General features: G+C 62.4%; 53 protein-coding genes (2 of these 53 cut by a window edge). 23 read left to right on the top strand and 30 right to left on the bottom strand.

Features of this window, described 5'->3' with window-relative positions:
• Window positions 1-464, top strand: the 3' portion of a protein-coding gene (bioD, locus tag ISP18_RS15315) for a dethiobiotin synthase (protein ID WP_380015867.1). 211 nt of this gene lie to the left of the window's left edge; only the last 464 of its 675 coding nucleotides appear in the window; its start codon lies beyond the left edge, outside the window; its stop codon occupies window positions 462-464.
• Window positions 465-521: 57 nt separating this feature from the next.
• Window positions 522-872, top strand: coding sequence for a hypothetical protein (locus ISP18_RS15310; protein ID WP_404559530.1), 351 nt, complete (start codon window positions 522-524; stop codon window positions 870-872).
• A 51-nt stretch (window positions 873-923) separates the two neighbouring features.
• On the opposite strand, the gene ISP18_RS15305 is transcribed toward ISP18_RS15310, so the two are convergent.
• From ISP18_RS15305 to ISP18_RS15275, 7 genes are all read right to left on the bottom strand, one after another.
• A complete protein-coding gene (locus tag ISP18_RS15305) occupies window positions 924-3,059 on the bottom strand; it encodes a site-specific recombinase (protein ID WP_380013749.1) in 2,136 nt (711 codons plus the stop codon).
• A 150-nt stretch (window positions 3,060-3,209) separates the two neighbouring features.
• A complete protein-coding gene (locus ISP18_RS15300; protein WP_380013746.1) occupies window positions 3,210-4,112 on the bottom strand; it encodes a polyprenyl synthetase family protein in 903 nt (300 codons plus the stop codon).
• A gap of 85 nt (window positions 4,113-4,197) precedes the next feature.
• Window positions 4,198-5,853: a copper resistance D family protein gene (locus ISP18_RS15295; protein WP_380013743.1), complete on the bottom strand. Its 1,656-nt coding sequence runs from the start codon at window positions 5,851-5,853 to the stop codon at window positions 4,198-4,200.
• A gap of 132 nt (window positions 5,854-5,985) precedes the next feature.
• Window positions 5,986-6,354 (bottom strand): copper resistance CopC family protein, encoded by a 369-nt coding sequence (locus ISP18_RS15290; RefSeq protein ID WP_380013740.1) that lies wholly within the window; start codon window positions 6,352-6,354, stop codon window positions 5,986-5,988.
• Between the two features lie 48 nt (window positions 6,355-6,402).
• Window positions 6,403-7,119, bottom strand: a complete 717-nt coding sequence (locus ISP18_RS15285) for a phosphorylase family protein (protein ID WP_380013737.1) — start codon at window positions 7,117-7,119, stop codon at window positions 6,403-6,405.
• A gap of 8 nt (window positions 7,120-7,127) precedes the next feature.
• Window positions 7,128-9,104 (bottom strand): squalene--hopene cyclase, encoded by a 1,977-nt coding sequence (shc, locus tag ISP18_RS15280; protein ID WP_380013734.1) that lies wholly within the window; start codon window positions 9,102-9,104, stop codon window positions 7,128-7,130.
• Window positions 9,101-10,273: a phytoene/squalene synthase family protein gene (locus ISP18_RS15275; protein ID WP_380013731.1), complete on the bottom strand. Its 1,173-nt coding sequence runs from the start codon at window positions 10,271-10,273 to the stop codon at window positions 9,101-9,103. The genes shc and ISP18_RS15275 overlap by 4 nt, the downstream gene beginning before the upstream one ends.
• Window positions 10,274-10,676: 403 nt before the next feature.
• Between ISP18_RS15275 and hpnA the strand changes: the two genes are divergently transcribed.
• Window positions 10,677-11,651, top strand: a complete 975-nt coding sequence (hpnA, locus tag ISP18_RS15270) for a hopanoid-associated sugar epimerase (RefSeq protein ID WP_380013728.1) — start codon at window positions 10,677-10,679, stop codon at window positions 11,649-11,651.
• 21 nt (window positions 11,652-11,672) lie between these two features.
• Here hpnA and ISP18_RS15265 read toward each other — a convergent pair whose 3' ends face one another.
• The 5 genes from ISP18_RS15265 to hpnI form a co-directional block, all read right to left on the bottom strand.
• Window positions 11,673-12,674 carry a ferritin-like domain-containing protein gene (locus ISP18_RS15265; RefSeq protein ID WP_380013725.1) on the bottom strand — a complete coding sequence of 334 codons (1,002 nt, stop codon included), beginning with the start codon at window positions 12,672-12,674 and terminating at the stop codon, window positions 11,673-11,675.
• A 13-nt stretch (window positions 12,675-12,687) separates the two neighbouring features.
• Window positions 12,688-13,710, bottom strand: coding sequence for a flippase-like domain-containing protein (locus ISP18_RS15260; RefSeq protein WP_380013722.1), 1,023 nt, complete (start codon window positions 13,708-13,710; stop codon window positions 12,688-12,690).
• Window positions 13,707-14,552 (bottom strand): hopanoid biosynthesis-associated protein HpnK, encoded by an 846-nt coding sequence (gene hpnK / locus ISP18_RS15255; RefSeq protein WP_380013719.1) that lies wholly within the window; start codon window positions 14,550-14,552, stop codon window positions 13,707-13,709. Before hpnK ends, ISP18_RS15260 begins: the two co-directional genes overlap by 4 nt.
• A gap of 137 nt (window positions 14,553-14,689) precedes the next feature.
• Window positions 14,690-16,117: a hopanoid biosynthesis associated radical SAM protein HpnJ gene (hpnJ, locus tag ISP18_RS15250; protein WP_380013716.1), complete on the bottom strand. Its 1,428-nt coding sequence runs from the start codon at window positions 16,115-16,117 to the stop codon at window positions 14,690-14,692.
• Window positions 16,118-16,193: 76 nt separating this feature from the next.
• Window positions 16,194-17,348 (bottom strand): bacteriohopanetetrol glucosamine biosynthesis glycosyltransferase HpnI, encoded by a 1,155-nt coding sequence (gene hpnI / locus ISP18_RS15245; protein ID WP_380013713.1) that lies wholly within the window; start codon window positions 17,346-17,348, stop codon window positions 16,194-16,196.
• Between the two features lie 83 nt (window positions 17,349-17,431).
• Here hpnI and ISP18_RS15240 point away from each other — a divergent pair, with 83 nt between their 5' ends.
• The 8 genes from ISP18_RS15240 (at window position 17,432) to dcp (ending at window position 27,908) form a co-directional block, all read left to right on the top strand.
• The gene (locus ISP18_RS15240) at window positions 17,432-17,995 is read left to right on the top strand and encodes a DUF2147 domain-containing protein (RefSeq protein ID WP_380013710.1); all 564 of its coding nucleotides are present in this window, start codon (window positions 17,432-17,434) and stop codon (window positions 17,993-17,995) included.
• A 55-nt stretch (window positions 17,996-18,050) separates the two neighbouring features.
• Window positions 18,051-19,079: a diphosphomevalonate decarboxylase gene (gene mvaD, locus ISP18_RS15235; protein WP_380013707.1), complete on the top strand. Its 1,029-nt coding sequence runs from the start codon at window positions 18,051-18,053 to the stop codon at window positions 19,077-19,079.
• Complete coding sequence (locus tag ISP18_RS15230; protein WP_380013704.1) at window positions 19,076-20,170, top strand: mevalonate kinase family protein; 1,095 nt, start codon at window positions 19,076-19,078, stop codon at window positions 20,168-20,170. The genes mvaD and ISP18_RS15230 overlap by 4 nt, the downstream gene beginning before the upstream one ends.
• A gap of 94 nt (window positions 20,171-20,264) precedes the next feature.
• Entirely contained in the window at window positions 20,265-22,547 is a 2,283-nt protein-coding gene (locus ISP18_RS15225; protein ID WP_380013701.1) for a hydroxymethylglutaryl-CoA reductase, degradative, read from the top strand.
• Window positions 22,540-23,139 (top strand): isopentenyl-diphosphate Delta-isomerase, encoded by a 600-nt coding sequence (gene idi / locus ISP18_RS15220; protein WP_380013698.1) that lies wholly within the window; start codon window positions 22,540-22,542, stop codon window positions 23,137-23,139. The genes ISP18_RS15225 and idi overlap by 8 nt, the downstream gene beginning before the upstream one ends.
• 131 nt (window positions 23,140-23,270) lie before the next feature.
• Window positions 23,271-24,413 carry an adenosyl-hopene transferase HpnH gene (hpnH, locus tag ISP18_RS15215; RefSeq protein ID WP_380013695.1) on the top strand — a complete coding sequence of 381 codons (1,143 nt, stop codon included), beginning with the start codon at window positions 23,271-23,273 and terminating at the stop codon, window positions 24,411-24,413.
• A 56-nt stretch (window positions 24,414-24,469) separates the two neighbouring features.
• Window positions 24,470-25,579: a glycosyltransferase gene (locus ISP18_RS15210; RefSeq protein ID WP_380013692.1), complete on the top strand. Its 1,110-nt coding sequence runs from the start codon at window positions 24,470-24,472 to the stop codon at window positions 25,577-25,579.
• 118 nt (window positions 25,580-25,697) lie between these two features.
• Window positions 25,698-27,908, top strand: coding sequence for a peptidyl-dipeptidase Dcp (dcp, locus tag ISP18_RS15205; RefSeq protein WP_380013689.1), 2,211 nt, complete (start codon window positions 25,698-25,700; stop codon window positions 27,906-27,908).
• Between the two features lie 108 nt (window positions 27,909-28,016).
• On the opposite strand, the gene ISP18_RS15200 is transcribed toward dcp, so the two are convergent.
• From ISP18_RS15200 to ISP18_RS15170, 7 genes are read right to left on the bottom strand one after another with little or no spacing between them, the layout of a single operon-like run.
• Window positions 28,017-29,474, bottom strand: a complete 1,458-nt coding sequence (locus ISP18_RS15200; RefSeq protein WP_380013686.1) for a sugar porter family MFS transporter — start codon at window positions 29,472-29,474, stop codon at window positions 28,017-28,019.
• A 15-nt stretch (window positions 29,475-29,489) separates the two neighbouring features.
• A complete protein-coding gene (locus ISP18_RS15195) occupies window positions 29,490-30,392 on the bottom strand; it encodes an SMP-30/gluconolactonase/LRE family protein (RefSeq protein ID WP_380013683.1) in 903 nt (300 codons plus the stop codon).
• Window positions 30,389-31,153, bottom strand: coding sequence for an SDR family NAD(P)-dependent oxidoreductase (locus tag ISP18_RS15190; protein WP_380013680.1), 765 nt, complete (start codon window positions 31,151-31,153; stop codon window positions 30,389-30,391). Before ISP18_RS15190 ends, ISP18_RS15195 begins: the two co-directional genes overlap by 4 nt.
• Window positions 31,154-31,173: 20 nt before the next feature.
• Window positions 31,174-32,322, bottom strand: coding sequence for a galactonate dehydratase (gene dgoD / locus ISP18_RS15185; RefSeq protein WP_380013677.1), 1,149 nt, complete (start codon window positions 32,320-32,322; stop codon window positions 31,174-31,176).
• A complete protein-coding gene (locus tag ISP18_RS15180; protein ID WP_380013674.1) occupies window positions 32,319-32,954 on the bottom strand; it encodes a 2-dehydro-3-deoxy-6-phosphogalactonate aldolase in 636 nt (211 codons plus the stop codon). The genes dgoD and ISP18_RS15180 overlap by 4 nt, the downstream gene beginning before the upstream one ends.
• Window positions 32,951-33,907 (bottom strand): 2-dehydro-3-deoxygalactonokinase, encoded by a 957-nt coding sequence (locus ISP18_RS15175; protein ID WP_380013671.1) that lies wholly within the window; start codon window positions 33,905-33,907, stop codon window positions 32,951-32,953. The genes ISP18_RS15180 and ISP18_RS15175 overlap by 4 nt, the downstream gene beginning before the upstream one ends.
• Window positions 33,904-34,617: a FadR/GntR family transcriptional regulator gene (locus ISP18_RS15170; protein WP_380013668.1), complete on the bottom strand. Its 714-nt coding sequence runs from the start codon at window positions 34,615-34,617 to the stop codon at window positions 33,904-33,906. Before ISP18_RS15170 ends, ISP18_RS15175 begins: the two co-directional genes overlap by 4 nt.
• 323 nt (window positions 34,618-34,940) lie before the next feature.
• On the opposite strand from ISP18_RS15170, the gene ISP18_RS15165 reads away from it, so the two are divergent.
• Together ISP18_RS15165 and ISP18_RS15160 are read left to right on the top strand one after the other, a co-directional pair.
• A complete protein-coding gene (locus ISP18_RS15165) occupies window positions 34,941-36,092 on the top strand; it encodes an aldose epimerase family protein (protein ID WP_380013665.1) in 1,152 nt (383 codons plus the stop codon).
• A gap of 126 nt (window positions 36,093-36,218) precedes the next feature.
• Entirely contained in the window at window positions 36,219-37,403 is a 1,185-nt protein-coding gene (locus ISP18_RS15160) for a glycoside hydrolase 5 family protein (RefSeq protein WP_380013662.1), read from the top strand.
• Window positions 37,404-37,463: 60 nt separating this feature from the next.
• Here ISP18_RS15160 and ISP18_RS15155 read toward each other — a convergent pair whose 3' ends face one another.
• From ISP18_RS15155 to bufA2, 5 genes are all read right to left on the bottom strand, one after another.
• Window positions 37,464-38,246 carry a FadR/GntR family transcriptional regulator gene (locus tag ISP18_RS15155; RefSeq protein WP_380013659.1) on the bottom strand — a complete coding sequence of 261 codons (783 nt, stop codon included), beginning with the start codon at window positions 38,244-38,246 and terminating at the stop codon, window positions 37,464-37,466.
• A 172-nt stretch (window positions 38,247-38,418) separates the two neighbouring features.
• Window positions 38,419-39,378 carry an AraC family transcriptional regulator gene (locus ISP18_RS15150; RefSeq protein WP_380013656.1) on the bottom strand — a complete coding sequence of 320 codons (960 nt, stop codon included), beginning with the start codon at window positions 39,376-39,378 and terminating at the stop codon, window positions 38,419-38,421.
• Between the two features lie 67 nt (window positions 39,379-39,445).
• Window positions 39,446-40,216: an HvfC/BufC family peptide modification chaperone gene (locus ISP18_RS15145; RefSeq protein ID WP_380013653.1), complete on the bottom strand. Its 771-nt coding sequence runs from the start codon at window positions 40,214-40,216 to the stop codon at window positions 39,446-39,448.
• The gene (gene bufB / locus ISP18_RS15140) at window positions 40,213-41,061 is read right to left on the bottom strand and encodes an MNIO family bufferin maturase (protein WP_380013650.1); all 849 of its coding nucleotides are present in this window, start codon (window positions 41,059-41,061) and stop codon (window positions 40,213-40,215) included. The genes ISP18_RS15145 and bufB overlap by 4 nt, the downstream gene beginning before the upstream one ends.
• A 63-nt stretch (window positions 41,062-41,124) precedes the next feature.
• Window positions 41,125-41,394, bottom strand: a complete 270-nt coding sequence (gene bufA2, locus ISP18_RS15135) for a BufA2 family periplasmic bufferin-type metallophore (RefSeq protein WP_380013647.1) — start codon at window positions 41,392-41,394, stop codon at window positions 41,125-41,127.
• A gap of 247 nt (window positions 41,395-41,641) precedes the next feature.
• On the opposite strand from bufA2, the gene ISP18_RS15130 reads away from it, so the two are divergent.
• A complete protein-coding gene (locus ISP18_RS15130) occupies window positions 41,642-42,103 on the top strand; it encodes a DoxX family protein (RefSeq protein WP_380013644.1) in 462 nt (153 codons plus the stop codon).
• 44 nt (window positions 42,104-42,147) lie between these two features.
• On the opposite strand, the gene ISP18_RS15125 is transcribed toward ISP18_RS15130, so the two are convergent.
• The 4 genes from ISP18_RS15125 to ISP18_RS15110 all read right to left on the bottom strand — a co-directional run bounded on the left by ISP18_RS15125 (window position 42,148) and on the right by ISP18_RS15110 (window position 46,491).
• Window positions 42,148-42,789, bottom strand: coding sequence for a LysE/ArgO family amino acid transporter (locus ISP18_RS15125; protein WP_380015865.1), 642 nt, complete (start codon window positions 42,787-42,789; stop codon window positions 42,148-42,150).
• Entirely contained in the window at window positions 42,783-44,150 is a 1,368-nt protein-coding gene (locus tag ISP18_RS15120; protein ID WP_380013641.1) for a glutamate--cysteine ligase, read from the bottom strand. Before ISP18_RS15120 ends, ISP18_RS15125 begins: the two co-directional genes overlap by 7 nt.
• Before the next feature lie 161 nt (window positions 44,151-44,311).
• Window positions 44,312-45,817: a sensor histidine kinase gene (locus ISP18_RS15115; protein WP_380013638.1), complete on the bottom strand. Its 1,506-nt coding sequence runs from the start codon at window positions 45,815-45,817 to the stop codon at window positions 44,312-44,314.
• A gap of 8 nt (window positions 45,818-45,825) precedes the next feature.
• Complete coding sequence (locus ISP18_RS15110) at window positions 45,826-46,491, bottom strand: response regulator (protein WP_380013635.1); 666 nt, start codon at window positions 46,489-46,491, stop codon at window positions 45,826-45,828.
• A gap of 134 nt (window positions 46,492-46,625) precedes the next feature.
• Between ISP18_RS15110 and ISP18_RS15105 the strand changes: the two genes are divergently transcribed.
• A complete protein-coding gene (locus ISP18_RS15105) occupies window positions 46,626-46,967 on the top strand; it encodes a zinc ribbon domain-containing protein YjdM (RefSeq protein ID WP_380013632.1) in 342 nt (113 codons plus the stop codon).
• Between the two features lie 70 nt (window positions 46,968-47,037).
• On the opposite strand, the gene rho is transcribed toward ISP18_RS15105, so the two are convergent.
• Window positions 47,038-48,810 (bottom strand): transcription termination factor Rho, encoded by a 1,773-nt coding sequence (gene rho / locus ISP18_RS15100; protein ID WP_380013629.1) that lies wholly within the window; start codon window positions 48,808-48,810, stop codon window positions 47,038-47,040.
• Window positions 48,811-48,962: 152 nt separating this feature from the next.
• Window positions 48,963-49,289 (bottom strand): thioredoxin TrxA, encoded by a 327-nt coding sequence (trxA, locus tag ISP18_RS15095; protein ID WP_380013626.1) that lies wholly within the window; start codon window positions 49,287-49,289, stop codon window positions 48,963-48,965.
• A gap of 358 nt (window positions 49,290-49,647) precedes the next feature.
• Between trxA and ISP18_RS15090 the strand changes: the two genes are divergently transcribed.
• The 8 genes from ISP18_RS15090 to ISP18_RS15055 form a co-directional block, all read left to right on the top strand.
• Window positions 49,648-51,315, top strand: a complete 1,668-nt coding sequence (locus ISP18_RS15090) for a DEAD/DEAH box helicase (protein ID WP_380013623.1) — start codon at window positions 49,648-49,650, stop codon at window positions 51,313-51,315.
• A gap of 115 nt (window positions 51,316-51,430) precedes the next feature.
• Window positions 51,431-52,108 (top strand): cell division ATP-binding protein FtsE, encoded by a 678-nt coding sequence (gene ftsE / locus ISP18_RS15085; protein WP_380013620.1) that lies wholly within the window; start codon window positions 51,431-51,433, stop codon window positions 52,106-52,108.
• Complete coding sequence (gene ftsX, locus ISP18_RS15080; protein WP_380013617.1) at window positions 52,105-53,076, top strand: permease-like cell division protein FtsX; 972 nt, start codon at window positions 52,105-52,107, stop codon at window positions 53,074-53,076. Before ftsE ends, ftsX begins: the two co-directional genes overlap by 4 nt.
• A gap of 186 nt (window positions 53,077-53,262) precedes the next feature.
• The gene (locus ISP18_RS15075) at window positions 53,263-54,111 is read left to right on the top strand and encodes a response regulator (protein ID WP_380013614.1); all 849 of its coding nucleotides are present in this window, start codon (window positions 53,263-53,265) and stop codon (window positions 54,109-54,111) included.
• Window positions 54,112-54,164: 53 nt separating this feature from the next.
• Window positions 54,165-54,872 (top strand): uracil-DNA glycosylase, encoded by a 708-nt coding sequence (gene ung / locus ISP18_RS15070; RefSeq protein WP_380013611.1) that lies wholly within the window; start codon window positions 54,165-54,167, stop codon window positions 54,870-54,872.
• Window positions 54,873-55,219: 347 nt separating this feature from the next.
• Window positions 55,220-56,077: an RNA polymerase sigma factor RpoH gene (rpoH, locus tag ISP18_RS15065; RefSeq protein WP_380013608.1), complete on the top strand. Its 858-nt coding sequence runs from the start codon at window positions 55,220-55,222 to the stop codon at window positions 56,075-56,077.
• A 68-nt stretch (window positions 56,078-56,145) separates the two neighbouring features.
• A complete protein-coding gene (locus ISP18_RS15060) occupies window positions 56,146-56,820 on the top strand; it encodes a response regulator transcription factor (protein WP_380013605.1) in 675 nt (224 codons plus the stop codon).
• A 144-nt stretch (window positions 56,821-56,964) separates the two neighbouring features.
• A protein-coding gene (locus ISP18_RS15055) for a sensor histidine kinase (RefSeq protein WP_380013602.1) crosses the window boundary here: on the top strand, window positions 56,965-57,671 show its 5' portion. Its footprint extends 679 nt past the window's final position; only the first 707 of its 1,386 coding nucleotides appear in the window; it begins with the start codon at window positions 56,965-56,967; its stop codon lies off the right edge, out of view.

The raw sequence follows: 57,671 nt of genomic DNA, 5'->3' as shown, positions 1-57,671 counted from the left end.
AGATCAATCCCATCGCCTTGCGCGAACCGCTGTCGCCGCATCTGGCGGCCGCTCACGAAGGCGTGACGATCGCGTTGCAACCGCTACACGCGGCATTTGAGACCCTACGCGCGCGGCATGACGTGGTCGTGGTCGAAGGTGTTGGCGGCTGGCGCGTGCCGTTGGCGCCTGGCTTGCTTGCATCGGATATCCCCAAGGCATGGGCATTGCCGGTGGTGCTGGTGGTGGGGTTGCGGCTGGGTTGTCTCAATCACGCGCTACTCAGCGCCGAGGCGATCGAGGCGGACGGCTGCCGCCTCACCGGCTGGATTGGGAACTGCATCGACCCTGGGATGGCTGCGATCGAGGAAAATATCGCTACGCTACGCGCGCTGCTGCCGGCGCCATGCTTGGGCATCCTGCCCCATGGCATACCGCCGGAACGGGCGTGGAGCCTGCTCGATCAGGCTGCACTGCGCTTTTGAAGGGGAGGGAGGGCCGTGAAGCCCTTCATAGGAACGGTCACCAAAAAGGGAGGAACCATGACCAACCGTGCTCACTACTATCTGCAAATCAAGGATCTCGCGCACGCGCGGGGTGCGGAACCGACGCTGAGCTACGACGGCGCCGACCCGAACGATTTCGCTGCAGCCTTGCAGGAAGCCTTGCGCAGCCCGCTGCTGTTTCAGCGCTGGCGCGCCATGCAGCCCGATCCTGATGCGGTGGACGAACGTCTGGGTGTTACCGACCAGCTCGCCACGGTGAGTGCGAAGGTCGTCGACCTACACACCGATGTGGAGGTGATCACCGATCTGCAGATGAGCATCGTGCGCCAGCGCATGACGTGGCTGATCGGCACAAACTGGCAGCTGCACGACGTGCGTCACGGCTGAGCTACCTCCGTGGCCGTCATTCCCACTTTCGTGGGAATGACGGCCACGGGGTTACGCTGCGTCAGCGGCAACCTTGGTGCGCACCGGAAACAGCAACTGCAGCGGATTGGCCAGCACGTAGCGCCATAGCGCGCGATTGATTTCTCGCCGCGCGCGCCGCTGCATCGGCCTGGCGCGTAGCGCCATCTGGAATGCTAGTGCAAAGCTTACTGCCACATTGAGCACGGCCGTCATCGCCGTGCCGGCCAACGACCACCAGATTTCGTGCGTTTCGAATGAGGCGTGACCGAGCACGCCGATCGCCGTGCCGATGGATCCGGCAGCTACCGTGACGTGGCGGACTTCGTACGGCAGCGCAAACGCGGTGAGGATCGATGGCAACAGGCCAAGCATCATACCCAGCGTAAAATTGCCAGCCACGCCCGCGACGTTGTGGCGCGAGAAGTTTGCAAAGCGCACCGCACCGCGCTCGCCGAGTACGAAGCGCAGCCGACGGTTGTAAGAGAGCACATCACGCAGACGATGCAGCACGAACCAGTTGTCGGCCCATCCGGCCAGCAGGCTCGACGACCACAGCACCACGCCCGTCATCGCCGCATAGAGCGGGGTGGCGCCAAGCAGCGAAAACGAATGGATGGTAGCGCGCGCTTTTTCTGGAGTGATCAGGTTGATGCCGAAAAGGTAGTGGGCCGCAAGCTGTATCGCCAAGCACACCGGAAAAATCGCCACGAGGTTCCCAAAAATGGCCGCCGCCTGCGTGCGAATCAACGCCACCACCGCTCGCACGAATTCGTCCAGCCCTTGCGGCGTGCCGATGCCTTCTAGCTTCTGTGCCAACATGGGTGCAGTCATCGCTGGCTGCTTGGTCGCCAGCGTGAAATGCAAGAAATGCATCAGCAGGAACGCCATCGCGTAATTGGCGCCGGCAAAGAAGCCTTCGACCATCGGATGCATGTGCAGGCCGAAAATGAAGAACTTGATGTAAACCGCCGCCGACATCACCAAGCCACCGCCGATCGCCATCCACAGCATGTGCAGATAGTTTTTTCGGTCGTAAGCGACGTAGTGTTCCCCGTCCTGCGCACTGCGATCGACCACTTTGCGCGCCAGCAGCGAGAAATTGCTGCGCATCAGGCTGCCTACGCTGTGGCTTGCGTGGTTCGCCGCAATGAGATCGGCGAACAGGCTGGCGATAGGCTCGGCCGAGCCGCTGTGCTGTCGGATGGACAGCCATGCTTCGAGCAACCTTTCGGTACGCGTGATGCGAGCACGCATCCGCTCCAATTGGAAGACGATGTCGACGTTGACGCCGTTTTCGTCCAGGTGTGCGTGCACGTCGAGCAAGGAGCGATGGCATTCGTCCAGCAGTGCGCGCAAGTAGTTCACTTCCTGCAGCAGCGTCTGGCTGATGCGTGGTTCGTTCGCCGTGTCGCTTTCTGCGGCCGTCTCGATAGCGAGCATGGCACGCGGAAGTTTGTAGAACGGCAGGGCATCAAGCCGGTTTTCGCTGAGGCGTGTGCGGATGGCTTTGGATAGACCGGTCGAGCCGATCTGCCCGACGAGATTGTGCATGGCGGCCAGTAACTCCACGGACAGGCGGTCGTGGAGCACGGGGGGCGGGAACTGCGTTGTAACGGCAGCGTCGCTTTGCGCCGCTTCGCGATAGGCAAACAGTTCGCTCAGTTTCTCGAGCAATTCGCGAGGGAGTGCCGCAACCCATCGCGCATTTTCGGCCGAGGGAAACATCAGCGTAAACAGCGCGGACAGGTCGCGGCTGTTGGGCGCCGGTGGAATCAGTGAATCCTGCAGCCGTTCGAGCAATGCGCCAGTGAAGCCCGAGTGGGATGGCATGCCGGAATCGCACAACAGCGCCATTGCATCCATATCGCGCACGATGCTTTGCAGTGTCAGTGCGACGCGCGCTTTCCATTCGGGATTGCGATCGAGCAGTTGCAGCAGATAGCGCAGCCGCACGTGAGGCGGATACTTCGGTGCCTGATCAGGCCGTTCCGCATCGTTGGCGATCGTGCCTTCGCGATGCAACCAATGCGAAACTTCGATCAACCATTCATTGCGCACCGCCAGTTCCGCCTGCGGATCGGCATGCGCCAGCAAGGCATCGATCTGCCGGCCCGTGCGCAATGCGTCCCGCCATTTGCGCCAGAATTTCGCGATGGATGTGAACATCGGTCAACGTCCTTCCTGTCGTTGTTCATGCGCGCAATGTCAGGTGTTACCACACCCGGTTGCGAACAGCACAGTCCTGTGTCTCAGAAAGCTCCGGCCAACGCGAAGTTGGCTCCCTCCCTGCGGTAAGCAGGGAGGCTGGGCAAACCATCAATGCTTGCGTTGCTGAATATAGTCGGCCAGCCACAGTAGCGGATCGGCGTGACCGGAGATGTTGCGGGCGGCCGTGCGCGCCTCGTCGAACAAGGCATCGGCGCGCTGCCTTGCCTGCTCCAGTCCGAGCAAGGAAGGGAAGGTGGATTTGTGCTGTGCCAGATCCTTGCCGGCGGTTTTGCCGAGCGTGGCGGTGTCGGCGATCTGGTCAAGCACGTCGTCCTGGATTTGGAAGGCCAGGCCGATGCATTTGCCGTAATGCTCCAGCGCCTGGTTGGTCGCTTCGGAAGCATTCGCCGCGATACCGGCTAGCTGGCAGGTGACGAGGATCAGCGCACCGGTCTTGCGGGCATGCAGCGATTCCAGTTGCGGGAGCGTAAGCGTGAGGTTTTCCGATGCCATGTCCACAGCCTGGCCACCGACCATGCCCAGCGAACCGGAAGCATGCGTGAGCGCGCGGATCATGCGCACCTTCTGTTCCGCATCGAGTGCTTCCGTGGTGGCCAGCGCTTCGAAAGCGGATGTCTGCAAGGCATCACCCACCAGTATGCCGATGGCTTCGTCGTAAGCCTTGTGCACGGTGGGACGGCCGCGGCGCAGGTCGTCGTTGTCCATGGCGGGCAGGTCGTCATGCACCAGCGAGTAAGCATGGATCAGCTCCACGGCGCAGGCAGCCGCGTCGATTTTCTCGGCCGCCACGCCAAGGGCTTCACCAGCGGCGTACACCATCAGCGCGCGCAGATGCTTGCCGCCCTCGCAGGCATAGCGAATGGCCTGGTGCAGCCGCTCCGGGTCGGTGGCAGCGGGCGGGTGGAGGGCATCCGTGGTGCGTTCCAGCCGTTTGAGATAGGCCGGCACGCGGTCGGCGAACGCGGAAACCTCAGGGGACGTCAGGCTCATTCGAAATCCGGGCAGAAGCAGGCAGGGTAGAAGCCTGCCCGCCCCAGATCGGGACGGGCAGACGACAACTTTAACATCGCTGGGCTCAGGCCTCGCGGTACCAGAGCAGGATCACACCTACCAGCATGAAGCACATCGGCCACACCCAGCCGGCAATGCGACCGCCGCGCCCGGGCAGGCGCAGCTCCAGCCAGCGCGCCCAACCGGAGGCCACGCCCGCCAGCGCCAGCGGCGTGTGGGTCAGCTCGATCAGCAGCTGATCCTTCACGTTCGAGATCTGATGGCTGTGCGTCAGCAACATCGCGCCGCCCACCGAAACCAGCAGCGGGAACACCAGCGCCGCCTTCGGGCTGCGCAGGCGCCCCGTACGCACCGCCCATTCGAACAGGCCGAACAGGATGATCAACGCCACGAAGAAGCGATGCTGCGCCACTTCCACGTCGCGCCACGCCGCCCAGAAGCCTTCCTGGCCCATCGGCCACACTTCCGGATCGGAGCGCACCAGCAGAAAGCCGGCCATCAGCAGGAACAGCAGCGGCCAGTGCTTGAGCCATCCCACACCTGCGCGATTGAGCAGGGCGAGCAGGCTGATCAGCAGCACGAAGATGCCGGCCCAGTGATGGTTGTATTCGGACCAGGCAATGTCGTCGGCATTGCGCGGTGCCAGCACGCCCGAGCCCGGCACGATGGCTTGCGCCGCGGCCTGGTGGCGTTGCTCGGCTTCGCGATCCAGCTGTGCCTGCGCCTGCGAGACCGCAAGCTGATCGTGATCGGGCGAGGTGAACCGCGGCCATACCGGCGCGTTGCGCACGGCGATTTCATGCAAGGTAACGCGATCGGTGGTGAGGTCCACCGCCGGCGGCACCGAGGTCAGCGAGGCCGCAGCAAAGAAAATGGTGAAGCCGATGCCGATCTCCACTTCGGCGAAGCGGCGCAGACGGATTACCGAGGCATCCTGGTTCTTGCGCAGCCGTTCGGTGACCAGCAGGTTGCCCAGGCCCAGCAGCAGCAGCGCGAGGAACATCGCGATCTTTGCGCCCACCATCACGCCATAGGCGGTGCCGTAGAAACCCTGCACATCGCCGATGTAGAACACGCTCATGACCGTGCCGGAAATGATGATGCTGGCCACGCCCACCATCGACATACGCGAGAAACGCCCGCCGACCACGCGCCAGCCGTCCACGTCTTGCAGCTTGCTCAGCGCCAGCACGAAACAGGGAATTGCGCCGATCCAGATTGCCGCACCGAACTGATGCAGGCCTTCCACGAATAGCAGTAGCGCGTTGTTGTCCAGACGCGCATAGGCATGCGTGGTGAAAGTGGCAGCGGTCAGCTCAATCGCACCAAGCAGCAGCGGCAACAAGGCGCCCAACAGTCCGCGGGACATGCGCCGGCTCAGGCATGGAATCAACAGCAGCGCGCAGAGCGTTTTGATCGTGCCCGCGATGGCGAATGGCGCCTGCATCACGTCGAGGAAGGTCAAGCCCACTGTGGACTTCACCACTGCTACTTGGAGTCCGACGCCCGCAATTTCCGCCACGATCAAGCCGATCGCGCTGAAGATGGTCAGCCTTGCTATGCGCCGTTCCAGCTCCACGCCTTGCGGCATTCGATGCATGAAAGGACGAACGAGAAAGACCAGAAACAGGATGCCGCCTAGCATCATCGACTGCGCGACGATAGTAAGACCGTGCAGGATGATGCTGAGGTAGCCGAAGATGTCGACGAGAAGTTCCACGGGGAATGCTCAGGGTGAAAGTCGATCTGGGTTTCCGCTCCTCATTCGGAGCGAGGTCATGCAACCCTCGTGGTCGTCATTCCCGTACAAGCGGGAATGACGACCACGAGGTGCGTAGATTGCGATGTCGGATTACTGCTTCGCCACCACCGTAAACGGCAGATCGCCGCGCGTGATGTGCCCATCCAGCGCCAGCGCCTGCCAGCGCAACGTATACGAACCCGGTGCGAGATCAGCGCTGGTGTCCAGTTCGTTGCTCTTGCTATCAGCGACGATGGTCAGCACCGTTTCGGTCTTATCGGGGCCGACCAGGGTGAGGCGCGAACGGTGCTGGTCGATCTTGCTGTTGTACTTGAACATCATCTGCACGTGGCCGGCGGTCAGTGTGCCGTTCGGCTTCGGCGAGCTGTCAACGAGGATGGCGTGCGCGGACGCGGCCATGCTGGCAAAAGCGCACAGTGCGGCAACCAGGAAGGATCCAGAACGATGACGCAGGGACATTCGCAGTTCTCCTAAAAACGCTGCCGCGATCGCGGCGATTCGAAAGCGTTATCGATGCCAGCCCAGGGTTGGCCCCGTCGCTTCAGCGGCGGCGCGCAACGCCTGCGTGGCCCGTTGCATGCGTGAGTATAGTCGCGGCAGCTCGCCCAGGACTGACGGATGCCTGCACAAGGCCGCCATCAGGTGCAGCGGACGCGGGCGTCCCCAGGCATCGACGCTGTCGTTCAACGCGGTGGGAATCGCATCGCGTGCTTCATCGACAATGGCCCGCAGTACCACGAACGGCAGGCCGCGTTCCCGAGCGACGGCTGCGACGGCGGCGCTTTCCATGTCCACCGCAAGTGCCGCGCAGTGTTGGTGGGCTGAGGCTTTGTCGGCAGGGGTCAGCAAGGGCGAGGCGACGCTGAGCAGGGCGCCTTCCATGTGAAGCGACGCGGCGAGTCGCTGCTGCAAGCTGGCGCGCCAAGCGAGATCGGCAGCATAGGCATGGCCGTCTTCATCCACTACGCGCTCCGGGCAGAACAGCGCGCCATTGTGCAAATGCGCGCTGAGCGCGCCGGCCACCCCGAAGACGGCCAACGCGGCAGCGCCTGCATCAGCCAACGCTTGCGCGCCACGCCGCGCAGCAACAGGCCCCATGCCACTGAGCCACAACGCCGCGCCGTCGGTAAGCGCGGTGATGTCATCCGGCTTAACGGTGTGCGAGGTAAGGGTTCTGGCTTCCGATGCCAACGCGACGACGATGCCCGTCGTGCGGATGGCCACGCGAGTGCTCAAGCCGCGGCCGATTGCAGCAATTGCCGGTACCGCGAGAGCGCCCACAGCGGGAAGTACGCGGTGTAACCGTGGTACTTCAGGTAATACACGCGCGGGAAGCCGGGCGCATTGTGCGAGGGATGGAACCACAGTCCCTCGACGTGCTGGTTGGCGATCAGGAAATCGATGCCGCGACGCACCGACTCCGAATGTACTTCGCCAACCGCTATCTGCGCCAACACCGCCCAGGCCGTGGATTGCGGCGTGCTGACACCGTCGTTGGTGCCGCGCAAAACCGGATCGATGTAGCTGTCGTTAGTTTCGCCCCAACCGCCATCGGCATGCTGGCGCGAGTGCAGCCACTCGACCGCCTTGCGGATATATGGCTGCTTAGGATCCTCGCCGGCCAGTGCGAGACCCGCCAGCACGCTCCAGGTGCCGTAGATGTAGTTGCTGCCCCAGCGACCCCACCAGCTACCGTCTTCCAACTGCGTGGCGCGCAGGTAGTCGATGCAGCGGCGCAGCGCTTCGCGATCTTGCGGGCGACTCAGCACGCCAAGAGCAGCGGCGACGCGGCCGGAAACGTCCTCGGTCGGCGGATCGAGCAAGGCGCCGTGATCGGCGAACGGAATCGAGTTGAGGTAGTAGTAGGTGTTGTCCGCATCAAAGGCGGCGAAGCCGCCGTTCTTTGATTGCAGGCCGATCATCCAGTCCGCCGCGCGATCGATGTTGATGCGGTGCCGTCCGGATTCGCCGCGGCGGCGATCCTGGATATGCAGCAGCGCCGCCACCACGGCGGTGTCGTCGATGTCCGGGTAATAGGCGTTGTTGTACTGGAAGGCCCAGCCGCCCGGCGCCAGATTCGGCGCACGCACGGCCCAGTCGCCCTTGAGTTCCAGTTCCTGCTTGGAGACGAACCAGTCGATGGACTTGTCGATGGCGCCTTGCGTCTGCGCGTCGTCACTGGTGTGCATCAGCGTCAGCGCGCTCCACACCGTATCCCATATCGGCGACACGCAGGGCTGGCAATAGGCTGAGCCGTCGTCGCGCTGGACCACCAGTTTCTGGATCGAACGCAGGCAGGTCTGCCGCGCGGGGTGATCCTTCGGGTAGCCGAGCAGCGCCATTGCTTCGAGGCTGTTGACCATTGGCGGGAAGATCGCGCCGATACCGTCTTCGCCATTGAGGCGCGGCATGAACCAGTCCACCGCTTTCTTGACGGCGCGCTGGCGCACCGACTTCGGAATGAAGCGATCGATCGCGCGGCCCATTTTGTCCAGCACGAGGAAGGTGCGATTGAGTAGGCCACCAAGGATGAAATAGTGGCGCTCTTCTTCAGGCGGCGTGACGAACAGCTCGCGGATATGCACCTTGCGCGGATTGGCTGCCTTGGCCTTAAGCGAGCACAGGATGGTGAGCGGCACCAGCGTGGTGCGCGCCCAATAGGAAATCTTATCGATATGGAATGGAAACCAGCGCGGTAGCAGCATGATTTCCACTGGCACGTACGGCGTGGCGCGCCACGGCACCTGTTCGAACAGCGCAAGCAGGATGCGCGTGAACACGTTGGCCTTGGCTGCGCCGCCGTGCGCGAGAATGGCCTTGCGCGCGATGCGCATGTGTTCGGCTTCCGGATCGTCACCGGCCGCCTTCAGCGCGTAATACCCCTTCACCGTGCACGACAGATCGATGTCGCCACCGTGGTACTGCGGCCAGCCGCCGTGTCCGTCTTTCACCTGGGTGGCGCGCAGGTAGCGCGCCATCTTCTCCTGCAGCATGTCGTCGATGTCATCCATGAAATGCATCATCAGGATGTATTCGGCGGTGATCGTGCAGTCGGACTCCAGTTCGAAACACCAGTGTCCGTCTTGATGCTGGCGCGCCAGCAAGGCGGCACGGCCGCGCTCGATCGAATCATCCAGCGTGCTGCCAGCGGCAGCTTGAAACAGATCGGCGGTGGCGGCAGTGGCAGTCTTGGGCGTAAACGGATTCATCGGTGTCCTGCTTCCTGTACATCGGCCGGTTCGCGCCAGGCGGCGGCATCGGCAATGTGCGGGATGGAACGTTTCGGCCAGGTGCGAGCAGGCGTGGAAGGCTCGCTCCATTCAGCCGTCAGCGGCGTCAGCGGCAGACCCCGCGCGGTCATCGCAAACAGCCAACGCAGGCCGGAGTTCGACTTACCCAGTACGCGCGTAAGCAGGATGGTACGGGCCACCGCCTTGCGCGAAATTTTGACCTGCGTGCCGGCGGAAAAATCGAGATTGTGCTGCAGGTTGCGCAGCGTGAGCAGCGCCATGCCGATCGCCCATAAGCAGAACCGGCGAATGCCTGCGTGCTTTGTGGGAATCATCAAGGTGTATTCGAGCGCCTGGCGCAGATGCGCGTGCGCGATGCCGACTAGTTCGGACATGGTGGCCGCATAACCGGCGTTCTGCTTGCCGGACTTGAGCGTGGAAAGCTTTACGCCGTGGCGTGCGAACAGATCCTGCGGCAGCCAGCAGGCGCCGCGCTCGCGGTCTTCCCACTGGTCCTTGAGGATGTTGACCATCTGCAGACCCTGTCCGAACGACACGGCCAGGCGCAGCATGGTGTTGCGATGCGGTGTCAGCAGCGGCTCGAAATCCACGAACAGCTCGGTCAGCATTTCGCCCACCACGCCAGCCACACAGTAGCAATAGCGATCCAGGTCGTGCAGCGTGGGCAGGCCGTGCAGCCCGGCCTTGCGCTGAAATTCGTGCATGCCGTGCGACATGATGCGCAGGCACTTCACGATCGATGCCTGCTGCGAAGACGAAAGGCTGCGCGTGACATCAAGCACCAGCGGCAGCTGCTGCATGAGGTCGCGCTCGGCGTCGAGCGTGCTGGCCGAAAGCAGGGGCGCGACTTCGTCCGCCACCTCCTGCGCATCGGCATCGCCGGTCACCGCATCGACGAACGCGTTTTCAAAGGCGCGTTTCTGTTCGGCGGAAAGCGCCGGTTCGTCCTCGATGGTGTCCGCGATGCGGCAGAGCAGATAGGCATTCGCAACGGCACGCCGCAGTTCCGGTGGAAGCTGCGGGATAGTCAGCGCAAAAGTCCGGGATACCTTCGGCAGGATCGCGTCCTGGTAGGTATCGGCCTTCTCGCGTCCGGTGCCGGCGGTGGCATTGTTTAATTCGATCATTGGTATGCCTCGACCGTCGGAATTATGACACACCCATACGGGTACGAATCCGGAACGGCGGTGGCGCACGCGGTCTTCGCGCGGGCAAATGGCGTGGATGGCATGCGCACAGTGCGGCTGGCTCGGGGCTGGCGGGGTGGGGTGGGCATCGCAATATGCTGAAGCACATGGGGTGCACGAACAAGTCTGCATCGTCTAGAAAGATGCCGCTCGGGCCCGCAACGTTGAAATGCTGATGAAAGGAAGACGGCCAACAGCCACAACGGTTGCGCCGTTTGCATGCAACGCGGGAGCATCCGCGAAGGGTTTTCATCCATAATTCCGGGATGACCATCCCAACTTTTTCGACGGCGCGTGTCGTCGTTTTCAGCGCGCTGCGGTTCGTCGCCAGGGTGATTGCATCATGAGGGCGCTGGTAACCGGAGCCACCGGATTCGTCGGCTCGGCCATGGCCCGCCGCCTGTTGCGCGACGGCCACAGTGTCCGCGTGCTGGCACGCGCGGGTTCGGATCGTCGCAATCTGCAAGGGTTGGACGTGGAGGTGATCGAGGGTGACCTCACCAAGCCCGACAGCCTGCTGCCCGCCTGCGACGGCTGCGATGCGCTGTTCCACGTAGCCGCCGATTACCGCCTGTGGGCGCCCGATCCGGCGGAACTCTACCGCGCAAACGTCGAGGGTACGCGCGCAATACTGGAGGCGGCCAGGCGCGTCGGCGTGCAGCGCATCGTCTACACCAGCAGCGTGGCCACGCTGGGCATTCCCAAAGACGGCACGCTCGGCAGCGAAACTACGCCGGTGACGGTGGACGACATGATCGGCCACTACAAGCGCTCCAAGTTCCTCGCCGAGGAAGTGGCCAGGCAGTTCGCGGCGGACGGGGTGCCGGTGGTGATCGTCAACCCATCCACGCCGATCGGCCCGTACGACATCAAGCCCACGCCCACCGGCCGCATCGTGCGCGATGCCATGGCCGGACGCCTGCCCGCATACGTGGATACTGGTCTCAACATCGTGCACGTGGAAGATGTGGCCGAAGGTCATTGGCTGGCGTACGAGCGCGGCGTGGTCGGGGAGCGCTACGTCCTCGGCGGCTTCAACATGAGCCTGCGCGAGGTGCTCACTGAGATCGCCGACATCGCCGGCCGTTTGCCGCCGAAAGTGCGTTTGCCGCATGCCGCGGTGATGCCGGTGGCCTATGTGGCCGAAGCCTGGGCGCGCCTCACCGGCATGCATCCGATCGCCACGGTGGAGGAAGTGCGCATGTCGAAGAAGCGCATGTTCTTCACCAGCGCCAAGGCCGCGCGCGAGCTAGGTTACACGGCGCGCCCGGCGCGCTTGGCGTTAGAAGACGCGGTGCGGTGGTTTCAGCAGCACTGACGGCCTGGAGGGAGGGTCTGCTTATTTGCGCTTGCGCCGCTCGAAGAACTTCAACACCGGCAACGCACATCTCACCAAGAACGGCATCGTGGTCGGCCGCAACAAACGTGGATCGTATCCGGCGAAGCGACGATCGTTTTCGCGCAGGCAGGTTTCCATCAGTTCCAACACGCTCAAATCCTTCTCCGTCACGGACTGCGCGCCGGTCACGGTGAAGTTGTTGTCTTGCGCGTGTTCGTTGCCGTCGCCGTCCAGGCTCTTGGCCAGTTCCATGCGCTCCATGCCGAGGAACCACCACACGCGGAAGACCTTCCATTCGAACGCGATGCGCTGGAACAGATTGAGATTCCGGCGATGCCAGGCCACCCAGTTGGCGAACAGCAGAATGTGTCGACATTCCTCCTGCATCACCGGCTCGAAGGTGTCGATCAACTCGGGCGGAAACAATCCCGAATCATGCGCCACCTTGAACAGGCCGAACGCAAAGAAGCTGTCGATGCATTCGCTGTAGCCGGTGACCAGATAGGCCCACTCCGGATCCTTCGGGTACTCGTACGGCGGCTCCGGCACCAGCGGAATGCCGTAGTGCTGCACCATCTTGGACAGCACTTCCTTATGCCGGTTTTCTTCCCAGGCGTTCTGCGCGAGGGCGTTGCGCATTTCCGTGTCGACGATGGTGCGCGCATAGGCGGCCATGCGCAGGCGCGCCTTGCCTTCGGTCTGCACGGCGATATCCCAGATCGGCAGCGAGGTGATGCGATGCAGGGACGCATCATCCAGCGTCGGCCACTGGAGCACCGACGGACGATAGGGATTGAAGGTCTCCTCAAACATCCGGCACATCATCTGCTTGTGCGCGTCCGAGCCGTACTTGAGGCGCCCCTGCTGGCGGCTGGACCAGTGACGCGTGCGCGTCTCGGAGGCAGCGATGGTGGCTGCGTCCGGCTCGCCATCCGGCAGCACCGGCTCGCGATAGCCGGGCACTAGTGCTTCGGGATCAAAGGCGTCGTGTTCGAACGTCATCAATGGATTCTCTTCAGATGGGCGGCTGGCCGGAGCCGGCGCGGGCGGAGGTGCCGCCATACAACCGGCGCGCCTCGGCCCATTGCCAGGAGATCAAGGCAGGCAGGCCGAAACCCACTTCGCGCATGCGCTTGACCAGCGATAGCGCAACGGCGGCTTCGGCGGGCAAGCCGATCATGTTGCCGAACAGCACCAGGCCGCCTTCCTGCACGCCCAGGCCGGCCGGCACCACGAAGATGATATGGCGCAGGGCTTGCGTGACGGCTTCGATGGCGATCGCATCCCACACGCTGATCGGATAGCCGAGCAGGTGCAGCGCCAGCCAGGTTTCAAAGCTGCCCACCAGGTAGCCAACGAATTGCCATCCGGTGGCGACGATCAGGCGCAGCGGACGCGAATACTGTTCGCGAATTTCCTGATCCAGGTTCGCGCCATCGATCAACTCGGTGAGTGTCGAACGGCCGCCCAGCATTTTCTCGGCGAAGCCTTCCAGGCGCGAAAAGACCTTGCCATGACGCAGCAGGATGATCAGGAAGATCGGCAGCGGCAGGCTGGCGGTGAGCGCGGAAATCACCGTGCTGAACGCACTGATGCTCTGCGTCAGCTCGATCAGCAGGATGATGCCCAGCGCGGTGAACAGGTACTGGTTTACCAGCGTGAGCAGCACCTCCATGATCACGCTGGCTGCCGCGGCAGCTCCGCCGATGCCGCGCCATTTCACCAGACGAATGCCGATGATCTCCCCGCCAATGTTTGCCACCGGCAGCAGACGATTGCTGGCTTCGCGAATCGCGGCCACCCAGAACAGGAACGGCAGCGTGGCCTGCCGCTGTGGATCACGCGGCGCAATCAGCACGCGCCAGCCGATCACATCGAGCAGCAGCGGCAGCACGTGGAACGGCAACAGCCACAGTAACGGCCAGCCGGCGCGATCGATTGCCGTGACGATTTCGCCCCAGCCTTGATGCGCCACCAGTGCGATGGCGACACCGAGACCGAGCAGGCCGGCGATATAACTGATCAGTTTCATGTTCATGCGGCGGCAACCGGATCAGAGAAGCCTTCGCACAAGTGGTAGCGTTCGGCGATGGTCTGGCGCACGCGCGGCGACAGCAGCGCGGCGAGTTCGTCGGCATGGCGATATTCGGCCATGCTGTCGGTGATGTGTCCGTGCGAGGCTGGATGCAAGTACACCTCGGAAAGGCCGTCCGGAAGTCCGCGCAGAATGTCCAGCATCACAGTTTCATCCATGCCGCCGCTATGGCGGATGCCGAACACGTGATCGTTGTAGGCAACACCGGCGCGATCTAGACGCCAACGCATCAGCGCCAGCCACGGCCGCAGCCACGGCCCCATGCCGGGCTCCGACGGCAGACGAATCGCGCGCATGCCGTATTCGCGGCCGATGGTAAGCATCAGGGTCAGGATGGTGGGATGCAGATGAAAGTGCTTGTGTGCGTTGACGTGATCGAGCTTCAGGCCGGTTGCCGCGAATGCTTCGAACTGTGCGCGGATTTCATCGGCCAACTGACGCCGAATGTGCGGCAGAAAGAAGAAACGAAAACCGTTGCGCACCATGTTCGAATCGAACATGCCTTGGCCGTCGACCAGATCGGGAATGCGCGTGGGTGGCAGCATCGCACGACCATCGGCGAGCACGAGGTGCAATCCGACGGCAAGGCCTGGATTCTGTTTTGCACGCGCCACCGCATCGACAACGGCGGGTGCCGCGACCATCAAGCTGGCGGCGCGCAGTACGCCATCGCGGTAGCCGCGTTCAACCGCTTCGTTGACGGCTTCGTGCAGGCCGAAATCATCGGCAGTGACGATCAGGCGGGGACGTGCCTGCGTCGTAGCTTGTTTGGAGGGTGAATTCATCGGGGCATTCATGGGCATCTACGCATCGCTCAATCTTGCCCGGCCGTCATTCCCGTGAAAGCGGGAATGACGGCAAGGGAAAATTGGGCATGACGAGATGTTGAGTAGATGGCCATGCCCAACCGAAGACGCCAGGATTACGCCTCGTGCGCGCGCAGGAAGCGGAAGAACTCCACACCTTCGCGCAGACGGCGCTTCATCATGTCCCAACTGGTCAGCATTTCCTTGACGATTTCCCAGATCTTCGACGGGCGGAAATAGAACGCCCGGTAGAACTTCTCGACGCCGTGGAAGATGTCTTGCTTCGACAGGTGCGGGTACTCGATCAGCGCCAGCTGCACGCCCTTCTCGTTGACTAGGTTGACCGCTTCATTTTCCTTCAGCCAGCCGTTGTCCACTGCCTGCTTGTAGAGCGTGGTACCCGGATAGGGCGCCGCCAGCGACACCTGGATGGTGTGCGGATTGATTTCCTTGGCGAACTGGATCGTCTTGTCGATCGTTTCCTTGGTTTCGCCCGGCAAACCCAGGATAAAGGTGCCGTGGATGGTGACGCCCAGCTTGCGGCAGTCTTCGGTGAAGCGGCGCGCAATGTCGGTGCGCAGGCCCTTCTTGATGTTGTGCAGGATCTGGTCGTCGCCCGACTCGTAACCGACCAGCAGCAGGCGCAGGCCGTTTTCCTTCATGATCTTCAGCGACTCGTACGGCACGTTCGCCTTCGCGTTGCAGGACCAGGTCCAGCCCATCGCGCCGAGGCCGCGGGCGATCTCGTGCACGCGTTCCATGTTGGAGCTGTCGGTGAAGGTGTCGTCGTCGAACATCAGCTCCTTCACTTCGGGCATGTTCTCCTTGATCCACTTCGCCTCGGCGAGCACGTTCGCGGCCGAACGCGTGCGGTAGCGATGACCGCCGACCGTCTGAGGCCACAGGCAGAACGTGCACTTGGAGCGGCAGCCGCGACCCGTGTAGATCGACACGTACGGATAGTTGAGATACCCGATGAAGTAGTTGCTGATTGTCAGGTCGCGTTTGTAGATCGGCGCCACGAATGGCAGATCGTCCATGTTCTCGATCATCGCGCGCGGGGGATTGTGCTGCACGGTGCCATCGGCCAAGTGGTAGCTGATGCCGGTGATGCTTTCGAACGGACGACCTTCGGCTACTTCCTTGCAGGTGTAGTCGAACTCTTCGCGTGCCACGAAATCGATCGCGCGTGACGCGGTGAGTGAACCGGTGGGGTCCACTGCGACCTTCGCGCCGACCAGGCCGATCAGCACGTTCGGCTTGCGTGCCTTGAGCAGCTCGGCGAACTTGGCGTCGGTGGGGAACGAAGGCGTGCTGGTGTGGATGATCACCAGATCGTAACCCTCGGCGATCTTCAAGCTGTCTTCCACCGAGATCTCGTCGGCGGGCGCATCGAGGACGCGCGAATCGGGCACCATCGCGGCCGGCTGAGCCAGCCAGGTGGGATACCAGAAGCTCTTGATCTCGCGTTTGGCCTGGTAACGCGAACCCGCGCCGCCATCAAAGCCATCGAAGGAGGGAGCTTGCAGAAAAAGCGTTTTCATTACGGATGACTCCTGCGGGGGCGTTCAATGTGCCCGGGGACAGCAGATAGTTCAGATATTTAACCAGCCAAATAGTTTACGGCGCTGAACCGTCGCCACGTGCATGCAGTACCTGACCGCGCCATCTTACCTGCCAACCGGCGAGGGCAGCTGCCCATTCCATCAGCAATAAGGCGTCGCGGAGGGGAATCAACAGGACTTCATGCCAGGCGAAGGCTCGATCGCTGATGCGCCGCTGTAAAAAGTGTAGCAAAACCCGCGCGCCGCCACCGAGTGCCGCAAGGCCCACGCTGGCCGGTCCCGGCGCCAAGCACAGGCCCAGCAACAACAACGGTGACGTAAAGCACACGAAAGTCATGGCAAAACCCGCTGGTGCGATCGAGCGGATGGTGCGCAACCAGCGCAATTCATGCGCCCACAAATCTTTCAGATGGCTTTCGGCGACATCCGTACCAACCACGACGTCCGACAATACGGTGCGCAAGTCGGCGCGGCGGGTCAGCTCGCCCAGCCAGAAATCATCGGCCAGCGTATCGCGCAGTGCTTCGAAGCCGCCGATGGCCTGCAGTGCGTCGCGACGTAGCGCGATGGTCGAGCCGAACGCAAAGCGTGTCGAGCCGAACGCATGTGACAGCTTCACGGAAGGTGCGAACCAGTCGTCGATGAATAGACGGCCAAGCCGCGACCAGAACGAACGCACGGGAATGCCGTAGTAGAGGCAGGTGACGATGCCCACGCCGGGATCGGCCAGGGGCGCCGTTACGCGCGTCAGGTAATCCGGCTCCACGTAAATGTCAGCGTCCGCCAGCACCAGCAGATCATGCTGCACATGCGGCAGCATATTCATGAGGTTGCTGACCTTGAAGTTGGCGCCGTGCACGCGTGGATCGACCGCCAACGCGATGGACCGTTGCGGAAATTCCCGGCGCAGGCGCTCGACCACGGCAATGGCCGGATCGTCCGGATCGCGCACGCCGAACACTAACTGGTATTCCGGATGCGCCTGCTGGCAGAAGCTGCGCAGGTTTTCGTACAGCCGGGGCTCGGCACCATGCAGCGGCTTGAGTATGCTCGCCGGCTGTGGGGAGCCAGTGCGCAGCGGAACTCGCTGCGTCTTTCGCGATCCTTTCATCACTGCCCATAGCGCGACGCAGGCGTAGCCCGCTGCAGCGAATGCCAGCGCGATGCCGAGAGCGTGGAGCAGGGTGTCGATCAACCAGTTCGAAGACATAGGGTGTTTATGCTACCGGCAATGAATCGACACGAAGCGCGCACACATGGGGCCAGACCCACGACGATGCAAGAGAGCGGGCGATGAGGGCTGCTGGCCGCCGATGTGGTGCGTGGCTGGGCGCGCTGGCTTTTCTGCTGTTTTGGGGTGTTGCGGGTCATGCCGTGGCTGGCGGCGCGGATCCTTATGTGCCTGCGCCCTCGGCCGTTGCCGGCGACTGGTTGGTGGAAAGCCACGACGCCGTCATCCGTATCGAGCAGGTCGGTGACGAATACCAGGGCTACATCCTGTGGCAATTGCACGACACCTATGGCCCGGAAGATGGGCCGGAGCTCAACGGCAAGACCGTCACCGATCGCAATAATCCCGATCCGGCCTTGCGTTCTCGGCCACTGACGGGGCTCAGGCTGCTCACCGGGCTCAAGTTCGACCCGGACAGCAAGAAGTGGAAAGGCGGCCACGTCTATAACTCGGACGACGGCCGCACCTATAATTGCTGGGTTCGGCTGCGCGCCCCGGACCGGCTGCAGCTACATGGCTATATCGGCATCAGCCTGTTCGGCGGCAGTACCGTGTGGAGCCGGGTCACCATGAGGACGCCCGCTCCAGGCAGATTGCCATTCGTGCCGGATACGTCGGACAAGTAACTCATCTGACTGTCCGCACGATTAGTACCGAGTTCCCTTTCCCCAGCGAGACACCATGAACCGCGAACCACGCACCGATGCATCCGGTGAACTGCGCGCTGCTTCCCAAGCACAGCCCAACATCGCTCTGATCAAGTACTGGGGCAAGCGCGATGCCGCGCTGAACCTGCCGGTCGTCGGCTCCCTTTCCATCACGTTGGAAAGTCTGTGGACGCGTACCGAGGTGCGTTTCGTGCCGGGGCAGAAGCAGGATCGCGTGAGCCTCAACGGTCGCAGCGATGAAGCCGAAACCAGGCGCATCACCAAATGCCTCGATCTGCTGCGCGCGCGTGCCGGCGTCGATCATGGTGCCGAGGTCGCGAGCCGCAACAACTTTCCTACGGCAGCGGGATTGGCTTCGTCCGCTTCCGGTTTCGCCGCGCTGGTGCATGCTGGCGCACGCGCGCTCGGCCTGACATTGAGTCTGGAAGAACAGTCGGTGCTGGCGCGTCGCTGCTCAGGTTCGGCAGCGCGCTCCATCTTCGGCGGTTACGTGGAATGGGCGCATGGCAAGCTGGTCGATGGCACCGATTCGACTGCGCGGCCTTTGCTCGATGCCGCGGCATGGCCGTTACGCGTTGCGGTGGCGATTACTTCCACTGCCGCCAAGCAGATAGGTTCCACCGAAGGCATGCTTCGCACCGCGGAGACATCGCCCTATCAATCGGCGTGGATCGATACGCAGGAAGCGGATTTGAGTGTGGCGCGCAGCGCCATCCTAGCGCACGATTTCGATGCGCTCGCCAGCATCTCCGAATACAGCTGCCTGAAGATGCATGCACTTGCGCTGGCCGCGCAGCCGGGCTTGCTTTATTGGAACGGCGCAACGGTGGAATGTATGCATCGCGTGCGCGCATTGCGCCAGCAGGGCGTGCCGGTGTTCTTTACCGTCGATGCCGGCCCGCAATTGAAAGCCGTGTGTGCGCCGTCCGCGATCGAGCAGGTGAAAGCAGCCTTACGCGATGTGCCCGGCGTGCTGGACGTGCTCGATACCGGCCTCGGCGAAGGCGCGCGCGCGATCGCCACGGATATCGTGGAGGCATGATGGAGCTCACCGCCAGCGCCCCTGCCAAGCTGGTTTTGCTGGGTGACTACGCCGTGCTGGAAGGTGCGCGGGCTTTGGTGCAGGCAGTGGATCGCCGTGCCAACGTGCGTATCGTGCCGCGCGAGGATCATGCATGCGACGTCTATGCCCCCGATCTTGGCATCCGTGGCGCGCGTGCCCTCATCGGCCATGACGGCGCGTGGCAATGGCAGTGCGATGAGGCAAGCAAGGCCAAGCTCACCCTGGTCGATCACGTATGGGATGGTCTTCTGCGCGAAGGGCTGGCGCCGGTGTCCGGTCAAGGCTTCGATCTGCATCTGGATACGTCCGGCTTTTTCCACGCGGACGGCGTCTCCAAACTGGGACTCGGTTCCAGCGCGGCGCTCACCGTAGCGTTGGCTTCCGCATTGGCAACCTATGCAGGCCATGGCGACGCAATGGCGGATCGCACGCAGTGGATGCGTCGGCTGCTGCATATGCATGGCGGTTGGCAGGGTGGCCGCGGCAGCGGTGTCGACGTGGCGGCGAGCGTGGCGGGTGGTTTGATCGCCTATCAGCTTGTTGGTCCGACGCGCGAACCCACCTACGAGCCCGTGTCGACGGAAGGCCTGCATTGTCTGTTCGTGTGGTCGGGCCAATCCGTGTCGACCAGCGATTCGCTGCAACGATTGGCGCAGTGGCGCCAGCATCACGCAGGCGACTATGCCGCGCATATGAACGAGCTTGGTACCGTTTCTGCTGCGGCGATCGATGCGCTCAAGCAACAGCGCATCCCATCTTTCATTGGCCTTACAAAAGACTATGCGCTTGGGTTGCAGCATTTTGGCGCTGCGTGCGGTCTGGAAATCTATTCCCCCGCACAAAAACAGCTCGCCGATATGGCTTCCGGCACAGATGTCAGTTATAAGCCTTGCGGCGCGGGCGGCGACTTCGGTGTGGTCTTTGCCGAGGATGCAGAAAGGTTGGCGACATTTGAACGCGTCATTGTTTCGGCCGGTATGCACGTCGTTCCCCTGGGACTTGATTCCCGTGGGGTCAGTTGCCATATGCGTCCGGATGCGATCTCTCCCCCCGCAAGGATTTTGACGTGATCACAGCCCTTTTCAGCGTCATGGCTCACGTGCTGCATGCAACGTCGTGACGCAAGGGCAGTGACTTTCGACCTATCACGGAGTGCTTAAGGCTATGAGCGCCGAATCTTCGAGTGCCGAACGGTCCCGATTTCCCGCCTTTTACAAACTCTCGGTGTCCGACCGTGTGCGCATCATTCATGAGCGCGGCTGGTTGTCGGCCGAGGATTATCAAGCGCTCGTCTCCGGCGAGCACACGCTGAAGATCCACAAAGCCGACAAGATGATCGAGAACGTCGTCGGCGTGATGGGTTTGCCGGTGGGTCTTGGCCTTAACTTTTTGGTCAATGGCCGCGATTACATCGTGCCATTGGTGGTGGAAGAGCCGTCCATCGTCGCGGCGCTTTCGTCGGCGGCCAAGCTCGTGCGCGGCACCGGTGGCTTTACCGTCGAAAGCACCGAACCGGTGTTGATCGGCCAGGTGCAGGTGGTGGACGTGCCGCATTTGGCGCACGCTAAGGCCGCGCTGCTTCAGCGCAAGGACGAACTGCTCAACCTCGCCAACAGCTTGCATCCGCAGATGGTGGCGCGTGGCGGTGGTGCACTGGATCTGGAAGTGCACGTGCATCCACGCCCCGAAGGCGGCGACATGCTGGTGGTGCACCTGTTGGTCGACACGCGCGACGCGATGGGCGCGAATCTGGTCAACACCATGTGCGAAGGCATCGCCTCGCTGGTGGAAACGATGACCGGCGGGCGCGTGTTCCTGCGCATTCTTTCCAACCTTACCGATCGGTCGATGGTGCGCGCGCGCTGCGTGATTCCCGCCGATCAGCTCACCGGTAAAGGTTTCGAGGGCGAGGAAGTGCGCGACGGCATCATGCTCGCGAACGAATTCGCCAGCATCGATCCGTATCGCGCGGCCACGCACAACAAAGGCATCATGAACGGCGTCGACGCGGTCGCGCTCGCCACCGGCAACGACTGGCGCGCCATCGAAGCGGCCGCGCATGCGTATGCCGCGCGCGGTGGCCGCTACACCTCGCTCACGCGCTGGTACAAGGGCGAGAAAGGCGAGCTGATCGGTGAGCTCGACATTCCGATGAAGGTCGGCACTGTCGGCGGTCCGCTGCAATCCAACGCCACGGTGGCGCTCAATTTGCGCCTGCTTGGGGTGAAGACGGCGCGCGAGCTGGCCGAAATCATGGGTGCGGTCGGCTTGGCGCAGAACTTCTCGGCGCTGCGCGCGCTGGTCACCGAAGGTATCCAGCAGGGTCACATGACGCTGCATGCACGCAGCGTAGCCGTGGTGGCTGGTGCCACGCCTGAAATTTTCGACACCGTGGTGGAGCGCCTGGTGGAAAGCGGCGAAATCAAGATATGGAAAGCGCAGGAGATCGTTGATCAGGTGCGCAAGGAGTCGCGCGGCGTGCCCGCGACGACCCTCGAGCAGCCATCGGTGGATCATCGCGCCTGCGGTCACGGCAAGATCATTCTGCTCGGCGAACACGCGGTGGTGTACGGCAGCCATGCAGTGGCCGCGCCGGTGCCGCTGGCAGTACGTGCGGTGGCGCAGGACACCAAGTCCGGCGGCGTCGACATGTTCATTCCGCGCTGGGGCGTGGAATACCGTCTGCACCGCGACCCGGCGCATCGCGACTCGTTCCAGCGCTCGCTGGGCATCATCTTCGACGAGCTGCAGCTGACCGATCGCTCGATGCGCATCGAAGTGTTCCCGAACGTGCCGCGCGCGATGGGCCTGGGCGGTTCGGCCGCCATGGCCGTCGCCGTGATCCGCGCGCTCGACCAGCACTACAAGCTGGGCCTCTCCGATGAAGAGACCAACGCGCTGGCCTTCCGCTGCGAAGAAGTCGCGCACGGTTCGGCCTCGGGTATCGATAATACCGTCGCTACCTACGGCAAGCCGCTGCTATACAAGCGCGCCAGCAAGAAGGGCGAAGCACCGATGGTGCGCGAGTTGCATCTGCCCAAGCGCATTCCGCTGGTGATCGGCATCAGCGGCAAGGAAAGTCTCACCGCGGTGACGGTCGGCAAGGTGCGTACTGCGTGGCAGCGCAACCCGGCGCTGTACGACGGCATCTTCCAGCAGATCGACGCGCTCACGCTGCAAGGCGTGGAAGCCATGCAGCAGTACGATCTGGAACGCCTCGGCGACCTGATGAACATTTGCCACGGCCTGCTCAACGCGCTGCGCGTGTCGAGCTGGGAAGTGGAGGAACTGGTGCAGATCGCACGCGAACACGGTGCGCTGGGCGCCAAACTTACGGGTGGCGGCGGCGGCGGTTCGATCGTCGCGTTGTGCCCCCAGAATCGCGAAAAGGTAGCGGCCTCGATTCGCGACGCCGGCTACCAGGCGATGGAGGTCGACATTGGATAACACAGAACTGGAACGCCAGGAGTGGCGTGATTCGAACGAGGTAGTGTCGTTCGACGACGAGCCGCTGGTGCTGGTCGATCATGACGATCGCGAGATCGGCTTCCTCGACAAGGCCGCCGCGCACGTCGGTCATGGCACGCTGCATCGCGCGTTCTCGCTATTCGTGTTCAACGCCAAGGGCGAACTGCTGCTGCAGCAACGCGCGCCGGGCAAGCGTCTGTGGCCGGGTTATTGGTCGAACACCTGCTGCAGCCATCCGCGCCGTGGCGAAACGATCGATACCGCCATCCATCGCCGCCTGAAGGAAGAGCTGGGGCTGGCCTGCCCGCTCACGTACCTGTTCAAGTTTGAGTACCAGGCGCAATTCGACGCCGACGGCGCCGAACACGAACTGTGCTGGGTGTACGCGGGCCGCAGCGACGATGCGCCGACCGTGAACGTGAACGAGATTTCGGGCCTGCGCTACATCGCCCCCGATGCGCTCGATGCGGAAATGGCGGCCAAGCCCGAGGCTTTCACGCCCTGGTTCAAGATCGAGTGGGAACGGATTCGCCGCGAACATTCCGAAGTGTTCGCACCGCTCAAAGGTTAACAGCCGGGCAGGGCCGGCGATGCCACCCTGTCCAAGTGACGTATACTGTACCGAACAGGTAACTTTTTACGCCGCCGTCGCAAACCATGCCTGAGCTTGCAGCGAGCGTACTGACATTCCGGAGAAATCCCTTGGGTATCCCTCTTATTCAGCAAACCACGATCGCTCAATACATCATCAAGAAAAAGCTGAGTGGTCAGAAGCGCTACCCGCTGGCGATGATGTTGGAGCCGTTGTTCCAGTGCAATCTGGCCTGTGCCGGTTGCGGCAAGATCGACCAGCCCAAGGAAATCCTGCAAAAGCGCATGAGCGTCGAACAGGCGCTGGCCGCGGTGGACGAGTGCGATGCCCCGGTGGTGTCCATCCCGGGCGGCGAGCCGCTGATCCACAAGGAACTGCCGCAGATCGTCGAAGGCATCATTGCGCGCAAGAAGTTCGTGTACCTGTGCACCAACGCGATCCTCATGCCCAAGCACATCGACGAATACAAGCCGTCGCCTTACTTCACCTGGTCGGTGCACCTCGATGGCCTGGAGAAGCAGCATGACAAGTCCGTGTGCATGGATGGCGTGTTCGAGAAAGCTGTTACTGCAATCAAGCTGGCGCTGTCGAAGGGCTTCCGCGTGACGGTGAACTGCACGCTGTTCAACAGCGAGCCGCCGGAAGAAGTCGCCGATTTCTTCGACTACGCGATGGAACTGGGCGTGGAAGGCATCACTGTGTCGCCCGGCTACAGCTACCAGCACGCGCCGCGCCAGGACGTGTTCCTCGGCCGCACCGAGAGCAAGCAGCTGTTCCGCGACATCTTCAAGATTGGTAAGGAACGCAAGCGCAAGTGGGCGTTCAACCAGTCGGCGATGTTCGTGGATTTCATCGCGGGCAATCAGAGCTATCAGTGCACGCCGTGGTCCAACCCGACCTACAACATCTTCGGCTGGCAGAAGCCCTGCTACCTGCTGGTGGATGAAGGCTACGCCAAGACCTACAAGGAATTGATGGAAGACACCGAGTGGGAGAAGTACGGCGTCGGCATCAATCCGAAGTGCGACAACTGCATGGCGCATTGCGGCTTCGAAGGCACGGCTGTGGACGACATGTTCGCTCACCCGCTGAAGGCGCTGAAGGTGTCGATGTTCGGTCCGCGTACCGATGGCCCGATGGCGCCGGATCTGCCGGTGAAATACGGTAATCGCGCTGACGCCACTGCCATCCACATTCCGATCAGCTCGATCCAGCGCCGTAACACGGAGACGGGTGCCGACGCGAATCATTGAGCGTCGAGTTGCTAAGCCGCCGAATTACTGGATCACCGAATCATTGAGTCAAAGCGATGGGCATAGTGGGATGGGTTGCCGCGTCGCTGCCGGCATTGATGTGGTTGGGCTTGCTACTGGTACCGTGGCGGCCCTGGAGCACCCGTGAACACGTCGAGGCCGACCCGCATGCCGGGCCGGCCGATCTCAGTCAGATCACGGTACTGATCCCCGCGCGCAACGAGGCCGATGTCATCGGTCTCACGCTTTCCGGCCTGCAGGCCCAAGGTACCGGCCTGCAGGTGATTGTCGTCGACGATCAATCGACTGACGACACAGCGACGATCGCCGCCTCCTTTCCGAATGTACGTGTGATCAGCGGCCAGCCACTGCCGCAAGGCTGGGCGGGCAAACTGTGGGCGCTGGAACAGGGCAAGGCGCACGTGCATACGCCGATCACCTTGTTACTGGATGCGGATATCCAACTGCAGCCCGGCTTGCTGTCAGCCTTGCTGGTGCACAAGCAGCGCGAAAATCGTCAGTTCGTGTCGTTGATGGCGGATCTCCGGCGCACCAGCTTTTGGGATCGCCTGCTGCTGCCGGCCTTCGTGTACTACTTCAAACTGCTGTATCCCTTCTCGATTTCCAATTCGTCCTCGCGCCTGGTTGCGGCGGCCGCGGGCGGTTGCATTCTGGCCGACACCGAAGCGCTGCAACGCGCCGGCGCCTTCGCCAGCCTGCGCAACGCGCTGATCGACGATTGCACGCTCGCACGACAGGTGAAGAATGCCGGCTATCGCACCTGGCTGGGTCTCAGCCGCGGCGTGGTCAGTCTGCGTCCTTACGGAAGCCTGCGTTCCATCCACGACATGGTGGCGCGCTCGGCCTTTACTCAGCTCGGCTATTCCACCTCGCTGCTGTTGGCGGTGACGATCGTCTTCGCCATCGTCTACGGCCTGCCGTTCGTGCTGCTGGCCTCGCCGGCCACCTGGCGACTGGGCCTGATTGCCCTGGTGGCGATGATGCTGAGCTACCTGCCCATGCTGCGCTACTACCACATGCGGCTGGCCTGGGCGCTGCTGCTGCCGCTCAGCGCCGTGCTGTACCTAGGCATGACCTGGAGTTCGGCGATCCGCTACTGGCGTGGTGTCCGCTCGCGCTGGAAGGACCGCACCTACAGCACTTGACGCGGTGCTCCCCAGAACCCAGTGCCGTCCGGCAGGCTTGGAAGATGGGGAGGCTCTGGTTAGAGTCGGAGGCTTGGTCTTCACTCCTGCCGTTAGGCAGCCAGCTCCGGGAGCTTCCATGCCTCGTCTCCGTCTTCTTGCGATCGCCATGTCCGTCGCGCTCGCCGCCTGCTCGCAATCCCATAACGAAAACGGCAATGCGCCCGCCGCCTCCAGCAGCGCGCCGGCCAAGGCGTCTACCACCGCAGCCGCCGAGGCCCAGGTCAGCAATCCGTTCTTCACGGCTAGCACGCTGCCGTATCAGGCGCCGCCGTTCGACAAGATCAAGGACGGCGACTACCAACCGGCCATCGAAGAGGGCATGAAGCAGCAGTTGGACGAAGTGCAGAAGATCGCCGACAACCCCGAACCGCCCACCTTCGAGAACACCTTCGTGGCGCTGGAGAAGTCCGGCGTGCTGCTGCATCGCGTGATGAGCGTGTTCAATGCCGTCACCGCCGCAAACACCAACGACACGTTGCAGAAGGTGCAGGAAGACGAGGCACCCAAGCTTGCCGCGCATGACGATGCCATCCATCTCAACAGCAAGCTGTTTCAGCGCATCCAGACCGTGTACGACCAGCGCGATTCGCTCAAGCTCGATCCTGAATCGCAGCGCTTGGTCGAAGTGGTCTATCGCAACTTCGTGATGGCCGGCGCCAAGCTTTCCGACGCCGACAAAGCCAAGCTCAAGGAATACAACAAGGAAGAAGCCGGGCTGCAGGCGCAGTACAACAACAAGCTGCTCGCCGCGGCGAAGGCCGGCGCGCTGGTGGTGGACGACAAGAGCAAGCTCGCCGGTCTTTCCGACGAGGACATCGACGCCGCCGCACAGGCTGCGAAGGATCGCCATCTCGACGGCAAATGGGTGCTCACTCTGCAGAACACCACACAGCAGCCGGAGTTGCAGGACCTGACCGATCGCGCCACGCGCCAGGCCCTGTTCGAAGCCGCGTGGACGCGCGCCGAAAAGGGCGATGCCAACGACACGCGTGACATCGTCGCGCGCCTCGCCCAGTTGCGCGCGCAGGAAGCCAAGCTGCTCGGCTTCCCGAACTACGCCGCCTGGACGCTAGAAGACCAGATGGCGAAGACGCCCGAGACGGTGATGAGCTTCATGGAGAAGTTGGCACCCGCCGCTGTTGCGCGCGCTAAGACGGAAGCGGCCGACATCCAGAAGCAGATCGATAAAGACCAGGCTGCGCTCAAGCAGCCCAGCTTCAAGCTCGAACCCTGGGATTGGCAGCATTACGCCGAAGAAGTGCGCAAGGCCAAGTACGACCTCGACGACTCGCAGATCAAGCCCTACTTCGAACTGGATAACGTACTGCAGAACGGTGTGTTCTACGCCGCCAATCAGCTCTACGGCCTCACCTTCAAGGAACGCAAGGACATCCCCGTCTACAACCCGGACATGCGTGTGTTCGAAGTGTTCGACAAGGACGGCAAGTCGATGGCGCTGGCCTATTTCGACTACTTCAAGCGCGACAACAAGAACGGCGGCGCGTGGATGGACAACTTCGTGCAGCAATCCAAGCTGCTCGGCACCAAGCCGGTGATCTACAACGTCGCCAACTTCACCAAGCCCGCACCTGGCCAGCCGGCACTGCTGTCGACGGACGACGTGATCACCATGTTCCACGAATTCGGCCACGGTCTGCATGGCCTGTTCGCCGACGAGCAATACCCGACCCTGTCCGGCACACAGACTGCGCGCGACTTCGTCGAATTCCCCTCGCAGTTCAATGAACACTGGGCGTTCGATTCGAAGGTCTTCGCCAACTACGCAAAGAACTACAAAACCGGCGAACCGATGCCGCAGCCACTGGTCGACAAGATCAAGAAGGCCCGTTTGTTCAACAAGGGCTACGACATGACCGAACTGGTTGCCGCGGCGATGCTCGACATGAACTGGCATATGCTCACCGCCGATCAGCCGAAGCAGGATGTTGACGCGTTCGAAGTCGCTGCGCTGAAGAAAGACGGCGTGGATCTTCCGTATGTGCCGCCGCGCTACCGCACCAGCTACTTCCTGCATATTTGGAGCAACGGCTACTCAGCTGGCTACTACGCGTACCTGTGGACACAAATGCTCGCCGACGATGCCTTCGAAGGCTTCAAGGATCACGGCGGCCTGACGCGCGAAAACGGCGATCGTTTCCGCGCGATGATCCTCTCTCGCGGCAACACGGAAGAGCTGGCCAAGCTGTACAAGGATTGGCGTGGCAACGAGCCGAGCATCGAGCCGATGCTGATCAATCGTGGGTTGAAGCAAGAGCCAACGAAATAAGTATTCGAGTTTCACGATGCAAAAGGGCCGGCATCATGCCGGCCCTTTGCGTTTGTAGCGAGTTGATTTGTAGGCTGGGATGGAATCGATCAGCGCATCCCACGCTCATCACCGGCCGATGTCGCGCAACCGTTTCCCGCTCATCAGATTCCGTTCGATCTGTTCCAGCGTGATGCCCTTGGTTTCCGGCACCAGCCAGAACGTCAGCACGATGAAGACCGCGTTCAGCGCCGCATACAACCAGAACGTGTTGGTGTGGCCGAAGCTGTTGAGCAGGGTGAGGAAGGTGAAGCCAACGATCATGTTGGCGATCCAGTTGGTCATGGTGGAGCAACCGATGCCGAAGTCGCGTCCCTTCAGCGGCTGCACTTCCGAGCACAGGGTCCAGATCAGCGGGCCTGCGGACATCGCGAAGCCGACGATGAATACCAACAACATGCACACGGTGAATAGCTGCATGCCATGCGAGTTCGCGCCACCGCCCATCATGCTGCCAACCACGCCGAGGCCGATGGCCATGACCGTGAAACCCGTGTAGAGAATCGGCTTGCGGCCCCAACGATCGATCAGGCCGATGGCGATGAAGGTGGCCAGCACGTTGGTGAGACCGACGATCGCCGTAAACCACATCTGCGCGGTAGTGTCGTAACCCATGTCCTGGAAGATGCGCGGTGCGTAGTACATCACCACGTTCATGCCGGTGAATTGCTGCATCAACTGCAGCAGAATCCCCAAGCCCACCGAGCGACGAAAGTTGCTGTTCTCCAGGAACAGATGCCAGCCGCGCTGTGGTGTGCGCAGCTGCTCGCGAATGTCGTTCGCTTCGCGCTCTACTACTTCCGGATTGCCGCGCAGGCGTTGCAGTACGTCCAGTGCTTCCGCGTCGCGCTGCTTCATCATCAGCCAGCGCGGGCTGTCGGGCAGGAACAATACGCCGAACAGGAAGAGTGCACCGGGAATCGCGATGATGCCGAGCATCCAACGCCAGTTGCCGCTATAACTGAAGGCGGTGTCGGAGAGGAACGCCACCAGGATGCCGATGGTGATCATCAGCTGATACAGCGAGATCATCGCGCCGCGAATGTATTCCGGCGCGACTTCCGCCAGATACAGCGGTGCGGTGAAGGTGGCTACGCCGATCGCCAATCCCAGTACCACGCGTGCTGCAATCAGCGTATCGGTCGACCAGGCAAATCCGCACAGCAGCGAGCCAGTCACGAACAGTACCGCACCAAGAATAAGCGAGCGTTTGCGCCCCAACGCGGACGACATCCAGCCGGCAAGCAGTGCGCCGACCGTGGCACCGAGCATCATGGCGCTGACGATCCATTCGATCGTGTGATCGGAAACGCCAAACTCTTTCTGGATGAATTGCGTGGCGCCCGAAATCACGCCGATGTCCAGACCGAACATCAATCCCGCCAGCGCGGCGAGTATGCAGGTGAAGATAGCGGTGGCTTTAGCGTGTGTTTGTGTCGTTACAGGTGTTGAAGTTGAAATCGCACTCATGAATGACTCCCCGGTCGGTCGCGTCGAGCGGATGTTTGCATCTTCTTCCCGCCGCATGAATAAAAAGCCGGCTCACATGGGCCGGCCTGCAAAGCGTGGCTCGGGCATGCCGGTGAACGGTACCTCGACGGCGAACAGGCCGCCGGCATGCGGGTCTTTCTCCAAGGCTTCCGCGGACAGGCCGTCACGGGCGCTGGTGATGTAAAGCGTATTCAATCGCTCGCCGCCGAAGGCGACGCGCGTCGGCTGACGGGTCGGCACATCGATGACGAGATTTTCCCTACCGTCGCGATCGTAGCGCACCACACGGCCGGAGCCCCATTCCGCGTTCCACATGCCGCCTTCGCTGTCCACCGCGGAGCCGTCCGGTTCGCCTTGCTGGTGCGAGAGATCGATGTGTACGCAAGCATCCGTCACGTTGTCGCCGTAGGTGCAGCGATGTACGAGGCGCGTCCACGAATCGCAGTAATACATGGTGGCACCATCGGGACTGAACGCGATGCTGTTGCTGATCGCGACGGGTCCCAGCGGCAACGGTTCAAGCCTCAAGTCAGCATGCAATCGGTAGAAACCGCCGGCGGCACGCCGCGCTTCGCCGCCGACCGGTTCGTGCAACGTACCGAACACGAAGCGGCCCTGACGATCGCAAGCACCGTCGTTCAGACGCGTCGGCAAACCGGCTTCGACGTCGGTAATGCGGATCAGCTCGCCGCTTTCCTTGTGAAAGAATGCGAGCCCGCTGGCGAGCCCCAGTAGCAGCCAGCCATCGTCATCGCACAGGGCGAACGAGGCAAGCCGTTCCGGCATTGACCAGCGACGCGTGCTGCCGTCGGTGGGACAGAAGTGCCACAGCACGGACTCGTGAATATCCGTCCAGTACAGCGACTGGCTGCGCGTGCACCAGGTGACACCTTCGCCCAGCGTGTTGCGTGCGTCGAGCACCAGCGAGGCTTTAGAGCCTGCTTTCATACTCATGCCCAGCCGCCATCGACGATGAAATCGTGGCCCGTGCACATGTGGCTGTCATCGGCCGCCAGAAACAAGGCTGCGCGCGCAAGATCGTCTGCGCCGAGATAGCCGGGCATGCATTGCTTGCGGCGGATTTCTTCTTCGCCCGCTTCATCCAGCCACAGCTCGCGCTGCTTTTCGGTGATCACCCAGCCGGGCACCAGTGCATTGATGCGAATGCGATCCTGGCCCAACTCGCGCGCTAGCCCATTGACCAGACCGCGCACGGCCGACTTTGCCATCGCGTACATCGGATAACCGGCGTTCTTGATCATCCAGCCGGTGGAACCCAGGCAAATGATCGAGCCGCCGCCGAGTTCGCGCATACCGGGCACCACTGCCTGTATGGCGAAATACTGGTGGCGCAGATTCACAGCGATGCTTTGCTCGAATTCTTCCGGCGTGGTGTCCTGCAGGCGATGACGCCGATCGTTGGCCGCATTGTTGATCAATACGCTGAATGTGCCGACGCTGTGGCTCGCTGCGGCGATGGCGTTGCGTAGCGCCGTGATGTTGGTGACATCGCACGGCAGAAACAGTGGCGCGTGACGCACGTCCGGAAGTGATGTGCACAGCGCCGCCGCGCTTTTGTCGTCGACGTCGAAAAATGCAACGCGCGCACCCTGCTGCGCGAAATGCGCAACGAACGCGGCGCCGATGCCGGTAGCACCGCCGGTGATCAGCACCGCGCGGTCGACCAGGCTGGGATAAGTAGCAAACATGGGCATGTTGGATCTCGTCGAGGACATTACCATTCAGCCACGCTGCCGTCGCTGTGGCGCCAGATCGGATTGCGCCAGCGATGACCCACGGCCGAGCGTTCGGTCACGTAGGCTTCGTTCACCTCTACGCCAAGGCCCGGGCCGGTCGGCATGGAAACATAACCGTTGTCGTAGGCGAACACGCTGCGATCGGTGATGTAGTCGAGTAGGTCGTTGCCGGCGTTGTAATGAATACCCAGGCTCTGTTCCTGGATGAAAGCGTTGTGGCACATCGCATCGAGCTGCAGGTTGGCCGCCAGCGCGATCGGGCCCAGCGGGCAGTGCAGCGCCAGCGCCACGTCGTAGGCTTCGGCCATCATTGCGATCTTGTGCGTTTCGGTGATGCCGCCCGCGTGCGAAGGATCGGGCTGGATGATGTCCACGCCGCCGGTGGCGAACACGCGCTTGAAGTCGTAGCGCGAGTACAGGCGCTCGCCCAGCGCGATTGGCGCAGGCGAAATGGAGGCAAGCTCGGGGATGCATTCCAGATGATCGGACAGCACCGGTTCTTCGATGAACATCAGCTTGAACGGCGCCAGCTCGCGCATCAGCACTTTCGCCATCGGCTTGTGCACGCGGCCGTGGAAATCAAGGCCAAGGCCGATCTCCGGGCCGACTGCATCGCGCACCGCCTGCACGTTTTCCAGCACGCGCTCCACCTTGGCGTGCGTGTCGACGAAATGCATTTCCTCGGTGGCGTTCATCTTCACGGCGGTGAAACCACGCGCGACCGCTTCCTTGGCAGCGCGTGCCGTGTCGGACGGACGATCGCCACCGATCCACGAATACACGCGAATGCGATCGCGCACCGGGCCGCCTAGCAGTGCATGCACCGGTACGCCCAGATGCTTGCCCTTGATATCCCACAGCGCCTGGTCGATACCGGCGATCGCGCTCATCAGGATCGGGCCGCCGCGATAGAAGCCGCCGCGGTACATCACGTTCCAGTGATCTTCGATATGGCGCGGATCCTTGCCGACCAGATAATCGGACAGTTCATCGACTGCCGCTGCAACCGTATGCGCGCGGCCTTCCACAACCGGCTCGCCCCAGCCGCTGATGCCTTCATCGGTGTCGATGCGCACGAACAACCAACGCGGCGGAACGAGGAAGGTGGTGAGACGGGTGATCTTCATGCGTGATTTCCTTGAGAGCTTGTCTTCCAGGCTTGGGCGAAGGCGCGCGCGCGACGACCGACGTCGTCCGCGGCGCGGCCAGGTACGTAGAGTGCGGAACCGAGGCCGAAGCCGTTGGCGCCTGCGGCGATATAAGGAGCCATCGTCTCCGGCGTGATGCCGCCGACCGGCAGGATCGCCAGACCACGCGGTAATACCGCGCGCCAGGCCTTGAGCACCGGCGGCGTCAGCAGTTCAGCCGGAAACAGCTTGATGGCATCGGCGCCGGCCTGCAGCGCGGCGAAGGCTTCGGTGGGCGTGGCGACGCCTGGGATGCAATACATGCCAGCGCGCTTGGCGGCGGCAATCACCTGCGTGTCCGCATGCGGCATCACGATCAAGCGGCCGCCGGCCGCGGCAACTTGAGCCACTTGGTCCGGATGCAATACGGTGCCGGCACCGATCAGGCAGCGCTGGCCCAGTTCCGCCGACAGCGAGCGAATGCTGTCTAGCGGCTGCGGCGAGTTCATTGGCACTTCGATGACAGTGAAGGTTTCCGCGGCCAGCGCATGTCCGATGTCGAGTGCTTCTTCCGGCCGAAGGCCGCGAAGAATCGCCACCAGCGGAAGGGAATCGAGCCAGGCGCGGATCATGGTGTTACTCCGGAATAAGTATGAAGTTTTGCTTCGGTCAGTAGGCCGGCGGCGGAAGCCAGTTGCCATAGCCCCTGCGCGGACGCGTCGTCGATGATGGCTGGCGTGGCATAGCCGAACTGTTGCGCCGCCAAGGTGTAGCGACGGCACAGCGACGGTTCGCCAATCAGGCACAGCGGTGCGATGGCGCCGTCGTCGCGCAGCCGGGCGATGCGAAATTCCTCGCCGATCAACAGGCCGGAAAGGAAATCGGGTACGGCCACTGCCGTGAGTTCGCCAGCGAGCATCAACGCGCGCGTCGAAAATAGACGGCTGAACACGCCTTCGCCGCCACTGTCCTTGGCGGTATGTACGCCACGAACGAACGCTTTCTCGTCAAACACATGTGCGGGTTCGGTGGGAAGGCCGGCACCGAGTATCGAGTGCTTGATCAGCAGCGCATACATCTCGCCGGTCATTACGGTATCGAATGCGATGATGCGTCCATCGACGACCGTAGCCCATTTGCTATGCGTGCCGGGTAGCACGAAACGGGTGTTCGCCTGATACAGCGGCTGCAAGGCCAGCGCGCCGATGATCTGTGTTTCCTCGCCGCGCATCACGTCTGCCGGTGCGTTTCGTCGCAATCCGGGTGCGATCCACAGCTCGTGACTGCCGCAGGCATCCACGCGAGACATGCCGTGCGCAATGCTTGTCGCATCCGCTGGCAGGTCCACATAAGGCACTTCCAGCCAACCCTGGCGGCTGCCGACCATGCCCGCAGCCACCACGCGGCATGCCGGCCACTCCGAGGTGATCGCCTGCAACGCGGCCGTGAAACCGCCTTCTGGCAGCTGACGGATGCCCCAAGCCTGCCGGCGCGACGCCACCACCGTGCCGTCGGCGTCATATAAGTAGGCGCGCAGGCTGCTGGTACCCCAATCCAGTCCGATCAGTCGCACGTCGGCGGTCATGCGGACTTCCTCGTGCGGGGTTTGCCTGACATGTTGGTGTGCGAGTCGACGATCATCTTCTGCATCGCGCCGCGCGCGACCTCGGGCTGGCGGAGGCGTATCGCCTCGCACACTTGTTGGTGATAGGGCAGTGAATATTTGAAATCGCGACGTTTGCGTGCGGACTGCACAAAGAAGGAGCCCAGGGCGGTTTCTACTACGGAGAACAGGGAGGTCATCAGTTCGTTGTTGGTGGCGATCAGCACGGCCTCATGGAAGTGCAGATCAGCCTCGGCCCATTCGTCGGTGTTGCGCGCGGATTCCATGGCGCGATACGCCGTTTCCAATTGCTTGAGTTGTTCGGCGTCGCGGCGGACCGCGGCGAAGGCGGCTGCGGCGGGCTCGAAGATCTCGCGCATCTGTACCAGCTTCTGCACGAAGTCCGCGGGCGGCATCGAGGCGCAACGCCAGGCCAGTACATCCGCGTCGAGCTGTTGCCAGTAGCGTTCGTCACGCACGCGCGTGCCGACTTTCGGGCGCGCTTCGACCAGGCCCTTAGCGGACAGCACGCGCATCGCTTCGCGCAGCGCCGTGCGGCTTACCGCCATCTGTTCGGCCAGGGTTTCCTCGCGCGGCAGCACGTCGCCCGGCTGCAACTGGCCGCTCACGATCCGCACCCCCAGCTGTTGGATGACGTGGCCGTGCAGATTGCGGGTGTTGGTGACTCTCATCGGCTCTCGTGTGCAGTAATAAAAGGGAGCGGATCGTGCTGCATTGCGAAAGTGCTGGTGCGTACGGTTTGCTGATGTCGGGTGTTTGTGGCGCTCAGACAAAATGGCTGGTTTGTCATGTCACTCGCTTATAACACCTGTCTTTTCAACACCATCAACAATCACTTCCATACATGCGAACCCCGATGATCATGCCCCGGCTGTTTTCGTTCGATGACCATGTTGCAGCGCGTAAAGCTCCTGCTCCTATCCGTCTATATAATCATACAATATGCTCAGAAGCGACAGGGCATACGGTCGCCCAATTTTGTAAGGGGACTCGCTTGAAGAAATCGGCTGTCCTGGTCGGTTCCATCTTCACGGCAGCGGTGGTGTTGCCGCTCGCCGCGACAGCCGGCCAGGCGACTAGCGCGTCCTTCGGCCGCACGGCCGATGGTCAAGACGTCCAAATCGTGACGCTTACTAATAGCCACGGCATGCGTGCACGCGTCATGAGCTATGGTGCTTCGCTGCAATCCTTGCTGGTGCCGGATCGTAACGGCAAGCTGGCCGACGTCGTGCTCGGCTACGACACGCTGCAGGGTTATCTGGATCGGCGCCAATATTTCGGTGCGACCGTTGGCCGCTACGCGAACCGTATTGCCCACGGCAAATTCACGTTGGACGGCAAGACGTACAGCCTCACCTTGAACGACGGTCCGAATTCGCTGCATGGCGGTACGAAGGGTTTCGACCAGCAGGTGTGGAAGGTGCTCGACGTCAAGGCAGGGCCGACGCCGAGCGTGACGATGGAATATGTCAGCCCCGATGGCGACCAGGGCTATCCCGGTACGCTGACGGTGAAGGCGACCTATACGCTGAGCGATGACAATCAGCTCAAGATCAGCTATGCCGCGACCACCGACAAACCGACCATCGTCAACGTGTCGAACCACACCTATTGGAATCTAGCGGGTGAGGGTTCCGGCACGGTGATGGATCAGGAGTTGATGATCCCGGGCGATGCGATCACGCCGGTGAGCGACGCCGCGGCGATTCCGACTGGCGACATCGCTACCGTAGCTGGTACGCCTTACGACTTCCGCAATGCCAAGTCGATCGGCCGCGATATTCGCGACGGCCGCTCGCAGCAATTGCTGTTCGGCCATGGCTACGACATGAATTGGGTGCTTGCCCGCAAGGAAATCGAGCCGCGCGTGGTGGCGCGCGTGGAAGATCCACATTCCGGCCGCGTGATGACCATCTGGTCGAGCAAGCCGGGCGTGCAGTTCTACTCGGGTAACTTTCTGGATGGCACTACCATCGGCAAGGATCACCACATTTACCGCCAGGGCGATGCCTTCGTGCTGGAGCCGCAACTGTTTCCGGATACGCCCAATCATCCGGATTTCGGCTCTGCGCGACTGGCGCCGGGCGAGACCTATCGCAACGTGATCGTCTATCGTTTCGGCATCGACCAAGCTGGGAAAAAGTAGTAGGTCGAGCCGGATCGATAAGGAAGCCGTGCCGCACAGGATGGCTGTTGTAAAAAAACTAAAGAAACAAACCCTTCCTGTACGCAGGAAGGGAACATAAAAAAGATCCAAAAGGTGGATGTGACAATGAAGCGAACGCGATGGGCACGGCGCCTGACTTTGGCGCTGCTGCTAGGCATTTCTGTGGTGCATGCCGCGGATACGGAGCGCTGGACGGCTGCCCAGGCCAATGCCTGGTATGCAAAGCAGCCGTGGCCCGTCGGCAGCAACTACATTCCTTCCAATGCGATCAACGAGCTCGAAATGTGGCAAGCCGCTACATTCGATCCGGCGCGCGTCGATCAGGAGCTGGGCTGGGCGCAAGGGATCGGCATGACCACCATGCGCGTGTTCCTGCACAACCTGCTATGGGATCAGGATCGCGATGGCTTCAAGAAGCGCATCGATACGTTTCTGACGATTGCCGCGAAGCATCACATCAAGCCGATCTTCGTGCTGTTCGATTCGTGCTGGGATCCCGATCCCGCGCTCGGCCCCCAGCATCCGCCGATTCCTGGCGTGCACAACTCCGGCTGGGTGCAGGCGCCGGGCACGAAGATACTGGACGATCCTTCGCAGTACCCGCAGTTGGAAGCCTACGTGAAGGATATTGTCGGTAGCTTCGCGCACGACCCGCGCATTCTTGCCTGGGACGTGTGGAACGAACCCGACAACGATGGTGGCGGCAACTATGCGGCGCAGGAACCGAAAGACAAGTTCCAGCGTGTGGGGCAATTGCTGCCGCAAGTCTTCGCGTGGGCGCGCAGCCAGCATCCGGTCCAGCCGCTTACCAGTGGCGTGTGGCATGACGGTGACTGGTCGAAGCTGCAAGAACTCAATGCGATCGAGCGCACGCAGCTCACGCAGTCGGACATCATCACGTTTCACAACTACGAATTTCCGGAAGACTTCCTGCGTCGCGTGCAACAGTTGCGCACCTATGGCCGTCCGCTGATCTGCACCGAGTACATGGCGCGCAGCGTGGGTTCGACGGTCGACGGCGTACTGCCTGTCGGCAAGAAGCTCGACGTGGGCATGGTCAACTGGGGCTTCGTCTCGGGCAAGACGCAGACGATATTTCCGTGGGATTCCTGGCAGAAGCCTTATACGCTGCAGCCGCCGGTGATCTGGTTCCATGATCTGTTCAATCCCGACGGCACGCCGTATCGCCAGCGCGAAACGGAGATCTTCCGCGCATTGAGCGCTGCGCCCAAAGGCGTGGTGCCGGCCAGTGCCGCGATGCTTCCCGTTACTGAAGGAGCCGTGCGATGAGCGTGGCGCGCATGTACTCCGCTTTCGCGGGAATGACGACCATGAAGGTCCGCCGTATGCTTAAGCTTTGCGGCGTTTGCTCAGGTTTTCGCGTGTATCGAAAATCACCTTGAGCATGGCCTTGCGTGCCGTTTCGGCATCCTTGTCGCGAATGGCCTGCAGCACCGCGCGGTGCTGCGGCAGCGAGTATTTGAAATTCACCGCGGTATGTGCGGACATGGTGAAGTAGCTGCTGAGCGCGGTTTCGATCACCGAAAACAGCGAGACCAGCAGCTCGTTGCCGGTGGCGGCGAGAATCGCTTCGTGGAAGTCGATATCGGCGGTAGTCCAGGCTTCCGGATCGAGTGCCGCTTCCATGGCATCGAAGGCGGTCTGCATGCGTTTCAATTGCGCGGCGCTGCGATGGCTGGCGGCGCTCGCCGCGGCCGCCGGCTCGATGATTTCGCGCATCTCCGACAGCTTCTGCACGAAATCCGCCGTGGGCATCGAAGCGCAACGCCAGGCGAGCACATCCGCATCAAGCTGATTCCAGAAGCGCGCGTCGCGCACGCGAGTGCCAACCTTCGGGCGCGCCTCCACCAGACCCTTGGCCGAGAGCACCTTCATGGCTTCGCGCAGGGAGGTGCGGCTTACATCCATCTCTTCGGCCATGGTGGCTTCCGGCGGTAGCACTTCGCCCTGCTTGATCCCGCCGCTCACGATGCGTTGCCCGAGCACCTGCACCACATGTCCATGCAGGTTGCGCGCGGCCATCGGGCCCGTACCGCTGCGCACACGCCGCGTAAGCGTGGGATGCGTGGTCTTTGTGGCGTTGCCATCCCTGCCGCTTCGAAAAGATGCCATTCAGCCGATCTCCTGCAATGCCACGCCGTGGAATGGGCCCGCCCGATAGACAAACCAAGTCGTTCAATAATCAGGGGGCAACGCCGGTCTGAGCGCGTTTCAGTGCGCTTCGCGGAGATGATGCCACGTTTCAAGGAAGGGGCTACAAGCCAGCCCGCTGGAGAGAGGCTAGCTAGGCAGCGGAGAGCAGCGAAGGCCTGGCTGCTTGCGTATCCGCCAATCGGATGCCATGGCAGGTGCTGCCGGCGGCGCGGATACGGCCCGGGCAGATGCCGCTTACCCGTTTGAACAGTCGCCGGAACGCGGCCTCGCTGCTGTAGCCAAGTTGTTCGGCAATGGTGGCCACTGATAGCTGTCGGTCGCGCAGCAGGCGTTCGGCCACGTTTACCCGCCACTGCGTGACGTACTGCATAGGCGGCATTTTCATCAACTGCACGAAGCGTTCGGCGAAGGCCGAGCGGGACATGCACGCCAGCGAGGCCATGGCCTGCATAGTCCATGGATATCCGGGACGCTCGTGCACCGCTTGCAGCACCTTGCAGATGCGCGCATCGGCAAGGGCGGTGAACAGGCCGCGGTGGTCGCCGTGGCGCTGGGCGTAATCGCAGACCGCCAGCGTGAACAAGGTATCGGCGAGCTTGTTCAACAGTACCTGGCGGCCGGGTGTCGCGACGCTAACCACGTCGAGCATCATGGCCGACAGGTTGCGGAACAGCGCGTCGGCCTGCGCGGCACGGACGACGAAACAGGCCGGCAAGACATGTTTGAGCGGGTGCTGGCTGTGACTGGAAAAGTGCAGCTCGCCGCAGATCATGCGGGTGGTGCGTGCGTCGCCGTTCGGCGCGGCGCGCAACTGGTGCGGATCGCCGTGCGGGAAGACGACCAGGTCGCCGGGTTCCAGCAGCAACGTTTCGTCTAGCGCATCGCCTTCGACCTCACACTGGCCGGTGCCGATGAGATGGAACACGCCGAAGGCAGAGCGCGGTTCGTCGATGAAGCGAGAGCCGCAATGGTACAGCTCGTCCATCACGTCCACCCGAAGCATCGACTGGCTGAGCAGCGATTCCAGCGCCGGCTCCAGTCGCGGGGGGTGCGATTGGCCCGCAAGGGCGGACGGGTGCTCGATGTACATGGGCGAACCTTCCTGCGCTGGGGCCTATGCCAGCTATTCGCGGGAAGCCTTGCCGCGGTTACAGGGCCTAGGACTCCAGGCCACGAAGAAGGCCGGCACCCACCCAACCTTGCAGCAAGGTCACCATGCGGCTCATGGCGGCGGTCTCGCCCCGGCGGTCGGCCAGCATGGCGCAGAGGGCGGCGAAGGGTTCGCCGCCCTGGGCGGCCGCCAGCACCTGATGTTCGTCTTCGTCCAGCCGGCGGTAATGAACCGACATGGCATGGCGCCAGACGAGGATAAAGTGCGGTTTTACGAAGCGACGCAGGTGAGGGCGCTCGGTGCCACGGTCGGCCGCGCGGCGAAACGCATCGACGTTGCAGGTGCAGCTCAACAACTGCAGGTTGGCCTGCGGCAGCAACCGCAGGTTCGCCCACGCTTCGGGCGGTACGGTTGCCAGTTCCGTCATGTCGATGCTCGGCTCGTCGGCTGCGTCGAACGCCGTAGAAATGGCCCAGTCCAGGCGGGCCATTTCGGCGAGCTGCGGTTTGTCGCGCCGCGTACTATCGAGAAAGCCGGCCAGGCCCGCGCCATACCAGCGAATGTTGTAGTACGGCGATGGATGCGTGGCGACATAGGCGTCGAGCAACGCATCGGAACCTTGCCCCACCATGCAGCATAGGCCGTCGAATTCGCTCTTCAGCGCATCGCGCAGTCGGATACGGTAGCCATGCTGATACACCGCCAACCTGCTAGGCGCATCCGCGATAGCATCGCCGCGGATATCCGGCATGGCAGACGACTTCGTTGTCAGCACGGCCTGCAGCATCTGCTGCTGGATGGCTTGAAGCGTGCTCATGCCGCGTTTTGCAGCAATGGTTCGGCCAGCGTGCGGGCGTGTTCCAGTTCGGCAAGCAGTTCAGCCAGCGGCGGAAAATGATCGTCGCGCTCGATCATGGTGGACACGCGGCCGAAGCGGCGCACGGCTTCCATGTAGAGATCCCACACCGCGTTGGAAACCGGTGCATCGTGCGTGTCGATGATCAGATGCTCGCCTTGTTCGTAACCGGCAAGATGAAACTGCTGCACGCGCGAAACAGGAATACCACGCAGATAATCCAACGACGAAAAACCATGGTTCATCGCGCTGACGTGCACGTTGTTGATGTCGAGCAGAATTAGGCAATCGGCGCGTTCGGCCACTTCGGCGAGAAACTCCCACTCGGTGAGCTGCGATTGCGCGAAGCTGACGTAGCTGGAGACGTTTTCCAGCAAAATGCGACGCTTGAGCGTGTCCTGCACGCGTTTGACGCGGCCGACCACGTGATCGAGCGCTTCCTCGGTGTACGGCAGCGGCATCAGGTCGTGCAGATTCACGCCTTGCACGCCGGTCCAGCAAAGGTGATCGGAGACCCAGGCCGGTTCAACACGTTTCGCTAACGCGGCAAGCCGGGCGAGATAGTCTTCATCCAGCGGATCGGTGCTGCCGATCGACATCGACACACCGTGCATGACCAGCGGATAGCGCTCGCGGAAACGATCGAGCCATATCAGCGGTAGGCCGCCGTCTACCATGTAGTTTTCCGACACCACCTCCAGCCATTGCACCGGGGCCGGATGGGTCAGCAGCGCCTCGTAATGCTCCACCCGTAGACCGAGGCCGTAGCCGAGATAGGGGAGTGAGTGGGAGCGGGTGGCGGCCATGGCGTTGCTCGCTATCGGCAAGTAGGCGGGGCGCAGACGGATGCGTGCGCCCCGCCAGGTGCATTACTTCTTCGCTGCAGCTTGTGCCGCATCACAATCGGCCTGCGTCTTCTGCATGGTGAAGCCTTGGCCCTTGCAAGAATTCTGACCCTTGCACGAGTTGGTGGCCTGCTTGCAGGCACCGTGGCCCTTACAGGAGGAAGAGTTCATGCACTTGACCGCTGCCTGATCACCAGCCGGTGAGCCGACAGGAGCGGCAGATACTGCCGCGGCGGCGAACAGACCGGCCACCATCACGGCCATGGCGCTGGCGTTGACTGTCTTGATGTTCATATCTATTGCTCCAAGAAGTTGTAGTCGCCGCAAGGCGGCACAGGGGAATGACTTGTCCATCGCAAACATTGCGAATCCGGACAAACACATTGTGCTGCTCCAGTCCGTCGGTCGCTGCGCCCGCGCATCCCGCATTTATGCCCGATCGTCCAGCGGATGCCAGGCAAGAAAGTCTGGACGGCTGGATATGGTGGGCCTGGACGAGCCCGCGCATGATGCGCTTACTTCAAGCGTAGGAATATGTGCAATGCGTCATTTCGTGGCGACGACAGCTTCGCGTGTGCTTGGCATCCTGCATGCTTGGCGCTGGCTCGGTCCGTTGGTAGTGCGCCTGGTGTTCGGCTATTTCTGGCTGGAGACCGGCATCGCCAAGGTGCATAACCTGGATGGCTTCACGCAGCGCTTCATAGGCTGGGGCATTCCCCATCCTGCCTTCAGCGCGGCCCTTTCGGCTTGGACAGAACTGGTTGGCGGATTGCTGCTGATGCTGGGATTGTTCACGCGACTGGTCACCATCCCGATGATCATCAACATGATCGTGGCGGTGACCCTGGTGGTTTCGACCAATCTGATGGGATTGGACGACTACGTCGAAGCCGACGAAGTGGTCTACTCCCTGATCTTCTTCTGGTTCCTGATAGCAGGCCCCGGGAAGATCAGTCTGGATACGCTGGTGGCGCGTTGGTTGGGCATCCGCACGTACGATTGATCGCGAGGTAGGCTGGGATGCCAATCCCAGCCTACGCGGATAGATCAGGGTGCAAGAAAAGACAGCAACAGCTTGCCCGCGATGCCCCACATCACCAGCGCGATCAGCACATCCAGCACGCGCCACGCCATCGGCTTGCGGAACAGTGGCGCAAGCAGACGTGCGCCATAAGCCAATCCGAAGAACCAAATGAAAGACGATGTCGCCGCACCGACGCCGAACCACACGCGCGGACCCGGCCAGGGCCACGGTGAGGCCAAGCTGCCGATCAGCAGCACGGTATCCAGATAGACGTGCGGGTTGAGCCAAGTGAAGCCGGCGCATGTGGCGAGCACCTGCCACATCGTGCTGGTGTTGAGATGTGTGTCCGGAGTGAGTACTTCAGGATGAAACGCGCGCCGCAGTGCTTGCACGCCGTACCACAGCAGCACCAGCGCGCCTGCGCATGCCACCACGGCCAGCAGGCGTGGATGTTGCCCCACCGCCGCGCCCAGGCCGCCGACGCCGGCGGCGATCAACACCGCATCGGACATCGCGCAGAACAGCGCGACCGGAAAGCGGTGTGATTGCAATAAGCCTTGCCGCAATACGAAGGCGTTCTGTGCGCCGATCGCAATGATGAGCGACGCCCCCAGCAACAAACCAGCAAAGAAGGGTGCGTGCGAGGACGTTGCTGCGATCAATATGCGAACTCCTTGAAGACGGGATCCACGCTCCCGTTCCACTCGCCATGGAACAGTTCCAGCTTACGTTCGGCGGGCGTCTGGTTGGCGTCGACGATCTCGATCAACGGCTCAAGGAAAATGCTTTCGTCCGCGCCGTTGTGGTTGAGCCGCGAGCGACGCTTGAGACCGTGCGCGGCGATCTGCAGCGCTTCGCGCGCCAGGTCGTGCACCGTGCCATGGCGGAATGGCAGCTTCAGCGCATGCTTGGGCACACCGTCACGCAACGCATGGCGTTCTTCGCGGCTGAAATCCTTCACCAGATCCCAGGCGGCTTGCAGCGCGTCATCGTCGTACAGCAGGCCAACCCAGAATGCCGGCAGCGCACACAGGCGATTCCAAGGGCCGCCGTCCGCGCCGCGCATTTCCAGGTACTGCTTCAGGCGCACCTCGGGAAAGGCAGTCGTGAGGTGATCGGCCCAATCTTTCATGGTGGCGCGCGTACCCGGCAACTCATCGAGCGTGCCGGCCATGAAACGCTTGAAGTCCTTGCCGGCCAGATCGATGTAGCGGCCGTCCTGATAGCTGAAATACATCGGCACGTCGAGCATGTAATCGACGTAGCGTTCGTAGCCGAAGCTGTCCTCGAAAACGAAATCGAGCATACCGGTGCGATCTGCATCGGTATCGGTCCAAACGTGCGAGCGGTACGACAGATAGCCGTTGGGCTTGCCTTCGGTAAACGGCGAATCGGCGAACAGCGCGGTGGCGATCGGTTGCAGCGCGAGGCTGGTGCGGAACTTGCGCACCATGTCGCCTTCGCTGCCGAAATCCAAATTCACCTGCACGGTGCAGGTGCGCGTCATCATGTCCAGGCCCATGGTGCCGACCTTAGGCATGTATTCGCGCATGATCTTGTAGCGGCCCTTGGGCATCCACGGCATTTCGTCGCGGCGCCACTTGGGCTGGAAGCCCATGCCGAGGAAGCCCAGGCCCATGCTGTCGGCCACGGAGCGCACTTCGTCGAGGTGACTGTTCACCTCGCGACAAGTCTGGTGGATGGTTTCCAGGGGCGCGCCGGAGAGTTCCAACTGGCCGGCAGGTTCCAGCGTGATGTTGGCTTTGTCGCGCACCAGCGCCACCGGTGTGTCGCCTTCGCGGATGATTTCCCAGTCGTGGCGCTCGGCAATGCCTTCCAGCAGCGCGCGAATGCCGCGCTCGCCCTCGAACGCGGGCGGACGCAGATCGTCGGTGCGGAAGCCGAACTTCTCGTGCTCGGTGCCGATACGCCACGCATCGCGCGGTTTTTCGCCGGCGGCGAGGTAGTCGATCAGTTGCTGGCGGCCGTAGATCGGGGTGCTTTTGACGGCACTGGGTATGGACACAGGGCAAGCCTCACGGGAATAGCCCCCGACTATGGAGGCATCGCACCGCCGCGAAAAGGGGGGCGAACGAAAAATATTGTACGTGACAGTACAGCTACAACGGAGAGCACGAAATAGGCAATAAGGAATAGAAGAAATCCCGCACTCCGCCCGGATGATGCCTATTTCTTCGTGCCTTCTGGCGGAAACTCCACGCGCATCCGTGCTCCCGTTCCTTCATGTGCATCCAGTACCAGGAACCGCGCGTGGTGGCCGCGTGCGATTTCCTCGACGATGGCCAGGCCCAATCCGCTGCTTTGTCCATCGCTGCCGGCGGCGCGGTAGAAACGTTCGCGCACGCGTTCGCGTTCGGCGGTAGGAATGCCGGGACCGCTGTCTTCTACTTCCAGATAAGGTGCGCCGTCGTGTTGTCCGCAACGCAGCGTGATGCGGCCACCGTCCGGGGTGTGGCGGATGGCGTTGTCGAGCAGGTTGATCAGTAGCTCGTGCAGCAACCAGAGCACGCCGCGCACGTGCGCGGGCTCGCATTCCGCGCCGAGGTCGATGTTGCGCGCGATCGCGCGATCTAGCATGGAATCGGCCACGGTGCCGATGAGGTGTTCGAGCCGCACTTCGGCAAAGTCGCCGGGACTGTGCGTGGACGGTTCGGCGCGTGCGAGCGCGAGCAGTTGATTGGCGGTGTGCGCCAGGCGATCAACGCTGTCCTGCAGGCGAGCGATGCGTTCTTGCTGGGCTGCGTCACCGGTTTCATCCGCCAGCACTTCCAATTGTGCTTTCAGACCTGTGAGCGGCGTGCGCAATTGATGTGCGGCGTTGGTAAGGAAATGCTGCTGGGCTTGCGCGGCGTCCCGCACCGTCACCAGCAAGGTATTGAGCGACTGCACCAGTGGCCGCACTTCGCTCGGCACCGGTTCGAGCGGCAGCGGTTGCAGCGATTGTGGCTGGCGGTGCGAGATCCGCTCGCGCAGGCGGTTGATCGGGCGTAGCGCTATGGTGATGCCGAGCAGGCACAAGCCCAGCACGAGCACGAGCTGGATGCCGTCGCTGAGGCCGATCACCGTATCCAGCCGGTGCACGGCGTAATTGCGCCGAAGCACGGTTTCGCCCACGGTGACGATCACCGGCTGGCCGCTTACCTGCGTGTGATAACTGACGATGCGCAACGCCAGTTGCTTGTAGGTGGCATCCACGTAGTTGAAGTCGTCGGTGCCATTCCCCGCGACGATCGGCAGACCTTCATCGCCAGCCAGCGTGTGGCCATCTGGCAGGCTGACGCGAAAAAGAAAGTTGTCCCGAGCACCCGGAAACAGCCGCGTCCAGACCGTAGGGCGGCTGTCGGTATCGAAGCGCATCGGCGGCCTTCCGTGTTCGCCGAAGCCGTCACCGGGTGGTGGCGGTCGCGCGTCGTCGGGCGGATGCATGGGAATCGGGCCGGGATTGGGCTTCTCGAGGTAGAGCTGGCCATCAGGCGCGCGTTCCAGATGCGCGGTGATGGCAACCGCCGCACGCGAGAGCGCACGATCAAAGGCTTCGTACATCGGCGTGACGAAGGTGCGGTGATCCGCCCAGATGCTGGCGACCAGAAGTATCACCAAGGGCAGCAGCAGGTAACCGAGCAAGCGTCCGCGGATGCTCGGTGCGCGTCTGAGTTTGGCCCCCGCGGACATTCGCCAGCTCAAGCGTCGTCGAGTCGGTACCCGAGGCCGCGGATGCCGCGTACCGTGGCCGCTTCACCCAGCTTGGCGCGCAGGCGTGACACGTGCACTTCGATCGCGTTGCCGGAGATCTCCTCATCCCAGCTCACGATGGCCTGGATCAGGCGCTCCTTGCTCACCACGCGACCGCTGTGATGAGCCAGACATTCCAGGATCGACCATTCGCGGCGGGTGAGTTCAAGCACGCGTCCACCATCGTCGATGGCGCGGCGGCCAGCCAGGTCGATGCGCAGGTGTCCCACCACCATTTCATTGGCGGTGGCTGCGGTCGCGCGGCGGATCAGCGCACGGCAGCGCGCAGCCAGCTCCGGCAGCGCGAACGGCTTGACCAGGTAATCGTCGGCGCCCAGGTCCAGCGCATTGACGCGATCGTCCAGGCCGTCGCGAGCCGTCACGATCAACAGCGGCAACGAACTGCCATCGCGACGCAGACGGCGCACCAGGGTGAAGCCGTCTTCGCCGGGCAGCCCCAGATCCACGATGGCGAGGTCGTAATGGGCGACGTTCAGGCGGGCCTGCACGGATTCGGCGTCGGTTACCGCGTCGACCACGTAGCCGGCTGTGGCAAGGCCGCGCACGATGGCGTCGGAAACTAGGGGATCGTCTTCAACTAGCAGTATGCGCATACGACTGGAAGGGTGGGATGTCGCAAGATCGTAGCAGCTAATGTCACATAGAATGGTCATGCAATGGGGTCAGCGCCTGTAGGCTGTTGGCAGGCGGTAAACTGCGCGACGCACAATTCGTAGTGATATTTCCCATGTCCGAGATTCCCGCCTGCCCGATTTGCGGTATGGGGCACACCTACCCCGACGGCGACAGCTATATCTGCCCGGACTGCGGGCACGAGTGGCCGCAGCGTGCCGGCGCCCAAGAGGAGACCGAACAGGTGGTGCGCGACGTGCACGGCAACGTGCTCAAGAGCGGCGACAGCGTTGTCGTGATCAAGGACCTGAAAGTGAAAGGTGCCTCCATTCCGTTGAAGCAGGGCAGCGTGATCCGAAACATCCGTTTGATCGATGGTGACCCGGAGCACATCGAGGGGCATTCCGACAAGATCAAGGATCTGGTGCTGAAGGTGTGCTTTTTGAAGAAGGCTTGAGGGGCAAGATTTCCCGCCACGAAAAAGCCGCCTTCAAGGCGGCTTTTTCGTTAGAGCTTCGAGGCGGCGCTCAGCGCTTCATCGAATTGAAGAACTCGTCGTTGGACTTGGTGTTCTTCATCTTGTCGAGCATGAATTCCATCGCGGCAAGCTCATCCATCGGGTGCAACAGCTTGCGCAGAATCCAGATCTTGGCGAGCAGGTCCGGATCGATCAGCAGATCTTCGCGGCGTGTGCCGGAGCGATTGATGTCGATGGCCGGATACACGCGCTTCTCGGAGATGCGGCGGGACAAGTGCACTTCCATGTTGCCGGTGCCCTTGAACTCCTCGTAGATCACCTCGTCCATCTTGCTGCCGGTATCGATCAGCGCGGTGGCGATGATGGTGAGCGAGCCGCCTTCTTCCACGTTGCGCGCCGCGCCGAAGAAGCGCTTCGGGCGCTGCAGTGCGTTCGCGTCCACACCACCGGTGAGCACCTTGCCGGAGCTGGGCACCACAGTGTTGTAGGCGCGGGCGAGACGCGTGATCGAATCGAGCAGGATGACAACGTCTTTCTTGTGCTCGACCAGGCGCTTGGCGCGCTCGATCACCATTTCGGCGACCTGCACGTGGCGTACGGCCGGTTCGTCGAAGGTGGAGCTGATTACTTCGGCGCGCACGGTGCGGGCGATTTCGGTCACTTCTTCCGGGCGCTCGTCGATCAACAGCATGATCAGATGCACGTCGGGATGGTTGTACTGGATCGCCTGCGCCACGTTCTGCAGCATCATCGTCTTACCGGATTTCGGCTGCGACACGATCAGGCCGCGCTGGCCGCGACCGATCGGCGCGACCAGATCCAGGATGCGTCCGGTGATGTCCTCGGTCGATCCGTTGCCGCGCTCGAGCTTGAACGACCTGCGCGGGAACAGCGGCGTAAGGTTCTCGAACAGCATCTTGTTTTTCGATGCTTCCGGCGGATCACCGTTGATGTCGTCGACCTTCAGCAGCGCGAAGTAGCGCTCGCCTTCCTTCGGGTGACGCACGCGTCCGGTGATGTAATCGCCGGTGCGCAGGTTGAAGCGACGGATCTGGCTGGGCGAGACATAGATGTCATCGGGGCCGGCCAAATAAGACTCATCGGCCGAGCGCAGGAAGCCGAAGCCATCCTGCAGGATTTCCAACACGCCCTCGGCCCAGATGCCGCCGCCGGAGCGGGCGTGCGCCTTGAGGATGTTGAAGATTACGTCCTGGCGGCGCTGGCGGGCGACACCTTCCTGGATGCCGAGCGATTCGGCGAATTCCAGCAGCTGGACAGGGTTCTTGCGCTTCAGTTCGGTGAGGTTGATGACGCGGTCGTTGCTGCCGATGTCGGCGTTCTCGTCATCCACCGGCAGGCCGTGCGGGTTGCGCGGCGGGCCACCTGGGCCTTGGCCTTGCGGGCGCTGACCGCGCTCATGGCGGCGCCGGCGATTGCGATCGTTACGGTCGTTGCGATCATTGCGGCGTTCGTTGCCCTGGCCTTGGCCTTGTCCCTGGTTCGGCTGCTGCACACCGCCATTGCCGTTGCCGCTCTGGACGTTTTCACGGGGTTCCTGCGCTTCGCCGCCCGGGCCGCCGTAGCGCAGCGGCTCCTGCGTGGGCGAGAAGGAGGGGGCTGCTTCGGGGCGCGCTTCGGCGGGCGGGGCCGGGCGTTCCACGTAAGGCGCTGGCGCTTCGGCCACTCCTTCAGCAGGGCGGTTGGCTTCGCCGGCCGCGGCCGCGGATCGACGAGGCGAACGGGTGCGGGTAGGGGTATCACTTACAGGCTTGGAGTCGGCGCGGACAGCGTCGGAAGGATCTTTGCTTTCGATATCGGACACGGGCAAACCTCACGGGGCGCCGTTGATGACAGGAGGGAGGACGAGCGTTGCGCGGAATGCGCGGAGGGCAAGACAGCCCCGATAGGAATGAATCTAACACCCGTCGCGCAGCGCCGTAAAGGGTGGCTGCAGCGACGGATGGTACGGCGGTGTCAGATCGCCTTGTCGATGATCTGCTTGAGCTGGCCCTTACTGACCGCTCCAATCTGGGTGGCTTCCACCTTGCCGTTCTTGAACACCATCAGCGTAGGAATGCCGCGCACGCCATAGTTGCGGGGGGTCTGCTGGTTATGGTCGATGTTCAGCTTCACCACGCGCAGCTTGCCTTTGTATTCCTCGGCCAACTCGTTCAGCGCCGGGGCGATGGCCTTGCACGGACCGCACCATTCGGCCCAGAAATCCAACAGGACGGGGGTATCGGACTTCAGCACTTCCTGGTCGAAGGCGTCGTCGCTCACATGGGTAATCAGGTCGCTCACCGTGGGTCTCCGAGGTAAGGCGGGTGGGGGTTAAGACCGCGTGCCAATCATCAGCTACACTAGGGAAAGTGCCCATGAAGCGCGGGTCGATCCGGAAATGGAGTTGGTGCCGTTGCGGCATGCATTCCATTCCAGCCTAAGTCGGGACGTGATTCAAGCGATTCAAGGGCCACCGCGACAGTCCGGCTGGCATAGGTGAGGCCGCTTTACGAGCCGTTTCACCTATGCTGGCGGGATGTTGTCGTACTTTCGACGCCACCTCACTGCGCGTCGCATCCATCCACCTGTCCCAAGGTTGTCAGACTAACTGCGGGACCGGGCCGCGCTTGGTCGCCGGTCCGTATCAGACTCCCCATTCATGTCGCAGACCGTACTTACTGAAACCTTCTTTACTCAATTCGACTTGCATCCGCTGCTGCAAAAAGGCCTCGACGAGGCCGGTTTTGCACGCTGTACGCCGATCCAGGCACTGACCCTGCCGATGGCGCTCACTGGCCGCGATGTCGCCGGCCAGGCCCAGACCGGCACCGGCAAGACCTGCGCCTTCCTGGTCGCCATGATGAACCGGCTGCTGACCCAGCCCGCGGTGGCCGAGCGTAAGGACTCCGATCCTCGCGCACTGGTCATCGCACCCACGCGCGAACTGGCTATCCAGATCGAGAAAGACGCCAAGAACGTCGGCCGCTATACCGGGCTGCGCACCGCGCTGATCTACGGTGGCGTCGACTACGACAAACAGCGCCAGCAGCTCAAGGATGGCTGCGACATCATCATCGCCACGCCCGGCCGTCTGCTCGACTACTACAAACAGAACGTGTTCGGCTTCAATGGTGTGGAAGTGATGGTGATTGACGAGGCGGACCGCATGTTCGATCTCGGCTTCATCAAGGATGTTCGCTTCATCTTCCGCCGTCTGCCTGCGCGCGAGCAGCGACAGGTGCTGCTGTTCTCCGCCACGCTGTCGCATCGCGTGCTGGAGCTGGCCTACGAGCACATGCACAACGCCGAGAAGCTGGTGGTGGAAACCGACAACGTCACCGCCGACCGCGTGCGACAGTTGGTGTACTTCCCGGCCAAGGAAGAAAAGATGCCGCTGCTGCTCAACCTGCTTGAGCGCACGAAAGCCGAACGCAGCATCATTTTCGTCAACACCAAAGCCGCCGCCGAGCGCATCACCGAGCGTGTGAAGCGCCAGGGCTATCGCGTGGGCGCACTGTCCGGCGACGTGCCGCAGCTCAAGCGCCAGAAGCTGCTACAGCGCTTCCAGGATGGCCAGCTCGACGTCCTCGTATGTACCGACGTGGCCGCGCGCGGCCTGCATATTCCCGCGGTCAGCCACGTGTTCAACTACGACCTGCCGCAGGATGCCGAGGACTACGTGCACCGCATCGGTCGCACCGCGCGTCTCGGTGCCGAAGGCGATGCGATCAGCTTCGCGTGCGATCTGTATGCGATGTCCTTGCCGGATATCGAAACCTACATCGACCAGAAGATTCCGGTGGCCAACCTCGATCCGGAACTGCTGGTGATGCCGCAGCCGAAGCAGATCGATCCGCAGTATGCCGCCGAAGTCGCTGCGGACAGTGCGGCGTTCGGCGACAAGGTGACGCCGCGTGCCGATAGCAAGCAACCTGGTGCACACGGGCGTCGCGGCGGACGTAGTGGCGAGCGCACCGGTTCGTCCGAGCAACGGCCGCGGCGCGATGATCGTCCGCGCAAGCCGCGCGAGGAACGTGCTGAAGCTGCCAACGGCCATGCTGCAGCTGCAACTCCCGTACAACCTGCCGCTGCATCTGCACCGGAAGCCGCAGGTGACGAAGGCAAGCGCCGTCGTCGTCGCGGTGGTCGCGGACGCCGCCGTTCGGGCGCGGCGCCGGCTGCTGAGGTGGCCGTCAATCAGGCCGCCACGGCGAGCAGCAATCGTCCGTCACGGCAGGTGGTGGCGCAGTCGCCCTCCGGCCAGCAGCCCGCACCGCAGAAGCTCGGCTTCTTCCGTCGCCTCACGCGCTTGTTCACCGGACGCTGAATCGCCGCGTGCATCGTCACGAAACACGTGGCGACGCATCCGGTAGACCTGCGCACAACGGCGGTGCTTCCCTTATCCTTGCGGCCATCCAATCAGGCTCTAGGACGGGGAACGCGTGATTCGCTTCGATCAAGTCAGCAAGCGTTACGAAGGGGGGCACGAAGCCCTTTCGCAGCTTACGTTCGAAGTCGCCAAAGGCGAGATGGCTTTCGTCACAGGGCACTCCGGCGCCGGCAAGAGCACCTTGCTCAAGCTGCTGGCGCTGATCGAGCGCCCCTCGCACGGGCACATCTCGCTGGATGGCCAGAACCTCGCCAAAATCGGTCGAAGCGGTATTCCCAAGCTGCGCCGCAGTCTCGGCATGGTGTTCCAGGATCATCGCCTGCTGATGGATCGCACGGTGTTCGCTAACGTGGAATTGCCGTTGGTGATTGGCGGCATCGCGCCGCTGGAGCGTGGTCGCCGCGTGCGCGCCGCATTGGAGAAAGTCGGCCTGCTCGACTACGAACGGCAACTGCCGGCTTCACTGTCGACTGGCGAGCAGCAGCGCGTGGGTATCGCGCGCGCGATCGTCGCCAAGCCGAGCGTGCTGATCGCCGACGAGCCGACTGGCAACCTTGATCCGCAATTGGCGTTCGAGATCATGAGTCTGTTCGCCGAATTCCAGCAGGTCGGCACCACCGTGCTGATCGCCAGCCATGATCTGCCGCTGATCAAGCGCGTGAGAAAGCGCGTAGTCGTGCTCGATCATGGCCGGCTGGTTGCGGACATCGCTGCGGAGGAAGTGCTATGAGCACATCGACCGACACGCAGCCGCAGACGCCGGCACGCAGCGAGCGCAGTCATCGCCGTCCGGTCTCCAGCTGGCGTGAACATCACGGCTGGAGCGCGGGAGCAAGCCTGCGCCGCCTTGCTTCAAAACCGGTGGGCAGCCTGCTGACTATCGCGGTCATGGGCTTGGCGCTGGCGTTGCCGTTGGCGTTCTACCTGTTGCTTTCGAATGTGCAGTCGCTGGGCAATGCGCTGGGGCGCAACCAAGTCATCAACGTGTTCCTGAAGTCCGATCAGGTGGCGGGTAACGCGCAGATTCTGGCCAAGCAGATCGAGCAGCATGACGGCGTCGCGAATGTAGCGGTGAAATCGCCGCAGCAGGGCATGGATGAATTGAGCAAGATGCAAGGCTTCTCCGATGCGTTGCATACACTCGACGACAATCCGCTGCCCTTCGTGCTCGAAGTGCAGCCGCAGGACGGTATCTCCGCTGAGGCGGCTGGCCGCCTGGTGGATGATCTGCGCGGCATGCAAGGCGTGGACATGGTGCAGGACAGCGGTACCTGGCGGCAGCGGCTGGATGCATTGCTCGGCGTGGGCAACCGCGTCGTGCTGATCCTGGCCGGCCTGTTTGCGCTGGCGGTGCTACTGGTGGTGGGCAATACGGTGCGCGTAGACATCACTAGCCGTGCCGAGGAAATCGGCGTGCTGAAACTCATCGGCGCCAGCCGCGCCTTCGTGCGGCGTCCGTACCTCTACGCGGGCATCTGGTATGGACTGTTCAGCGGTGTGCTGGCGGTAGCGCTGGCCCTGGCAATCGAATTCGCCTTGGTCGAACCGGTAGCGCGACTCAGTCAGGTTTACGAAGGGAAGCTGCGCGTCGGCGGCTTGCCGCCGTGGCTGCTGCTGGCGGTACCGGTCGCAGCGGCCTTTCTGGGCTGGCTGGGTGCACGGCTGGTGAGCGCCTGGCAGCTGCGAAAAGCAGCCTAGCGCCTGGGCGGCATCCAAAGCGGATGCCGCGAGCGGTGAAGCTGTTCGCACCCCTTTTGCGTCATTCTGGGTGACCATAGCGGCTGTCTTTTCGGGGCCGGATAGAATAGGCACTACGGGCGCAGGGGGCGCCTGCCGATTGTCTATGCACGGAAGCCACGCAAGACCGGGATGGTGGGGTTTTTGATGAGTGCAAGTATCAGCAGCCGTGACATCAGCGCCGCACCGCGCGTGCTGGTGGTGGACGGCTCCAAGGTGGTTCGCCAGTTGATCACGCGCGTGCTGCAGAAGGAATTGCCGCAGGCCGAAGTGGTGGACTGCGGTACCGGTGCCGAAGCGCATCGGCTGCTCGACAGCGGCGTGTTCGACTTCATCACCATCGCCTTGCGCTTGCCCGATATGGACGGGCTGGAACTAGCGCGCTACGTGCGCGAATCCGCGCCACAGATCTACGTGCCGATTGTGGTGGTATCCGGCGACGTGGACGATCGCCTGCATCGCCGCGCACTGGGTGAGCACGTCACGGATTACTTCGACAAGTCGCTCGGCTTCCAGGCGCTGGCGGAATTTATCCGTGGCTATGTGCGCCCGGAGAGCGCCGCCGAAGGCGTGGTGCTGTACGTAGAAGATAGCCGCGTGGTGGCGCTGGCTACGCGCCGCATGCTGGAAAAGATCGGGCTCACCGTGCGCCACGTCGTCAGCGTTGAGGATGCGCTGGTGCTGCTCGAAACCGAACGCGGGCAAGGTACGGTAGGCGCAGACGTGGTGCTGACCGACGTCAGCCTCAAAGGCGAATTGACCGGCGGCGATCTGCTGAAATACATCCGTACCGAGTTCGGTTATGGCAAAGGCAAGCTGCCGGTGCTGGTGATGACCGGCGACGAGAATCCCGACAACCAGGCGGCGTTGATCCGCGCGGGCGCCAACGACCTGGTGGAAAAACCGGTCGAGGAAAGGTTGCTGATCACCAAGCTTCTGTTTCAGTTGCGCGTGGCGCAGCACCTGCGCGCGCGGGAGAGCGCTGGGGCGGCCTGATCTCCTATCATGCGGGGATGGTTACCGAACAACATGGACTCACCGCGACCCCGATGAGCGACGAAGAACGGATCAAGCTGGAGCCGTCCTGGAAAAGCCGTATCGGCGATTACCTGCAACGTCCGGACATGCGCGCGCTGTCCGAATTCCTGCGTACGGAAAAACGTGCAGGCAAGGTGATCTATCCGCCGGGGCCGGAGATCTTCAACGCGTTCCGGCACACGCCATTCGAGGCGGTGCGGGTGGTGATCCTGGGTCAGGATCCGTATCACGGCCCTGGGCAGGCGCATGGCCTGTGCTTTTCGGTGCGACCGGGCGTGCCACCGCCGCCGTCGCTGGTAAACATTTTCAAGGAGATCGAGCGCGACCTGAGCATTCCGCCACCCAATCATGGCTGCCTCACGCCATGGGCGGATCGCGGCGTGCTGCTGCTCAACGCCGTGCTCACCGTCGAACGCAGCCTGGCCGCTTCGCATCAGGGCAAGGGCTGGGAAGGCTTCACCGACGCGGCCATCGATGCGCTCAACCGCGAGCGCGAGGGGATCGTCTTCATGCTGTGGGGCTCCTATGCCCAGCGCAAAGGTCAACTGATCGACACCCGCCGCCATGCGGTACTCAAGTCGGTCCACCCTTCACCGCTGTCGGCGCACCGGGGATTCCTCGGTTGCGGGCACTTTTCCGCCGCCAACCGCTATCTGCAGGCGAACGGACAGGCGCCAGTCGACTGGTCGCTACCGCCGCGGAGCGAAATCGGCGAATAAATCTATTCAAATCGGGCAGCGTGCTAGCGCATGGGGCGCCATGTTCTGGCAACGCGTGGCGGCACATGCGGCACATACTGATATCAGTACGGATTTCCGCGCGCTGGCTGATCGCAACCACAGCCAGGTCGAGCAGCTGCGTGAACGCTTCGGCTGAGGTCTTCGCGTCCTGGCAACGATCCATAAGTCATGCTTGAAAGCTCAATCCCCGGCATCCACCCCACATGGACAAGCTCCGGGGATTCGTGTACTATTCGGTACATAAAAGGCGCCGGAACTCGCCGATGCCTTTAGCACTCCAAGTACCAGAGTGCTAAGCTCAACCCCATCTTTCAGGAGGTTCCAACATGTCCCAAGCCTTGGTGACGGCCAATCTGCCGGTTCCCAGCGTCGTTGGCAGCCTGGATGCCTACATCTCCGCCGTGCACCGCATTCCGGTGCTGAGTCAGGAAGAAGAACAGGAGCTGTCGCGCCGGTACCAGCAGGAGAGTGACCTCGCCTCCGCCCGCAAGCTGGTGATGTCGCATCTGCGCTTCGTCGTGCACGTGGCGCGTGGCTACAACGGCTATGGCCTGCAGCTGTCCGACCTTATCCAGGAAGGCAACATCGGCCTGATGAAGGCGGTCAAGCGTTTTGATCCCGACCAGGGCGTGCGCCTGGTCAGCTTTGCCGTGCACTGGATCCGCGCGGAAATGCACGAGTTCATCCTGCGCAACTGGCGCATCGTGAAGGTGGCAACCACCAAGGCGCAGCGCAAGCTGTTCTTCAACCTGCGCAAGAGCAAGAAGCGCCTGGGTTGGATGAATGCCGAGGAAGTGCGCATGGTCGCGAAGGATCTGGGCGTGCCGGAAGCCACCGTGCGCGAGATGGAATCGCGCCTGTCCGGTCGTGACATCGGCTTCGAGGCCCCAGCGGATGCGGAAGAAGATGCCAAGCCCGCCCCGGAAGCGTTCCTGGTCGACGATGGCGCCGACCCGTACGATAACGTGGCCGACGCCGACCAGAGCGACAACCAACTGGAAACCCTTTCCAGCGCGTTGGAGAAGTTGGACCAGCGTTCGCGCGACATCATCCAGCGTCGCTGGCTCAACGAGGACAAGGCGACACTGCAGGATCTTGCCGATGAATACGGTGTATCGGCCGAACGCATCCGTCAAGTCGAAGCCAACGCTATGAAGAAGATGCGCGGGCTGTTCGCCGCCTGAAGCGGTACTGACATGCCTGCACAAAACGGCCTCCCTCGCGGAGGCCGTTTTGTGTTTAAGTGCCGCGCATGCCCCATATCCTGGTCATCGAAGACGACGAAATCACGGCACGCGAAATCGTGCTGGAGCTGGCCGCGCACGGCATCAGCGCCGATCGCGTGCACAATGGTCTGCAAGGCCTCCAGCGCGCGCAGGAGCCGCACTACGACGCGATCACGCTGGACCTGATGCTGCCCGGCATGGATGGCCTCACTCTGGTGAAGCAATTGCGCGAAGGCGGCATCCACACACCAGTGTTGATGATCAGCGCGCTGGGCGACGTCGACGAACGCGTGCGCGGCCTGCGCGCAGGCGGCGACGACTATCTCACCAAGCCGTTCGCGCCCGACGAAATGGCTGCGCGCATCGAAGTGCTGCTGCGCCGGCACCGGCAGGAGCATCCGGCGCAAACCAAGCTGCGTGTGGCCGATCTGGAACTGGACATGATCACGCGCACTGCACGTCGCGGCGCGAGAGAGCTGACATTGCTGCCCACCGAATATCGGCTGCTGGAATTCCTGATGCGTTATCCCGGGCAGGTACTGACGCGCGCGATGATCTTCGAAAGCGTGTGGGGCCTGCGTTTCGATCCAGGCACCAATCTCATTGACGTGCACATCGCGCGCCTGCGGCGCAAGGTCGACGGTGACGGCGAGCCTTCGCTGATCCGCACCGTGCGCGGATCGGGATATCGTCTTGGCTGAGAGCCTGCTTCCATACCCCAAGCACCCCGCGCCGGGTCTGCTTGCCCACCATCCGGCGTCCTCGCTCAGTTACGTATCCGCATACGCGCCCTCGCTCCTCCTTGGCTGGCGCGCAAACAGCTCCCGGCGCAAGGTACTTGGGGTATGAAAGCAGGCTCGAGTCTATCCATCCACTGGCGCGCCACCACCTCGCGCCTGCTGCTCGCCTACGGCGTGTTCTTCGTGATTTGGGGCACGGTGCTGCTGGGCTTCATCTATTGGGAAACCCTGCATTACCTGGAAACGCGCACCGATCAACAGCTCAAGCAGCAGATCGGCTACCTGCGCAGCCTTGACGAAGACCACATGCTGGTGGCGTTGAACGACTACGACGTTCTCGAGGAAAGCAACTACAACGCCTGGGGCCTGTTCGATGCGAGCAGGAAATGGCTGTACGGCGACATCCTCGTCATGCCGGAAGGCGTAAAGATCGATGCCGACTCCGTGCGCCTGCCGACGGAAAAAGTGGTGAGCGGCCCGCTCGCGCCGGCGACACCCAAGCTTTCGGTTATCGCCGCACGCCTCAAAAACGGCCAGATCCTGGTCCTGGCGCACACCACGCGTATTGCCGCGCATGTGGGCAGCATCATCCTGCACGCGTTGTGGTGGGGGCTGTCCTTCACATTGGTACCGGGCCTGATCGGCGGCTTGATCCTCAACCTTGCGCCGCGCAGGCGCATCCGCCAGATCGAATCGGCGACGCAACCGATCATGCGGGGCGATTTGCATCGACGCCTTCCCGTTAGCAACCGTGGCGACGAACTGGACCGGCTGGCCGCAATTGTCAACGACATGCTCGATCAGATCGAACG

It is taken from the genome of Dyella humi, from assembly GCF_044904605.1.
Taxonomy (GTDB): Bacteria; Pseudomonadota; Gammaproteobacteria; order Xanthomonadales; family Rhodanobacteraceae; genus Dyella_B; species Dyella_B humi.
Note: the sequence above shows the minus strand (reverse complement) of the source record. Positions and strands in the feature narration are given on the sequence as shown.

Coding starts and splice junctions, on each gene's coding strand:
- ISP18_RS15310 (WP_404559530.1), top strand. CDS start 522: ATGACCAACCGTGCTCACTACTATCTGCAAATCAAGGATCTCGCGCAC.
- ISP18_RS15305 (WP_380013749.1), bottom strand. CDS start 3,059: ATGTTCACATCCATCGCGAAATTCTGGCGCAAATGGCGGGACGCATTG.
- ISP18_RS15300 (WP_380013746.1), bottom strand. CDS start 4,112: ATGAGCCTGACGTCCCCTGAGGTTTCCGCGTTCGCCGACCGCGTGCCG.
- ISP18_RS15290 (WP_380013740.1), bottom strand. CDS start 6,354: ATGTCCCTGCGTCATCGTTCTGGATCCTTCCTGGTTGCCGCACTGTGC.
- shc (WP_380013734.1), bottom strand. CDS start 9,104: ATGAATCCGTTTACGCCCAAGACTGCCACTGCCGCCACCGCCGATCTG.
- ISP18_RS15275 (WP_380013731.1), bottom strand. CDS start 10,273: ATGATCGAATTAAACAATGCCACCGCCGGCACCGGACGCGAGAAGGCC.
- hpnA (WP_380013728.1), top strand. CDS start 10,677: ATGAGGGCGCTGGTAACCGGAGCCACCGGATTCGTCGGCTCGGCCATG.
- ISP18_RS15265 (WP_380013725.1), bottom strand. CDS start 12,674: ATGACGTTCGAACACGACGCCTTTGATCCCGAAGCACTAGTGCCCGGC.
- ISP18_RS15260 (WP_380013722.1), bottom strand. CDS start 13,710: ATGAACATGAAACTGATCAGTTATATCGCCGGCCTGCTCGGTCTCGGT.
- hpnK (WP_380013719.1), bottom strand. CDS start 14,552: ATGAATTCACCCTCCAAACAAGCTACGACGCAGGCACGTCCCCGCCTG.
- hpnJ (WP_380013716.1), bottom strand. CDS start 16,117: ATGAAAACGCTTTTTCTGCAAGCTCCCTCCTTCGATGGCTTTGATGGC.
- hpnI (WP_380013713.1), bottom strand. CDS start 17,348: ATGTCTTCGAACTGGTTGATCGACACCCTGCTCCACGCTCTCGGCATC.
- ISP18_RS15240 (WP_380013710.1), top strand. CDS start 17,432: ATGAGGGCTGCTGGCCGCCGATGTGGTGCGTGGCTGGGCGCGCTGGCT.
- mvaD (WP_380013707.1), top strand. CDS start 18,051: ATGAACCGCGAACCACGCACCGATGCATCCGGTGAACTGCGCGCTGCT.
- ISP18_RS15230 (WP_380013704.1), top strand. CDS start 19,076: ATGATGGAGCTCACCGCCAGCGCCCCTGCCAAGCTGGTTTTGCTGGGT.
- ISP18_RS15225 (WP_380013701.1), top strand. CDS start 20,265: ATGAGCGCCGAATCTTCGAGTGCCGAACGGTCCCGATTTCCCGCCTTT.
- ISP18_RS15210 (WP_380013692.1), top strand. CDS start 24,470: ATGGGCATAGTGGGATGGGTTGCCGCGTCGCTGCCGGCATTGATGTGG.
- dcp (WP_380013689.1), top strand. CDS start 25,698: ATGCCTCGTCTCCGTCTTCTTGCGATCGCCATGTCCGTCGCGCTCGCC.
- ISP18_RS15200 (WP_380013686.1), bottom strand. CDS start 29,474: ATGCGGCGGGAAGAAGATGCAAACATCCGCTCGACGCGACCGACCGGG.
- ISP18_RS15195 (WP_380013683.1), bottom strand. CDS start 30,392: ATGAGTATGAAAGCAGGCTCTAAAGCCTCGCTGGTGCTCGACGCACGC.
- ISP18_RS15190 (WP_380013680.1), bottom strand. CDS start 31,153: ATGCCCATGTTTGCTACTTATCCCAGCCTGGTCGACCGCGCGGTGCTG.
- dgoD (WP_380013677.1), bottom strand. CDS start 32,322: ATGAAGATCACCCGTCTCACCACCTTCCTCGTTCCGCCGCGTTGGTTG.
- ISP18_RS15180 (WP_380013674.1), bottom strand. CDS start 32,954: ATGATCCGCGCCTGGCTCGATTCCCTTCCGCTGGTGGCGATTCTTCGC.
- ISP18_RS15175 (WP_380013671.1), bottom strand. CDS start 33,907: ATGACCGCCGACGTGCGACTGATCGGACTGGATTGGGGTACCAGCAGC.
- ISP18_RS15170 (WP_380013668.1), bottom strand. CDS start 34,617: ATGAGAGTCACCAACACCCGCAATCTGCACGGCCACGTCATCCAACAG.
- ISP18_RS15160 (WP_380013662.1), top strand. CDS start 36,219: ATGAAGCGAACGCGATGGGCACGGCGCCTGACTTTGGCGCTGCTGCTA.
- ISP18_RS15155 (WP_380013659.1), bottom strand. CDS start 38,246: ATGGCATCTTTTCGAAGCGGCAGGGATGGCAACGCCACAAAGACCACG.
- ISP18_RS15150 (WP_380013656.1), bottom strand. CDS start 39,378: ATGTACATCGAGCACCCGTCCGCCCTTGCGGGCCAATCGCACCCCCCG.
- ISP18_RS15145 (WP_380013653.1), bottom strand. CDS start 40,216: ATGAGCACGCTTCAAGCCATCCAGCAGCAGATGCTGCAGGCCGTGCTG.
- bufB (WP_380013650.1), bottom strand. CDS start 41,061: ATGGCCGCCACCCGCTCCCACTCACTCCCCTATCTCGGCTACGGCCTC.
- bufA2 (WP_380013647.1), bottom strand. CDS start 41,394: ATGAACATCAAGACAGTCAACGCCAGCGCCATGGCCGTGATGGTGGCC.
- ISP18_RS15130 (WP_380013644.1), top strand. CDS start 41,642: ATGCGTCATTTCGTGGCGACGACAGCTTCGCGTGTGCTTGGCATCCTG.
- ISP18_RS15115 (WP_380013638.1), bottom strand. CDS start 45,817: ATGTCCGCGGGGGCCAAACTCAGACGCGCACCGAGCATCCGCGGACGC.
- ISP18_RS15110 (WP_380013635.1), bottom strand. CDS start 46,491: ATGCGCATACTGCTAGTTGAAGACGATCCCCTAGTTTCCGACGCCATC.
- ISP18_RS15105 (WP_380013632.1), top strand. CDS start 46,626: ATGTCCGAGATTCCCGCCTGCCCGATTTGCGGTATGGGGCACACCTAC.
- ISP18_RS15090 (WP_380013623.1), top strand. CDS start 49,648: ATGTCGCAGACCGTACTTACTGAAACCTTCTTTACTCAATTCGACTTG.
- ftsX (WP_380013617.1), top strand. CDS start 52,105: ATGAGCACATCGACCGACACGCAGCCGCAGACGCCGGCACGCAGCGAG.
- ISP18_RS15075 (WP_380013614.1), top strand. CDS start 53,263: ATGAGTGCAAGTATCAGCAGCCGTGACATCAGCGCCGCACCGCGCGTG.
- ung (WP_380013611.1), top strand. CDS start 54,165: ATGAGCGACGAAGAACGGATCAAGCTGGAGCCGTCCTGGAAAAGCCGT.
- rpoH (WP_380013608.1), top strand. CDS start 55,220: ATGTCCCAAGCCTTGGTGACGGCCAATCTGCCGGTTCCCAGCGTCGTT.
- ISP18_RS15060 (WP_380013605.1), top strand. CDS start 56,146: ATGCCCCATATCCTGGTCATCGAAGACGACGAAATCACGGCACGCGAA.